55 protein-coding genes (2 of these 55 cut by a window edge) are annotated in these 55,511 nt (G+C 69.7%); 21 read left to right on the top strand and 34 right to left on the bottom strand.

From position 1 onward, the window contains the following. On the bottom strand, positions 1–1,216 hold the 5' portion of the coding sequence (locus HDA39_RS02315; RefSeq protein ID WP_184793591.1) for a GNAT family N-acetyltransferase. Its footprint begins 257 nt before the window's first position; the window shows 1,216 of its 1,473 coding nt (coding positions 1–1,216); the start codon lies at positions 1,214–1,216; its stop codon lies off the left edge, out of view. Positions 1,217–1,257: 41 nt separating this feature from the next. Then, the gene (gene leuA, locus HDA39_RS02310; RefSeq protein ID WP_202893350.1) at positions 1,258–2,931 is read right to left on the bottom strand and encodes a 2-isopropylmalate synthase; all 1,674 of its coding nucleotides are present in this window, start codon (positions 2,929–2,931) and stop codon (positions 1,258–1,260) included. 297 nt (positions 2,932–3,228) lie between these two features. On the opposite strand from leuA, the gene HDA39_RS02305 reads away from it, so the two are divergent. Then, positions 3,229–4,035, top strand: coding sequence for an EamA family transporter (locus HDA39_RS02305; protein WP_184793589.1), 807 nt, complete (start codon positions 3,229–3,231; stop codon positions 4,033–4,035). A 48-nt stretch (positions 4,036–4,083) separates the two neighbouring features. Continuing rightward, positions 4,084–4,506 (top strand): PPOX class F420-dependent oxidoreductase, encoded by a 423-nt coding sequence (locus tag HDA39_RS02300; protein ID WP_184793588.1) that lies wholly within the window; start codon positions 4,084–4,086, stop codon positions 4,504–4,506. Positions 4,507–4,557: 51 nt separating this feature from the next. Here HDA39_RS02300 and katG read toward each other — a convergent pair whose 3' ends face one another. Beyond that, positions 4,558–6,759, bottom strand: a complete 2,202-nt coding sequence (katG, locus tag HDA39_RS02295) for a catalase/peroxidase HPI (protein ID WP_184793587.1) — start codon at positions 6,757–6,759, stop codon at positions 4,558–4,560. 2 nt (positions 6,760–6,761) lie between these two features. Beyond that, positions 6,762–7,205 (bottom strand): transcriptional repressor, encoded by a 444-nt coding sequence (locus tag HDA39_RS02290; protein ID WP_184793586.1) that lies wholly within the window; start codon positions 7,203–7,205, stop codon positions 6,762–6,764. A gap of 88 nt (positions 7,206–7,293) precedes the next feature. Between HDA39_RS02290 and HDA39_RS02285 the strand changes: the two genes are divergently transcribed. Together HDA39_RS02285 and HDA39_RS02280 are read left to right on the top strand one after the other, a co-directional pair. Continuing rightward, a complete protein-coding gene (locus HDA39_RS02285; protein WP_337925594.1) occupies positions 7,294–8,283 on the top strand; it encodes a GNAT family N-acetyltransferase in 990 nt (329 codons plus the stop codon). Between the two features lie 16 nt (positions 8,284–8,299). Next, a complete protein-coding gene (locus HDA39_RS02280) occupies positions 8,300–9,583 on the top strand; it encodes an MFS transporter (protein WP_184793585.1) in 1,284 nt (427 codons plus the stop codon). A gap of 88 nt (positions 9,584–9,671) precedes the next feature. On the opposite strand, the gene HDA39_RS02275 is transcribed toward HDA39_RS02280, so the two are convergent. From HDA39_RS02275 to HDA39_RS02250, 6 genes are read right to left on the bottom strand one after another with little or no spacing between them, the layout of a single operon-like run. Continuing rightward, positions 9,672–10,394 carry a GNAT family N-acetyltransferase gene (locus tag HDA39_RS02275; protein ID WP_184793584.1) on the bottom strand — a complete coding sequence of 241 codons (723 nt, stop codon included), beginning with the start codon at positions 10,392–10,394 and terminating at the stop codon, positions 9,672–9,674. Continuing rightward, on the bottom strand, positions 10,394–11,323 hold the full coding sequence (gene era, locus HDA39_RS02270) for a GTPase Era (RefSeq protein WP_184793583.1): 930 nt from the start codon (positions 11,321–11,323) through the stop codon (positions 10,394–10,396). The genes HDA39_RS02275 and era overlap by 1 nt, the downstream gene beginning before the upstream one ends. Continuing rightward, on the bottom strand, positions 11,307–11,642 hold the full coding sequence (locus tag HDA39_RS02265; RefSeq protein ID WP_184793582.1) for a cytidine deaminase: 336 nt from the start codon (positions 11,640–11,642) through the stop codon (positions 11,307–11,309). The genes era and HDA39_RS02265 overlap by 17 nt, the downstream gene beginning before the upstream one ends. Positions 11,643–11,658: 16 nt before the next feature. Further along, positions 11,659–12,966, bottom strand: coding sequence for a CNNM domain-containing protein (locus tag HDA39_RS02260; RefSeq protein WP_184793581.1), 1,308 nt, complete (start codon positions 12,964–12,966; stop codon positions 11,659–11,661). 7 nt (positions 12,967–12,973) lie between these two features. After that, a complete protein-coding gene (gene ybeY / locus HDA39_RS02255; RefSeq protein WP_184793580.1) occupies positions 12,974–13,450 on the bottom strand; it encodes an rRNA maturation RNase YbeY in 477 nt (158 codons plus the stop codon). Then, positions 13,447–14,373, bottom strand: coding sequence for a PhoH family protein (locus tag HDA39_RS02250; RefSeq protein WP_202893346.1), 927 nt, complete (start codon positions 14,371–14,373; stop codon positions 13,447–13,449). Before HDA39_RS02250 ends, ybeY begins: the two co-directional genes overlap by 4 nt. A gap of 330 nt (positions 14,374–14,703) precedes the next feature. Between HDA39_RS02250 and HDA39_RS02245 the strand changes: the two genes are divergently transcribed. Together HDA39_RS02245 and HDA39_RS02240 are read left to right on the top strand one after the other, a co-directional pair. Beyond that, a complete protein-coding gene (locus HDA39_RS02245) occupies positions 14,704–15,213 on the top strand; it encodes a SigE family RNA polymerase sigma factor (RefSeq protein ID WP_337925593.1) in 510 nt (169 codons plus the stop codon). Next, positions 15,210–16,328 carry a Gmad2 immunoglobulin-like domain-containing protein gene (locus HDA39_RS02240; RefSeq protein WP_184793578.1) on the top strand — a complete coding sequence of 373 codons (1,119 nt, stop codon included), beginning with the start codon at positions 15,210–15,212 and terminating at the stop codon, positions 16,326–16,328. Before HDA39_RS02245 ends, HDA39_RS02240 begins: the two co-directional genes overlap by 4 nt. Positions 16,329–16,332: 4 nt before the next feature. Here the strand turns inward: HDA39_RS02240 and HDA39_RS02235 are convergent, their stop codons facing one another. The 6 genes from HDA39_RS02235 to HDA39_RS02210 form a co-directional block, all read right to left on the bottom strand. After that, complete coding sequence (locus tag HDA39_RS02235; RefSeq protein ID WP_184805411.1) at positions 16,333–16,980, bottom strand: class I SAM-dependent methyltransferase; 648 nt, start codon at positions 16,978–16,980, stop codon at positions 16,333–16,335. 5 nt (positions 16,981–16,985) lie between these two features. Further along, the gene (locus HDA39_RS02230; RefSeq protein WP_238355958.1) at positions 16,986–18,143 is read right to left on the bottom strand and encodes a 16S rRNA (uracil(1498)-N(3))-methyltransferase; all 1,158 of its coding nucleotides are present in this window, start codon (positions 18,141–18,143) and stop codon (positions 16,986–16,988) included. A 23-nt stretch (positions 18,144–18,166) separates the two neighbouring features. Next, on the bottom strand, positions 18,167–19,303 hold the full coding sequence (gene dnaJ / locus HDA39_RS02225) for a molecular chaperone DnaJ (protein ID WP_184793577.1): 1,137 nt from the start codon (positions 19,301–19,303) through the stop codon (positions 18,167–18,169). Positions 19,304–19,328: 25 nt separating this feature from the next. Then, the gene (gene hrcA, locus HDA39_RS02220) at positions 19,329–20,348 is read right to left on the bottom strand and encodes a heat-inducible transcriptional repressor HrcA (RefSeq protein ID WP_184793576.1); all 1,020 of its coding nucleotides are present in this window, start codon (positions 20,346–20,348) and stop codon (positions 19,329–19,331) included. Positions 20,349–20,441: 93 nt separating this feature from the next. After that, complete coding sequence (locus HDA39_RS02215; RefSeq protein ID WP_184793575.1) at positions 20,442–21,545, bottom strand: Gfo/Idh/MocA family protein; 1,104 nt, start codon at positions 21,543–21,545, stop codon at positions 20,442–20,444. Next, a complete protein-coding gene (locus tag HDA39_RS02210; RefSeq protein ID WP_337925592.1) occupies positions 21,530–22,171 on the bottom strand; it encodes a ThuA domain-containing protein in 642 nt (213 codons plus the stop codon). The genes HDA39_RS02215 and HDA39_RS02210 overlap by 16 nt, the downstream gene beginning before the upstream one ends. A gap of 132 nt (positions 22,172–22,303) precedes the next feature. On the opposite strand from HDA39_RS02210, the gene HDA39_RS02205 reads away from it, so the two are divergent. From HDA39_RS02205 to HDA39_RS02180, 6 genes are all read left to right on the top strand, one after another. Continuing rightward, positions 22,304–22,648, top strand: a complete 345-nt coding sequence (locus tag HDA39_RS02205) for an EF-Tu/IF-2/RF-3 family GTPase (protein ID WP_202892844.1) — start codon at positions 22,304–22,306, stop codon at positions 22,646–22,648. A gap of 23 nt (positions 22,649–22,671) precedes the next feature. Continuing rightward, positions 22,672–23,571 carry an MBL fold metallo-hydrolase gene (locus HDA39_RS02200; protein ID WP_184793573.1) on the top strand — a complete coding sequence of 300 codons (900 nt, stop codon included), beginning with the start codon at positions 22,672–22,674 and terminating at the stop codon, positions 23,569–23,571. A gap of 79 nt (positions 23,572–23,650) precedes the next feature. After that, on the top strand, positions 23,651–25,174 hold the full coding sequence (locus HDA39_RS02195; protein WP_184793572.1) for an NCS1 family nucleobase:cation symporter-1: 1,524 nt from the start codon (positions 23,651–23,653) through the stop codon (positions 25,172–25,174). 61 nt (positions 25,175–25,235) lie between these two features. Then, entirely contained in the window at positions 25,236–25,481 is a 246-nt protein-coding gene (locus HDA39_RS02190; protein WP_184793571.1) for a type II toxin-antitoxin system prevent-host-death family antitoxin, read from the top strand. Further along, entirely contained in the window at positions 25,478–25,867 is a 390-nt protein-coding gene (locus HDA39_RS02185; protein ID WP_202892843.1) for a type II toxin-antitoxin system VapC family toxin, read from the top strand. Before HDA39_RS02190 ends, HDA39_RS02185 begins: the two co-directional genes overlap by 4 nt. A 77-nt stretch (positions 25,868–25,944) precedes the next feature. Beyond that, positions 25,945–26,769, top strand: coding sequence for a DUF3097 family protein (locus HDA39_RS02180; protein ID WP_184793570.1), 825 nt, complete (start codon positions 25,945–25,947; stop codon positions 26,767–26,769). Here the strand turns inward: HDA39_RS02180 and HDA39_RS02175 are convergent. Continuing rightward, complete coding sequence (locus tag HDA39_RS02175; RefSeq protein WP_184793569.1) at positions 26,744–29,329, bottom strand: DUF3376 domain-containing protein; 2,586 nt, start codon at positions 29,327–29,329, stop codon at positions 26,744–26,746. The genes HDA39_RS02180 and HDA39_RS02175 overlap by 26 nt on opposite strands. A 181-nt stretch (positions 29,330–29,510) precedes the next feature. On the opposite strand from HDA39_RS02175, the gene HDA39_RS02170 reads away from it, so the two are divergent. Continuing rightward, a complete protein-coding gene (locus HDA39_RS02170) occupies positions 29,511–30,101 on the top strand; it encodes a hypothetical protein (RefSeq protein WP_184793568.1) in 591 nt (196 codons plus the stop codon). Continuing rightward, complete coding sequence (locus tag HDA39_RS02165) at positions 30,094–30,927, top strand: hypothetical protein (protein ID WP_184793567.1); 834 nt, start codon at positions 30,094–30,096, stop codon at positions 30,925–30,927. The genes HDA39_RS02170 and HDA39_RS02165 overlap by 8 nt, the downstream gene beginning before the upstream one ends. A gap of 9 nt (positions 30,928–30,936) precedes the next feature. Here HDA39_RS02165 and HDA39_RS02160 read toward each other — a convergent pair whose 3' ends face one another. The 3 genes from HDA39_RS02160 to hemW all read right to left on the bottom strand — a co-directional run bounded on the left by HDA39_RS02160 (position 30,937) and on the right by hemW (position 34,748). Then, complete coding sequence (locus HDA39_RS02160) at positions 30,937–31,956, bottom strand: substrate-binding domain-containing protein (protein WP_184793566.1); 1,020 nt, start codon at positions 31,954–31,956, stop codon at positions 30,937–30,939. Positions 31,957–31,983: 27 nt separating this feature from the next. Then, a complete protein-coding gene (locus HDA39_RS02155; protein WP_184793565.1) occupies positions 31,984–33,318 on the bottom strand; it encodes an ABC transporter substrate-binding protein in 1,335 nt (444 codons plus the stop codon). 227 nt (positions 33,319–33,545) lie between these two features. After that, on the bottom strand, positions 33,546–34,748 hold the full coding sequence (gene hemW, locus HDA39_RS02150) for a radical SAM family heme chaperone HemW (protein ID WP_184793564.1): 1,203 nt from the start codon (positions 34,746–34,748) through the stop codon (positions 33,546–33,548). 86 nt (positions 34,749–34,834) lie between these two features. Here hemW and HDA39_RS02145 point away from each other — a divergent pair, with 86 nt between their 5' ends. Further along, complete coding sequence (locus HDA39_RS02145; protein WP_184793563.1) at positions 34,835–36,844, top strand: MDR family MFS transporter; 2,010 nt, start codon at positions 34,835–34,837, stop codon at positions 36,842–36,844. 99 nt (positions 36,845–36,943) lie between these two features. Here the strand turns inward: HDA39_RS02145 and HDA39_RS02140 are convergent, their stop codons facing one another. The 4 genes from HDA39_RS02140 to HDA39_RS02125 form a co-directional block, all read right to left on the bottom strand. Continuing rightward, positions 36,944–39,046, bottom strand: a complete 2,103-nt coding sequence (locus HDA39_RS02140) for a transglycosylase domain-containing protein (protein ID WP_238355957.1) — start codon at positions 39,044–39,046, stop codon at positions 36,944–36,946. Between the two features lie 107 nt (positions 39,047–39,153). Further along, positions 39,154–39,945, bottom strand: coding sequence for a MerR family transcriptional regulator (locus HDA39_RS02135; RefSeq protein ID WP_184793561.1), 792 nt, complete (start codon positions 39,943–39,945; stop codon positions 39,154–39,156). 14 nt (positions 39,946–39,959) lie between these two features. Then, positions 39,960–40,721: an ABC transporter permease gene (locus HDA39_RS02130; protein ID WP_184793560.1), complete on the bottom strand. Its 762-nt coding sequence runs from the start codon at positions 40,719–40,721 to the stop codon at positions 39,960–39,962. Positions 40,722–40,724: 3 nt separating this feature from the next. Then, positions 40,725–41,480 (bottom strand): ABC transporter ATP-binding protein, encoded by a 756-nt coding sequence (locus HDA39_RS02125; RefSeq protein ID WP_184793559.1) that lies wholly within the window; start codon positions 41,478–41,480, stop codon positions 40,725–40,727. A gap of 79 nt (positions 41,481–41,559) precedes the next feature. Between HDA39_RS02125 and HDA39_RS02120 the strand changes: the two genes are divergently transcribed. Next, positions 41,560–42,381 (top strand): PHP domain-containing protein, encoded by an 822-nt coding sequence (locus HDA39_RS02120; RefSeq protein WP_184793558.1) that lies wholly within the window; start codon positions 41,560–41,562, stop codon positions 42,379–42,381. 40 nt (positions 42,382–42,421) lie between these two features. Here HDA39_RS02120 and HDA39_RS02115 read toward each other — a convergent pair whose 3' ends face one another. The 4 genes from HDA39_RS02115 to HDA39_RS02100 form a co-directional block, all read right to left on the bottom strand. Beyond that, complete coding sequence (locus HDA39_RS02115; RefSeq protein WP_184793557.1) at positions 42,422–42,739, bottom strand: helix-turn-helix domain-containing protein; 318 nt, start codon at positions 42,737–42,739, stop codon at positions 42,422–42,424. After that, on the bottom strand, positions 42,736–43,125 hold the full coding sequence (locus HDA39_RS02110; protein WP_184793556.1) for a type II toxin-antitoxin system RelE/ParE family toxin: 390 nt from the start codon (positions 43,123–43,125) through the stop codon (positions 42,736–42,738). The genes HDA39_RS02115 and HDA39_RS02110 overlap by 4 nt, the downstream gene beginning before the upstream one ends. 449 nt (positions 43,126–43,574) lie before the next feature. Then, positions 43,575–45,410, bottom strand: coding sequence for an AMP-dependent synthetase/ligase (locus HDA39_RS02105; protein ID WP_184793555.1), 1,836 nt, complete (start codon positions 45,408–45,410; stop codon positions 43,575–43,577). Between the two features lie 120 nt (positions 45,411–45,530). Further along, the gene (locus HDA39_RS02100; protein WP_184793554.1) at positions 45,531–45,788 is read right to left on the bottom strand and encodes a helix-turn-helix domain-containing protein; all 258 of its coding nucleotides are present in this window, start codon (positions 45,786–45,788) and stop codon (positions 45,531–45,533) included. A 142-nt stretch (positions 45,789–45,930) separates the two neighbouring features. Here HDA39_RS02100 and HDA39_RS02095 point away from each other — a divergent pair, with 142 nt between their 5' ends. Then, positions 45,931–46,140, top strand: coding sequence for a hypothetical protein (locus HDA39_RS02095; protein ID WP_184793553.1), 210 nt, complete (start codon positions 45,931–45,933; stop codon positions 46,138–46,140). A gap of 87 nt (positions 46,141–46,227) precedes the next feature. On the opposite strand, the gene HDA39_RS02090 is transcribed toward HDA39_RS02095, so the two are convergent. After that, entirely contained in the window at positions 46,228–47,253 is a 1,026-nt protein-coding gene (locus HDA39_RS02090) for an aspartate-semialdehyde dehydrogenase (protein WP_184793552.1), read from the bottom strand. Positions 47,254–47,356: 103 nt separating this feature from the next. On the opposite strand from HDA39_RS02090, the gene add reads away from it, so the two are divergent. Then, entirely contained in the window at positions 47,357–48,286 is a 930-nt protein-coding gene (gene add / locus HDA39_RS02085; protein ID WP_184793551.1) for an adenosine deaminase, read from the top strand. Between the two features lie 14 nt (positions 48,287–48,300). Here add and HDA39_RS02080 read toward each other — a convergent pair whose 3' ends face one another. Further along, a complete protein-coding gene (locus tag HDA39_RS02080; RefSeq protein WP_184793550.1) occupies positions 48,301–49,821 on the bottom strand; it encodes a sodium:solute symporter family protein in 1,521 nt (506 codons plus the stop codon). A gap of 103 nt (positions 49,822–49,924) precedes the next feature. Here HDA39_RS02080 and kduI point away from each other — a divergent pair, with 103 nt between their 5' ends. Genes kduI through HDA39_RS02065 form a run of 3 tightly spaced genes read left to right on the top strand, consistent with a single transcriptional unit; the run spans position 49,925 to position 52,314 of the window. Next, on the top strand, positions 49,925–50,755 hold the full coding sequence (kduI, locus tag HDA39_RS02075; RefSeq protein ID WP_184793549.1) for a 5-dehydro-4-deoxy-D-glucuronate isomerase: 831 nt from the start codon (positions 49,925–49,927) through the stop codon (positions 50,753–50,755). Further along, complete coding sequence (locus tag HDA39_RS02070; protein ID WP_184793548.1) at positions 50,752–51,507, top strand: SDR family oxidoreductase; 756 nt, start codon at positions 50,752–50,754, stop codon at positions 51,505–51,507. Before kduI ends, HDA39_RS02070 begins: the two co-directional genes overlap by 4 nt. 51 nt (positions 51,508–51,558) lie before the next feature. Then, positions 51,559–52,314 carry an IclR family transcriptional regulator gene (locus HDA39_RS02065; protein ID WP_184793547.1) on the top strand — a complete coding sequence of 252 codons (756 nt, stop codon included), beginning with the start codon at positions 51,559–51,561 and terminating at the stop codon, positions 52,312–52,314. Here HDA39_RS02065 and HDA39_RS02060 read toward each other — a convergent pair. The 4 genes in view from HDA39_RS02060 to lepA are tightly spaced (at most 42 nt apart) and all read right to left on the bottom strand, a layout consistent with a single transcriptional unit that may run on beyond the window. Further along, positions 52,311–53,792 (bottom strand): carboxylesterase/lipase family protein, encoded by a 1,482-nt coding sequence (locus tag HDA39_RS02060; protein ID WP_184793546.1) that lies wholly within the window; start codon positions 53,790–53,792, stop codon positions 52,311–52,313. The two genes, HDA39_RS02065 and HDA39_RS02060, sit on opposite strands and share 4 nt — an antisense overlap. 28 nt (positions 53,793–53,820) lie before the next feature. Further along, positions 53,821–54,450, bottom strand: a complete 630-nt coding sequence (locus HDA39_RS02055) for an MOSC domain-containing protein (RefSeq protein ID WP_184793545.1) — start codon at positions 54,448–54,450, stop codon at positions 53,821–53,823. A 42-nt stretch (positions 54,451–54,492) separates the two neighbouring features. Then, positions 54,493–55,407: an aminoglycoside phosphotransferase family protein gene (locus HDA39_RS02050; protein ID WP_184793544.1), complete on the bottom strand. Its 915-nt coding sequence runs from the start codon at positions 55,405–55,407 to the stop codon at positions 54,493–54,495. Beyond that, on the bottom strand, positions 55,408–55,511 hold the end of the coding sequence (gene lepA / locus HDA39_RS02045; protein ID WP_184793543.1) for a translation elongation factor 4. 1,783 nt of this gene lie beyond the right edge of the window; the window shows 104 of its 1,887 coding nt (coding positions 1,784–1,887); its start codon lies beyond the right edge, outside the window — the gene reads right to left on this strand; its stop codon occupies positions 55,408–55,410. It lies immediately after the preceding gene.

Below are 55,511 nucleotides of genomic sequence, written 5' to 3'. Positions count from 1 at the left end.
CAACGACCTCCTGGTGCCACAGGTGCGGCGGATCGGCCGGCAGTGTCAGGCCGATCTCCTCGATCAGCTCGCGGGTGAGTGCCTGCAGCAACGATTCTCCCGGCTCGACGCCGCCGCCGGGGGCGGCCCAGACGTCGGGGCGGTCGTCGAAGGTGAACCGGAGCAGGAGGATCCGGTCGTCGCGATCGAGGACCACGGCGCGCGCGGCCGGGCGCAGGTTCGGGGTGTGGCGCTCGAGCTCGTGGAGTTCTTCGGCGAAGGTGAAGCCGAAGCGGGCGTTGACCTTCTGCATCGGGGCGTTGGACTGGGCGGTCCAGGTGTGCAGGAGGGTTTGCGTGGTGCGGTGCTCGGCGAGCTGCGTGAGGTTGGCGAGCTTGAGGTGGGTGCCGAGGTTGTGGCCGCGGTGGTCGCGGAGGACGAGCGTGTCGTCCTGCATGACGTTGTCGGGGTCGCCGGGCATCACGTAGATGAGCGTGTAGCCGGCCGGGAGGCCGTCGTCGGTGTGGGCCATGGTGACGAGGGCGAGGTGGTTCTTCGCCATCCGCTCCTCGTTCTGGCGCAGGCGCTCGACGGTCCATGGCTCCGGGGTGCGGGTCATCTCGCCGGAGGGGACGTCGACGTCCATGGCGGTCCTCAGGTCGGCGTACGCCGGCAGGTGTTCCTCGGGGCAGGGGCCGGCCCAGGAGGTCAGCCGGTAGCCGGTGAGGTCGCCGGCGTCCTTCGTGAGGTGCGCGAGGCGGTCGGCGTCGTACGGGAGGGGTACGACGAAGTGGTCCTCGACGTTGCCGATGCTGAACCCGAGGCCGGCGGCGAACGCGCTGCCCGGCCAGGGGTCGTTCGTTGCGGGGACGCCGAGCTCGGCCTGGAAGATGGTGCGGCCGAGCTCCGCCGCGCGAGCTGTTGCCCAGCGCCACAACTGGGTGCCGGCGCCGCGGCGGCGCTCGGCCGGCGGAACGTCGATCTCGACGTCGACGGTGTCGAGGTCGCCGATCAGCGGGTACTCGAACAGCATGGCGCCGACCAGACGGTCCCCGTCGAAGGCACCGACCGGGATCCGGCGCTTGGCCGGTCCGGGAGTGCGGAGCGAGGAGGACAGTGCGTCCCAGTTGGCGACGAAGGCAGCCGGGCGCTGGTCGACCGCCGCGGCCCGGAAGGCGTCGTACCAGCTCCGGAAGGTCGCATCGTCGGACGGGTCGACCTCGCGCACGGTGATCATCCGCCGAGCCAAGCAGCTCAGCGGATGATCCGCACTCTCTTTTACCGGGTGGCGCGGTTGATGGCGGAGACGACCGCCTTCAAGGAAGCCGTGAGGATGTTGGCGTCGCGGCCGACGCCCCAGAAGACCTCGTCGCCGACCTCGCACTCGACGTACGCGGCGGCCAGGGCGTCGCCGCCGGCCGAGAGGGCGTGCTCGTGGTAGTCCAGCACGCGCACGTCGTACTTCAGCGGCTTGAGCGCGTCGACGAACGCCGAGACCGGGCCGTTGCCCTCGCCGGTCAGCTCGTGCGGTACGCCGTTGGAGTAGACCTGCACGGCGACCGTCTCGTTGCCCTCACCACCGGACGTCGACGTGACGGTCAGCAGCGACAGCTTGCCCGGCACCAGGTACTCGGTGGAGAAGATGTCCCACATCACCTGCGGGCCGACCTCGCCGCCCTCGGCGTCGGTGTGCTGCTGGATCACCCGGCTGAACTCGATCTGCAGCCGGCGCGGCAGGTCGAGACGGTGCTCGGACTTCATGATGTACGCGACGCCGCCCTTGCCGGACTGCGAGTTGACCCGGATCACGGCCTCGTACGACCGGCCGACGTCCTTCGGGTCGATCGGCAGGTACGGCGCTTCCCAGGTGATCTCGCCGACCGGCCGGCCCTCGGCCGCGGCCTGCTTGTCCAGCGCCTCCAGGCCCTTCTTGATCGCGTCCTGGTGCGAGCCGGAGAAGGCGGTGTAGACCAGGTCACCGGCGTACGGCTGCCGCTCGGGCACCCGCATCTGGGTGCAGTACTCGACCGTACGGCGGATCTCGTCGATGTCGGAGAAGTCGATCTGCGGGTCGATGCCCTGGCTGAACAGGTTCATCCCCAGCGTGACCAGGTCGACGTTGCCGGTCCGCTCGCCGTGGCCGAACAGGCAGCCCTCGACGCGGTCCGCGCCGGCCATCAGCGCCAGCTCGGTGGCGGCGACCGCCGTCCCCCGGTCGTTGTGCGGGTGCAGGCTGATCGTGCTGTGCTCACGCCGGGTGAGGTTCCGGCCGAACCACTCGATCTGGTCGGCGTACACGTTCGGCGTGGACATCTCGACGGTGGCCGGCAGGTTCAGGATGATCTCGCGACCCGCGGCCGGCTGCCAGACGTCACTGACCGCCTCGCACACCTCCAGCGCGAACTCCAGCTCGGTGCCGGTGAAGATCTCCGGGCTGTACTGGTAGCCGAACTCGCAGTCGCCCAGCAGCTCGTCGGCGTACTTCATCACCGTCTCGGTACCGCGGACCGCGATGTTCAGGCACTCGGCCTTCTCGACGTTGAACACGACCCGGCGAAACAGCGGCGCGGTCGCGTTGTACAGGTGGATGGTCGCCTTCGGCGAGCCTTGCAGCGACTGCACGGTCCGCTCGATCAGCTCCTCGCGGGCCTGGGTCAGCACCGAGATCGTCACGTCGTCCGGGATCGCGTCGCCCTCGATCAGCGACCGGACGAAGTCGAAGTCGTACTGGCTGGCGCTGGGGAAACCGACCTCGATCTCCTTGTAGCCCATCCGGACCAGCAGGTCGAACATCCGGCGCTTGCGGGCCGGAGACATCGGCTCGACCAGCGCCTGGTTGCCGTCGCGCAAGTCGGTGGACAGCCAGCGCGGCGTCCGCTCGACGGACTTCGCCGGCCAGGTGCGGTCCGGCAGGTCGATCGGGGGGAACGCGCGGTAGCGCGCTACCGGCATCCCGGACGGCTGCTGGACGGGCTGAGGCTGGTTCTTCGGTGCCACGGGATTCTCCTCGGGAAGGCTGTACTACGGGTCGCAGACGACCGGCGCACGACAGAACTCCGCGGCGAGGGAACCGGCCTGGTCAGGCCTCGCCGCGGCAGCGAAGGAGGAGAAGCTGGTGCCGCATGATGCCTGCGAGTTTATGCACAGCCGTGCCCGGCCGTCGAACCGGGGGTCTCGATCGGCGAGACACACAGCGTGATCGGCAGGTGAGTAGACAGCGTCTACTGCGGTCGTGTAGACACTGTCTACGTGATCGCTCTTGCCTTGCTCACCGTTGCCGCCGGCTGCCACGCGACCTGGAACCTGCTGGTCAAACGATCGCCCCTGCAGGGGCCGGGATTCGTCTGGTTGTGCGCGGTCCTGACAGCTCCGGTGTCCGTCGGGCTGATCGTCTGGCGCGGACTCGGGCCGGCCTGGTGGGCGGCGCTGGTCAGCATGGCACTGCACACGGCGTACGCGGTGACGCTGCAGAAGGCGTACGGCGCGGGCGGGTTCTCGATCGTCTACCCGGTCAGCCGCGGTACGACGCCGGTGCTGGTGACGCTCGCGACGATCCCGTGGACGGGACTGCCGCCGATGGTGACGTGGATCGGCGCGGCTCTCGTCGCCTGCGGAATCCTCATGATGGACCGCACTCCAGGACGCCGCGGGCTGGGCCGCGGCGTCACCCTCGGCCTCACTGTCGCCGCCTGCAGCTGCGCCTACACGCTGTGGGACGGCCTCGCGATCACCACGCTCGATGTCGATCTCCTGTCCTACCTCGCGATCAGCAACCTGGCCCAGGTCATCCTGCTCACCGCAGCCGTCCGCCCGCGCGCGGTCCTGCAGCACTGGCGCTCCGCCGCACCGATCGCCGTCCTCACCCCGGCCAGCTACGGGCTCGTCCTCGTGGCCATGACCCTGACCTCGATCGAGAGCGTAGCCATCGGACGCACCCTCAACGTGGTCGTCGGCACCCTGCTCGGACTGCTGGTCCTGCGCGAACGCCTCACTCCCCTGACCACCGCCGGCCTGGCCGTCGTCGTCACCGGCGTACTGCTGGGAGCCTCGCTGTGAAGGCTCGCGGCTTGCCTTCAAGTTTGGTTGAGCTCCTAGGCTGGCCGCATGACTGAATCCCTCGCCGCGCGGCTCGGAACCCATGGGCTCGGTGCGCTGGTCACCCTCAAGCGGGACGGCCGGCCGCAGCTGTCGAACGTCACCTACGTGTACGACGCGGAGCGCGGCCGGATCAGCGTCTCGCTGACCGACGACCGCGCGAAGACGAAGAACCTGCGCCGCGATCCCCGGGCCAGCCTGTACGTCGACGGGCCGGGCGGCCGGTCGTACGTCGTACTGGAAGGCAAGGCCGAGCTGTCCGCGGTCGCGCAGCAGCCGGACGACGCGACTGTCGAGGCGCTGGTCGACTACTACCGGACGGCCTCCGGCGAGCACCCGGACTGGGACGACTACCGGCGCACGATGGTCGCCGACGGGCGGCTGCTGTTCACGATGACGGTCGACCACGCGTACGGAATGCCGAAACCGTGAACGACGCCGGGCCGGCCCACCATCGTGGACCGGCCCGGCACCCGTACTAGCTCACTTCAGGTCGAAGCGGTCGAGCTCCATCACCTTGACCCACGCGGCGACGAAGTCCTTGACGAACTTGGCCTGCGCGTCCCCGGCGGCGTACACCTCGGCGAGCGCCCGCAGCTGCGAGTTCGCGCCGAAGACCAGGTCGACCGGGGTCGCGGTCCACTTGACGTCCTCGGCACCGAGGTCGCGGATCTCGAAGACGTTCTCCTCCGCGGCCGAGGCCTTCCACTCCGTGCCCGCGGCGAGCAGGTTGACGAAGAAGTCGGTGCTCAGCGTGTCGGCCTTGTCGGTCAGTACGCCGTGCGCCGTGCCGCCGACATTGTTGCCCAGGGCCCGCAAGCCGCCGACCAGGACGGTCAGCTCCGGCGCGGTCAGGGTCAGCATGTACGCCCGGTCGAGCAGCAGCAGCTCCGGCGTCAGCTTCTCGCCGGCCTGCAGGTAGTTGCGGAAACCGTCGGCACGCGGCTCGAGCACCGCGAACGAGTGGACGTCGGTGTCGTCCTGCGAGGCGTCGGTCCGGCCCGCGTGGAACGGAACGGTGACGTCCTGCCCGGCGTTCCGGGCCGCCTTCTCGACGGCCGCCGAGCCACCCAGCACGATCAGGTCGGCCAGCGAGATCTGCTTGCCGCCGGCGCCGTTGAACTCCTGCTGGATGCCCTCGAGCGTCTCCAGCACCTTGGCCAGCTCGGCCGGCTCGTTGATCTCCCAGTTGCGCTGCGGCTCGAGCCGGATGCGGGCGCCGTTCGCGCCACCGCGCCGGTCGGTGCCGCGGAACGAGGCCGCCGAGGCCCACGCCGTACGGACCAGCTGGCCGACGGACAAGCCCGAGTTGAGCAGCTTCTCCTTCAGCGCCGCGACGTCCGCGTCGTCGACCAGCTCGTGGTCGACGGCCGGGACCGGGTCCTGCCACAGCTGCGGCTCCGCGACCCACGGGCCGAGGTAGCGCGGCAGCGGGCCCATGTCACGGTGCAGCAGCTTGTACCAGGCCTTGGCGAAGGCGAGCTGGAACTCCTCCGGGTGCTCGAGGAACCGGCGCGAGATCTTGTCGTACTCCGGGTCGAAGCGCAGCGCGAGGTCGGTGGTGAGCATCGTCGGCCGGTGCTTCTTGGCCGCGTCGTACGCGTCCGGCACGTTCTCCTCGGCGTCCTTCGCGACCCACTGGTGCGCACCGGCCGGGCTCTTGGTGAGCTCCCACTCGAACGCGTACAGGTTCTTGAAGAAGTCGTGGCCCCAGCGCGTCGGCGTGCTGGTCCAGGTCACCTCGAGACCGCTGGTGATCGTGTCGGCGCCCTTACCGGAGCCGTATCCGTTCTTCCAGCCCAGACCCTGCTGCTCCAGCGGGGCGCCCTCGGGCTCCGGGCCGACCTGGTCGGCCGGGCCGGCACCGTGCGTCTTGCCGAACGAGTGACCGCCGGCGATCAGCGCGATCGTCTCCTCGTCGTTCATCGCCATCCGGGCGAAGGTGTCGCGGATGTCCCGCGCCGCGGCGACCGGGTCCGGTACGCCGTTCGGGCCTTCGGGGTTGACGTAGATCAGGCCCATCTGGACCGCGCCGAGCTTGCTGTGCAGCTCACGCTCACCGCTGTAGCGCTCGTCGCCCAGCCAGGTGTCCTCCGGTCCCCAGAAGATCTCCTCGGGCTCCCACAGGTCCTCGCGGCCGAAGCCGAACCCGAAGGTCTCGAAGCCCATGTCCTCGAGCGCGACGTTGCCGGCCAGCACCAGCAGGTCGGCCCAGGAGATCTTGCGGCCGTACTTCTGCTTGACCGGCCAGAGCAGCCGGCGGGCCTTGTCCAGGTTGGCGTTGTCGGGCCAGCTGTTCAGCGGGGCGAACCGCTGCGAGCCGTCGCCGGCGCCACCACGGCCGTCCTCGATCCGGTAGGTGCCGGCGCTGTGCCAGCTCATCCGGATGAACAGCGGGCCGTAGTGGCCGAAGTCCGACGGCCACCAGTCCTGCGACGTCCGCATCACCTCGACGATGTCGCGCTTCAGCGCGTCCACGTCGAGGGTCTTGAACTCCTCGGCGTAGTCGAAGTCGCCGTCCAGCGGGCTGGCCTGCGGCGCGTGCCGGCGCAGGACCGAGAGGTCCAGCTGGTTCGGCCACCAGTCCCGGTTCGTCCGCGGGGAGGGCACCGCGGGCGTCGGGGCGTCGATGGCGGGGTTCTCGCTCTCACTGCCGTGATGGGGCAGGTCAGGCGTCTCGGTCATGCTCAACCTCTCGATGTGGTGGCTGGTTCAGAACTGGCCGCGGAGCAGTCCGGGCACAGTCCCCAGTACACGACCTCGGCCTCGTCGACAGCGAAGCCGTGATGGTCGGACGGGTGCAGGCACGGAGCCGCGCCGGTGGCGCAGTCCACGTCTTCGATGGCGCCGCAGGACCGGCACACCACGTGGTGGTGGTTGTCGCCGACCCGCGCCTCGTAGCGAGCGACCGATCCGGCCGGCTGGATCCGCCGGAGCAGACCCGCGTCGGTCAGCGCCCGCAGTACGTCGTACACGGCCTGGTGCGAAACGTCCGGGAGCTCTTCTCGGGTCGCCCGGATGATCGCGTCGGTGTCGGCGTGCGGATGCCGGTGCACGGCGGTCAGGACGGCAAGCCTCGGACGGGTGACCCGCAGGTCGACCGAACGGAGGAGGTCTCGAGGACTTGCCACGCGGGAAGTCTTGTACAGAAACTGGAATCAGTCAAGAACAGCGGAAAATCCACTCGCGTCCGCCGGTGCGGTCGCTCATCCTGACCTGGTGGACATCACGAGGCTCTCCCCCGACGACGAGGTCGGGTGCGCGGACGCCGTGGCGCTGTTCCAGGCCACGCACAAGCTCGACTGCCCCGCGGCGCTGCTGCCGACCCCGCGCGGGTTCGCGGCGCATCTGAGGTACGGCTGGGACGGCGATCCCGGCCAGGCGTACCTGGCGCGCGACGAGGACGGCCGGCTGGCCGGCGTGCTCAGCGTCGAGCTGCCGACGTACGACAACACGAACCTGGCCTGGTTCGAGGTCGAGGTGCACCCCGACCGGCGCGGCCGCGGGCTCGGCGGCGAACTGATCGCGTACGGCGAGGGCCTGGCCGAGGAGCTCGGCCGCACGTCGGCCGGGCTGAGCGCGTGGGACCTGCCGAAGGCGGACGTGTTCGCGCGCCACCAGGGCTTTGAGCAGAAGGCCATCGAGGTGAACCGGCGCCAGGACCTGACCGCCCTGGACTGGGACCTCGTCCAGCGCCTGTACGACGACGCGGTGCGCGCCGCTTCGGCGTACGAGCTGGTGCGGGTGACCGGCAAGCTGCCCGAGGACATGCTCGACGGGATGGTCGCAGTCACCGCGTCGATCAACGACGCACCGAAGGACGACCTGGACATCGAGGACGACGAGTACAGCCCCGAGCGGCTGCGCGCCTACGAGGACGCGCAACTGGCGCACGACCGCACGCTGTACCGGGTGATCGCCCGCGAGCGCGCGACCGGCGCACTGGCCGGCCACTCGACCATCACGGTCGAGCGCGAACGACCGCACATCGCCGAGCAGGCCGACACCGCGGTCTCCCGCGACCACCGCGGACACCGCCTCGGCGCACTGGTGAAAACCGGCATGCTGCTCTGGATGCGCGACGTCGAACCCGCCCTCACCCAGCTCGACACCTGGAACGCGGAGTCCAACGCCCACATGATCGGCATCAACGAAAAACTCGGCTACCACGTCGTCGCCCGCTCGATCGCCTACCAGAAGTCGCTCTAGACGACCTGAGCGGGCGGTGGCACGGAGCACGACGGCAGCCGGCCGGACGAGCGACTTCGGCCGGCTGTGGTTCGGTGAGTCGGTCAGCCTGCTCGGCGACCAGGTCGCGTCCCTGGCTCTGCCGACCGCGGCCGTACTCCTGCTCGGCGCGAGCGCGACCGAGGTCGGCGCGCTCACCGCGGTCGGCACGCTCGCGTACCCGCTGCTCGGCCTGTTCGCGGGCGCGCTGATGGACCGGGTCCGGCGCCGCCCGGTGATGATCCTCGCGAACGTCGTCCGGATGGGCTGCTTCGCCGTCCTGGCTGTCTGCGCGGCGACCGGCAGCGTCACGATGCCGCTGCTGTACGCCGTGGCCGCGGCGGTCGGCGTCGCCACGATCTTCTTCGACATCGCCTACCAGACCTACCTGCCGTCGCTGCTCGCCGGCGAAAAACTTGCCCAGGGCAACGTACGGCTGGAGTTGTCCAGCTCGCTGTCCCGGCTGGCCGGGCCCTCCCTGGGTGGCCTGCTGCTGCAGTACGGCGGCCTCGCGATCGGCTTCGGCGTCAACGCGGCGTCGTTCGCCGCGTCCATGCTCGGCGTCACCGCGATCCGTACGCCGGAGCCGGCGCCGAACCGCGGCGACCACCGAACCAGCCTGCTCGCCGACATCCTGGACGGCGTCCGGCTGATGTGGCGGCACCCGGTCCTCCGCCCGCTGACCGTCTCGGCCGCGCTCCGCAACCTCGGCATCAACGCCCATCGCACGGTCCTGATCGTCTTCCTCTACCGATCCCTCGACCTGTCGGCGGGCGCGGTCGGTCTGGTCTTCACCGTCGGCGCGGCCGGAGCACTCACCGGCGCCGCGTTCACCTCCTGGCTGCGTACCCGCCTCGGCGTCGGCCGCACCCTCCTGCTCACCGGCCTCGAAGGACTGGTCTGGCTCCTCACGCCCCTCAGCCTCATCGGTGGCGCGCCGGCGTGGGTGCTGGGTCTGATGTTCGTCTCGTCGCTGTGGCTGCCGGTCTGGAACGCCACCGTCACCACTCTTCGCCAGCAGATCACGCCAGCGGCCTACCTCGGCCGCGTTCAGGCAACCGCCCGCACGATCAACCTGAGCACCATCCCGATCGGCGCCGTCCTCGGCGGGGTGGTGGCGGACTCGCTGTCCGGACTGGGCGACCGCACCGGGCCCGTGCTCGCGCTGACCCTTTGCGGAGGCGTCGCCGCGTTGTCGCTGGTCCAGCTCGGCAGCCGTCGCATCCGGTCCATCACCACGCTCCCGGACCGTCCTGATCCAGCGGGCACGGAGGAGTCATGAGAGCAGCCGCCCTCGCCGTACCGAGTTGGCAACGCTGGAGGCGAACCGGGAGGAACGCCGCAGAGTAGGCGGGGAGCCGAGCGACCCCTCAGACAACCTGGAGGATGGTGACCTTCGTGTGGTTGGTGAGGGTGAAGCCGAGGGTTTCGTAGAGGCGGATGGCCGGTGTGTTGGAGGCGCCGGTGTGGAGGAAGGGCTGGTTGCCGCGGTGTTCGATGCCGGCCGCGACGGCGCGGATCAGGCGGGTGGCCAGGCCGCGGCCGCGGTGGTCGGGGTGGGTGCAGACGGCGCTGATCTCGGTGTAGCCGGGGAGGCGGTAGCGCTCGCCGGCCATCGCGATCAGTACGCCGTCCTGCCGCAGGCCGAGGTAGGTGCCGAGCTCGATCGTGCGGGCCCGGAACGGGCCGGGGTCGGTCAGGGCGACCAGGCTCAGCATCTCCGGTACGTCGTCCGGGCCGAGCACGACCAGCTCGGGGTCCTCGACGCCCAGACCGGCCGGGGCGAGGAACTGCACGAGGTCGATCGCCAGATCGACCTTGAACGTGTCAGGCACCACGAGGTCCGGGTGCTTGATCGCGACCACCCGACCGCGCCCGATCAGCGCGGCGGCATCGGCCCAGTCCTGCTCGGTCGGGTCGTCCGGCAGCCCGAGGAAAGGGGCTACGTCGGACGGGTAGACCCGGGCGTTCCCCCGGACCTCCGCGAAAGAAGAGTGTGGGCCGTTGAGCGCCGCGAAGGCCGGGTTGAGGAGCGCGGCGGCATGCCGTGGCGCTCCGGCGCCGGCGTCCGGGGCGATGTTTCCCTCCGCCATCAGAACCCGAGTTTTTTCAGGTGCTTCGCGTCGGTCTGCCAGTTCTTGGCGATCTTCACGTGCAGGTCCAGGTAGACCGGCGTGCCGAGCAGGGCCTCGATCTGGCGGCGGGCGTTGGCCCCGACCTCGCGCAGACGGGCGCCCTTGTGGCCGATCACGATGCCCTTCTGGCTGTCACGCTCGAGGTAGAGGTTGGCGTAGATGTCCAGCAGCGGCTTGTCCTCGGGACGGCCCTCGCGCAGCATCATCTCGTCGATGGTGACGGCGATCGAGTGCGGCAGCTCGTCCCGGACGCCTTCCAGCGCGGCCTCCCGGATCAGCTCGCCGACCAGGATCTCCTCGGGCTCGTCGGTCACGTCACCGTCGGGGTACAGCGGCATGCCCTGCGGCAGCAGCTTCACCAGCTCGTCGGCGACGGTCTCCACCTGGAACCCGTCGACCGCCGAGACCGGCACGATCGCGGCCCACTCGATGCCGTGCGTCTCGCCCAGCTTGGCGATCTCGTTCAGGTGCTCGGCCATCCGGTCCGGCCCGACCAGGTCGGACTTGGTGGCCAGCGCGACCTTCGGCGTCCTGGCGACCTTGGCCGCCTCCGCGACCAGGAACCGGTCGCCCGGCCCGATCCGGTCGCTGGCCGGCAGGCAGACCGCGATCACGTCGACCTCGGCCCAGGTCGTCTTCACCACGTCGTTCAGCCGCTCGCCGAGCAGCGTGCGGGGCTTGTGCAGACCGGGGGTGTCGACCAGGATCAGCTGCGCGTCGTCGCGGTGCACGATGCCCCGGACGGCGTGCCGGGTGGTCTGCGGCTTGGACGACGTGATCACGATCTTCTGGCCGACCAGCGCGTTGGTCAGCGTCGACTTGCCCGCGTTCGGCCGCCCGACGAAACAGGCGAAACCGGAGCGGAACTCCTCAGGTGTGGACGACATGCCGAACCTCTCCGTTGCCATCAGCAACGACTACCGGCAGCGCGGCGCCACCGAAGTACCGAACGACCTCGACGTCGGCCGTGTCGGCGTCGGTCACCACCGCGGCCGCTTCGAGCCCTTTGACCCCGGACGACACCGCCATCGCGGTCGCCAGCTGCAGCGCGGACAGCAGCACCGTGTCGAGCTGGACCGTACAGGCAGCGTACGTCCGGCCGTCGGAGTCACGCACGGCGGCACCCTCGGCCGCGCGGGTCCGGGCCCGGGCCGCCCGGGCCAACGTGACCAGTTTGGCGTCCTCGTCGGAAAGGTCAGCGGGCAACGAAAACTCCAAGGTCTCAGGCCGTTTGATGGCTGTTGTCCTGCGGCTGCTCGGCAACGTCCTCGGTCCGCCGGACCAGCACCGTACCGATCTGGTTGCGGCGGCCCGACGGCCGTTCCGCGGTGAGGGACAGGCCCTCGATCTCGACCTGGGCGCCCGGGATCGGCACCTTGCCGAGCAGCTTGGCCATCAGCCCGCCGACGGTGTCGACGTCGTCGTCGTCCAGCGGTACGCCGAACAGCTCGCCGAGCTCGTCGATCGGGTATCGGCTGGACAGCCGGTAGGCGCCGTCGGACAGCGCCTGCACCGCCTCCGGCGCCTCGTCGTACTCGTCGGTGATCTCGCCGACGATCTCCTCCAGGATGTCCTCGATGGTGACCAGGCCGGCGGTGCCGCCGTACTCGTCGACGACCATCGCGACGTGCATCCGGGCCGCCTGCATCTCGCGCAGCAGCTGGTCGACCGGCTTGCTGTCCGGCACGTACATGCAGGGCCGCATCACCGACTCGACCCGCTCGGTCGACTCCGACTGCGCGTTGTCGTAGACGCGGCGCATCACGTCCTTGAGGTAGACCACGCCGAGGATGTCGTCGAGGGAGTCACCGACCACCGGGATCCGCGAGTAGCCCGAGCGCAGCGCCAGCGAGGTGAGCTGGCGCAGCTTCTTGTGCCGCTCGATGTAGACCATGTCGGTGCGCGGCACCATCACCTCGCGCACGATCGTGTCGCCGAGCTCGAAGACCGAGTGGATCATCTGCCGCTCGTTGGACTCGATCACGGCGGACTTCTCGGCCAGGTCGACCAGGGCCCGCAGCTCGGACTCGGTCGCGAACGGGCCGGCCGCGAACCCCTTGCCGGGGGTGAGCGCGTTGCCGATCAGGATCAGCAGCTTCGGGATCGGTCCGAGCACCGTGGTCAGCGCCATGATCGGGCCGGCCGAGAGCATCGCGAACCGGTCCGAGTGCTGCCGGCCGAGCGTACGCGGGGCGACGCCGATGATCACGTACGAGACCACCACCATCACCACCGCGGTGATCAGGATGTGCTCCCAGGTCACGGTGAAGATGTTCGACAGGGCCTGGGTGACCAGCACGATCGCGGTGATCTCGCAGGTCAGCCGGACCAGGAGCAGGGTGTTCAGGTAGCGCGGGGCGTCGGTCAGCAGGTCGCTCAGCCGCACCGCACGGGTGTTGCCCAGCTCGACCTGCTCGTTGGCCCGCACCTTCGAGTACGCCGAGATGGCCGCCTCCGCGCCAGCGAACACGCCGGCGAGCAGGACGAGCACCGCGGCCACCACCAGCAGGGCGCCGTCGTGGGAGCTCACCGCCGCGTCACTCCTCGCCGAGCCGGTTGCCAGGGGCGCGCCACGCTTCGAGCAGCCGGCCCTGGACTTCCCACATCTCCGCCTTCTCGGCCGGTTCGGCGTGGTCGTACCCGAGCAGGTGCAGGATGCCGTGCACCGTCAGCAGCTCGAGCTCGGCCCACGTCCCGTGGCCGGCCTTGGCGCCCTGCGCCGCGGCCACCGTCGGGCACAGGGCGATGTCACCCAGGTGTCCGAGCGGCGGCTCGGTGTCGTCGGAGTCGCTGCCCGGACGCAGCTCGTCCATCGGCCACGACATCACGTCGGTCGGCCCGGGCAGGTCCAGGAACTCGACGTGGTACCGCGCCATCGTGTCCTCGTCGACCAGCTTGATCGACAGCTCGCACTCGGGGTGCAGGCGCAGGCTCGACATCACGAAGCGGCTCAGCCGCATCAGTCCGTGGGCGTCGATCTCCACGCCGGACTCGTTGTTGACCTCGACGTTCATCGGTTCGGTTCAGCGCTGCCTTCGTAGTTTTCGTAGGCCGACACGATCCGGCCGACCAGCTTGTGCCGGACCACGTCGTGCGACGTGAGCCGGCAGAACGTCAGGTCCCGCACGCCTTCCAGGATGTCCTGCACGACCCGCAGGCCGGAGTTCGTCCCGGACGGCAGGTCGACCTGGGTGACGTCACCGGTGACCACCATCTTGGAGCCGAAGCCGAGCCGGGTGAGGAACATCTTCATCTGCTCGGGCGAGGTGTTCTGCGCCTCGTCCAGGATGATGTAGGCGTCGTTCAGGGTCCGGCCGCGCATGTAGGCCAGCGGCGCGATCTCGATCGTGCCGGCCGTCATCAGCCGCGGGATCGACTCCGGGTCGAGCATGTCGTGCAGGGCGTCGTACAGCGGGCGCAGGTACGGGTCGATCTTCTCCGACAGCGTGCCGGGCAGGAAGCCGAGCCGCTCGCCGGCCTCGACGGCCGGCCGGGTCAGGATGATCCGGTTGACCTCCTTGGCCTGCAGCGCCTGGACCGCCTTGGCGACCGCCAGGTAGGTCTTGCCGGTACCGGCCGGGCCGATGCCGAACACGATCGTGTTCTTGTCGATCGCGTCGACGTAGCGCTTCTGGTTCAGCGTCTTGGGCCGGATGGTGCGGCCGCGGCTGGACAGGATGTTCTGGGTCAGGACGTCGGCCGGGCTCTCGGCCGTCTCGGCCTTGATCATCGCGATGCTGCGCTCGACGGAGTCGGCGGTCAGCCCGTGACCGGTCCGCACCACCGCGATCAGCTCGTCGATCAGCCGCTCGGACAGGGCCAGCTCGGCCGGATCGCCGTTCATCGTGATCTCGTTGCCGCGGACCATGATGTCGGCCGCGAACTCCTTCTCGATGATCCGGAGGAACTCGTCCCGGGCTCCGAGCAGCGCCACCATGTCGATGCTGTTCGGCACCACGATCTTGTGGGACGCCTTGGGCGGCTCGTTGCCGCCGGCGCGCGTCGCATCCGGGTGCGACGGCTCGATACTGCGTGGCCTGGACAGGCTCTTCTCCTCCTGAGGACGGTGACGCTGACTGCGTCCATGCTAGCCGTCCGCACCGACAGCCTCACCGGTAATATGCTCCAACACGCTCGGTGAGCGAACGGAGCCGTCCAGTGACAGGAATCCAGATGCCGCAAGCCCGACCGGAATTGCTGTCAACCTGGGACACGTCCTCCGCGTCTTCGTCATGTGGCACAACCGGCCGTGGTGTATGACGAGTGCGTGGCTCAGGACTCCTCGTGGAATGCCGACGAGGCGCTGACGGCTGTCTACACGGCGCACTACACGTCGTTGGTCCGCCTCGGCGCCCTGCTGCTGCGTGACCGGGGATCGGCGGAGGAGATCGTGCAGGACGCCTTCGTGGCGATGCACGCCCGCTGGCACCGGCTGCGCGATCCGCACAAGGCGCTGGCGTACCTGAGGACCGCCGTGGTGAACCGCTGCCGATCGCGGCAGCGGCACCTGGTGGTCGTCGACAAGCACCTGCCGCGCTCACTGCCGGACGAGCCGAGCGCGGAGGCGGCGGTGCTGCGGACCGCGGAGACCGACCGGGTGATCGAGGCGATGCGCACCCTGCCGGAGAAGCAACGCACCGTCATGGTCCTGCGGTACTACGGTGACCTGTCGGAGGCGGAGATCGCCGACACGATGGGGATCAGCCGGGGATCGGTGAAGAGCCATGCAGCGCGGGCGACCAAGTCCTTGCGCCAGGTCCTGGAGCAGAGCACATGAGTGACCAGCCGAACGACGACTTCGACGAGCTGATGCGGCGCGCCCTGCACAACGAGGCCGACCGCGTCGAGCCGGCCGACGGGCTGCACGAGATCCAGGCCCGGGTCCGCACCACCCGTACGCCGGTCAACCGCCGTCCCTGGGCGATCACCGCCGGCGCCGCCGTGCTCGGGACGGCGGCCGCGATCGGGGCGTTCGCCGTACTGAACGGCGACGACCGGCAGGCCGGCGACAACGAGGTCGCGGGCGCGCCCGGTACGACGACCAGCGCGACCGGTACGCCGGAGAGCGCGACCGCCCGGCCGCCGGCCACCGTGCCGTCGCCGTCGGTGGAGGAGCCGACCGACCAGACGCCCGAGGCGAAGCCGACGACCAAGCAGCAGGGCAGGCTGGAGCCGGAGACCTCGGGAGCGATCCCGGTCTACTGGCTCGGCGAGACGATCGGGTTCGAGAGCGGGCCCGGCGTCCGGCTGTACCGGACCTTCGTGCCGTTCAAGGGCCGGGCGACGTACGCGGCGGTCCAGCTGATGGCGTCCGGCAAGGCCGACGACCCCGACTACAGCTCGCCGTGGGCCGGCGCGCAGGTCTCCGAGGTCCGGATGTCCGGTGCGCTGACGACGGTGGACTTCAAGTCGGTGCCGACGACGCGCCTGGAGCCGGGCGTCGCGCAGATGGCGCTGCAGCAGCTGGTCTACACGGTCCAGGGCGCGAGCAAGGCGACCGTTCCGGTCGAGGTCACGCTGCAGGGCAAGCCGCTGCCGCAGCTGTTCGGGGTCGACATCAAGCAGCCGCTCGGCCGGGCGCAGTCGCTCGACGTCCAGGCGTTCATCTGGGTCACCTCGCCGGACAACGGCGCCGTGCTCACGACGCCGTTCAAGGTGAGCGGCATCGGCGCGGTGAACGAGGCCCAGCTGAACTGGCGGATCACGTCCGACGACAACCGCAAGGTGCTCGACGAGGGAGTGGCCACGACCAAGGAGGCGTTCAAGCTCACGCCGTACTCGTTCGTCGTCCCCAAGCTGCCGGCCGGGCGGTACACGCTCGAGGTGTTCGAGGTGTCGGCCGCGGACGGCCGGCAGACCTCGACCGATTCGAAGACGCTGGTGGTGAAATAGTCGCTCAGGTCGACTGCACGTCAGGGTGGCGGACGAAGCTGAACAGCTGACGGCCGGGCTCGAGCTGTTGCGGGTCGGCGGTCAGGCGGTGGACGCCGACGGACCAGAGCACGTCGTCCGGGGCGTCGTACGAGACTTCCTCGAAGCCCGCGGTCGTGAACCAGTCCCGGACCGCCGGGCAAAGGTCGGGCTGCTCGCGGGTGCGGGTCCAGACGACGGTCGCGCCGGGGGCGCAGAACTGCGGGAGTGCTTTGACGGTGGTCTCGACGTCGGCGTCGGTGATGTTGCCGAAGACGCCGCAGAACAGCACGAGATCGGCCGGTACGGCGCCGGCGTAGGCGTCGGTCCTGCCTGCGTCGGCCTCGACGACCTCGACGCCGGTGAGACCGTTGACGGTCGCGGCGGCGCGGGCCAGGCCGGCGTTGCGGTGGTCGAGCTCGACGAGCCGCGCGGTGACGCGGCCTCGGGCCGGGTGCGTGGCGAGGACCTCGATCAGGTCGCGGCCCTGGCCCGCGCAGGCGCTGACCGCCTGGAGCTTGGCGTCGGGGTCGGCGTCGAGACGTTCGCGGATCGCCCGTTGCACCGAGGCGAGGCGGCGGCTCAGCGGCGACTCCTCGTCCTCGTACGACGAGTGCCACTCCAGCCAGTCCATCGAGCTCAAGCTGTCGTCCTCCACCGAGAGTTTGCGAGCAGGACCGACGCTGCGGCGACGCCTGCGGTGGATGTCCTCAGGACCGTGTCGCCGAGCAGCACCGGCTCTGTTGCGAAGGCTTCCAGCTCGGCGGCGCTGATGCCACCTTCTGGTCCCACCACGATCACCACGTCGCCGGTGACCGGTGGGTTCATTGTTGCCAGCGGGGTCTTCGCTTCTTCGTGCAGCACGGCGGCCAGCCCGGCGGTTTTCACCAACTGCACAACTTCAGCCGTCGACGCCACCGGAGCCACCTCGCAGAACCAGCTCCGCCGCGACTGCTTGCTCGCCTCGAACGCCCACGACCGCCACTTGGTCAACGTCTTCTCGACCCGTTCGGGGTTGGCCCGGAACTGACTGCGCTCCGCGTTCCACGGAACGATGAGGTCGACGCCGACCTCGGTCAGCATCTCCACGGCAAGCTCAGCCCGCTCCCCCTTGGGCAGCGCCTGTACGACGACCAACCGCGGCGTCGGCTTGGGCACGCTCCCCCGGCGGTCGACCGCGACGGTGACACCGGACTTGGAGGCCTGAGTCACTGATCCTTCGGCGAAGTTCCCAGCACCGTCGGTCAGCCGCAAACGCTCCCCCGGGGTGATGCGCCGCACCACCGCCGCATGGCGCCCCTCGGCCCCGCCGAGCACCAGCTCAGCTCCTCCCCCCTCGGAGGAGGGGGGAGAGGAGGAGCCGCCGCCCCCGGGCTCAGCGGCTACGCCGGGAGCAGCCGCGGGGCCCGCGAGAGCATCCGCCCCGCCGAGCTCGTCGGCTACGCCGGCATCGGCGACCTGCTGGGCGCTCGGGCGAGCGCCCAGGCCCGGCATCACGTCGGCGCCTCCGGGCTCGCCGGCTACGCCGGGAGCGATGGGCTGGGCGCCCGGGCGAGCGCCCGGGGCCGGCATCGCGTCGGCGCCTCCGGGCTCGCCGGCTACGCCGGGACCGGTGGGCTGGGCGCCCGGGCGAGCGCCCGGGCCCGGCATCGCGTCGGCCCCTCCGGGGTCGCGGGCTACGCCGGCATCGGCGAGCTGCTGGGCGCTCGGGCGAGCGCCCAGGCCCGGCATCACGCCGGCGTCGCCGTCCAGCGGCGGCTCGCCCAGGTCTGCCAAGTAGAAGACGGCGAGTCCCATCGTCGGTGTCTGGGTCTGGCTGTTCAGTGGGCGCCGAAGGCGTCGCGGAGGCGGCCGAAGACGCCCTTGTGGGTGGCTTGGACCTGGCCCTGGGGGCGTTCCTCGCCGCGGGCCGCGGCGAGGTCGCGGAGGATCTGGGCCTGGCTGTCGTCGATCTTCGTCGGGGTCTCGACGATGATCTGGACGATCAGGTCACCGCGGCCGGCGTGCCGCAGGCGCGGGACACCGCGGGCGGTCAGGGTCATCGCGGTGCCGGACTGCGTGCCGGGGCGGATCTCCAGCGGGGTGGTCTCGCCTTCCAGCGTCGGCAGGTCGATCGTCGTGCCGAGCGCGGCGGCGGTCATCGGCAGCGTGACCGTGCAGTGCAGGTCGTCGCCGTTGCGGCTGAAGATCTCGTGCGGCTCGACCTCGATCTCGACGTACAGGTCGCCGGCCGGACCGCCGCCGGGGCCGACCTCGCCCTGGCCGGACAGCTGTACGCGGGTGCCGCTGTCGACACCGCCGGGGATCTTCACCGTGACCGTACGGCGGGAGCGCACGCGCCCGTCGCCGGAGCACTCGACGCACGGGCTCGGGATCGTCGTCCCGAAGCCGCGGCAGTTCGGGCACGGGCGCATCGTCCGGACCTCACCGAGGAACGAGCGCTGCGTGTGCGTGACCTCGCCGCGTCCGTGGCAGACCTCGCAGGTGACCGGCTCGGACCCGGCCGCCGCGCCGGACCCCGTACAGGTCGGGCACAGGACGGCGGTGTCGACCTTCAGCTCGCGCGTCGTACCGAACGCGGCCTCGCTCAGGTCGATCCGCAGCGGGATCAGCGCGTCCTGGCCGCGCCGGGTCCGCGGTCGCGGCCCTCGGGTCGCTCCGCCGGTCTGGCCGAAGAAGGCGTCCATGATGTCGGTGAAGGTGAACGCCTGGCCGAAGCCCGCGCCACCCGGTCCGGCGCTCGCGAACGGGTCGCCGCCGAGATCGTGGACCTGCTTCTTCTGCGGGTCGCTCAGCACCTGGAAGGCGCGGCCGATCTCCTGGAACTTGGCGTGCGCGTCCTCGGAGTCGTTCACGTCCGGGTGGTACTGGCGGGCCAGCTTGCGGTAGGCCTTCTTGATCTCGTCCTGGGACGCGTCACGGCTGACGCCGAGAACGGCGTAGTAATCGGTGCTCATACTCCAGACCAGAGGTAGGGGAACGTCATGAGTCGGCCAGGATCTGGCTGACGTAGCGGGCGACGGCGCGGACGGCGCCCATCGTGCTGGGGTAGTCCATGTGGGTCGGGCCGACGATGCCGAGGGTGGCCAGCGCCTCCGACTTGGGGCCGTAGCCGGTCGCGACCACCGAGGTCGTGGCCAGCCCCTCGTACGGGTTCTCGTGCCCGATCCGCACCGTGAGGGTCTGCGGATGGGTCGCCTCGCCGAGGAGCTTGAGCAGGATCACGTGCTCCTCGAGCGCTTCCAGCACGGGTTTCACGTTGCGCTCGAAGTCGTCGCCGTACCGGGTCAGGTTGGCCGCGCCGCCGACCGCGATCCGCTGCTCGCCCTCGTCGGTGAAGGCCTCCAGCAGCGTCGTCACGATCGCCGCGACGAACGGCCGGTCGGCCGGCGGGAAGGTCTCGGCCACGCTGGTCAGCGCGGTCGTCGCGTCGGTCAGCCGCTGGCCGGTGAGCACGGTGTTGAGCCGGGAGCGCAGGTCGGCGACCAGTTGCTCGTCGACGTCGGCGTGGGTCTCGACGATCCGCTGCTCGACCCGGCCGGTGCTCGTGATCAGCACCAGCAGCAACCGCCGCGGGGTCATCGTGACGACCTCGACGTGCCGGACGCTGGAGCGGATCAGCGTCGGGTACTGCACGATCGCGACCTGGCGGGTGATCTGCGCGAGCAGCCGGACGGTACGCCGTACGACGTCGTCCAGGTCCACCGCGCCACCGAGGAACGACGAGATCGCCTTCTTCTCCGCCGCGGACAGCGTCTTGACCGTGCTCAGCTTGTCGACGAACAGCCGGTACCCGGCGTCGGTCGGGATCCGGCCGGCGCTGGTGTGCGGCTGGGTGATGTACCCCTCCTCCTCCAGCGCGGCCATGTCGTTGCGCACCGTCGCCGGCGAGACGCCGAGGTTGTGCCGGTCGACCAGGGTCTTGGACCCGACCGGCTCGTGGGTCGCCACGTAGTCCTCGACGATGGCCCGGAGCACGTCCAGTTTGCGCTCGTCCAGCACGCGCACCACCCTCTCTCGGTCGGCCGTAACGTCCCGACTGGCACTCAGTCAGTCCGAGTGCCAGTCTACCGACCCGTAGCAGCGGTTCGCTGATCAGGCAGTTTCGGGCGAGGCTCCCAACGGTACTGCGGCCGGGCGCTCGACCGTGCTGGTGACGTCCACCGGCTGGTCCTTGGCGGCCGCTTCGAGCAGTGACTCCAGGACGTCGAGCACGTGGAACGCCAGCGCACCGTCCGCGCGATGCGGCCCGCCGGTACGGATCGCGCGCGCCAGGTCAGCAACCCCGACACCCCGCCCTGCTCCGGCGTACCCGCCGGCCACCGGGACCTCGGTCCACTCGCGCTGGGCGGCGGTCGCGATCTCGACCGTGCCGTCGAACGCGTTCGGGTCGGGGACGGACAGGCTGCCGTCGGTGCCGTAGATCTCGATCCGCGGCAGCCGCGCGGCCCACACGTCGAACGACATCAGCACGGTCGTCAGCGCGCCCGACTCGTGCTCGAGGATGCCGGTGACGTGCGTCGGGACGTCGACCGGGAAGATCGCCCCGGCCCGCGGCCCGGTGTGCACCTTGCGCTCGTCCTGCGAGCGCCCAGCGCGCCCGGTCACCCGGCGTACCGGGCCGAGCAGGGTCACCAGACTGGTCACGTAGTACGGACCCATGTCGAGTAGCGGGCCGCCGCCGGGCTGGTAGTAGAACTCCGGCGCCGGGTGCCACAGCTCGTGCCCAGGCGTGACGAACGACGCACTCGCAGCAGTCGGTACGCCGATGTCGCCGCGGTCGATCACGGCGCGCGCGGTCTGCGTCCCGGTGCCGAGCACGGTGTCCGGCGCACAACCGATCCGCAGGCCCTTCGCCTCGGCGAGCTCGAGCAGCGGCTTGGCCTCGGCCCGGTCGACGGCCAGCGGCTTCTCGCCGTACGTGTGCTTGCCGGCCTCGAGCGCGGCCCGGTGCACCGGCGCGTGCGCGGCCGGGATGGTCAGGTTGAGTACCACGTCGACGTCGGGGTCGGCCAGCAGGTCGTCCGATGACAACGGCCGTACGCCGGGGTGCGCGTCGGCCACGGTCTGGGCCCGCGACACGTCCAGGTCGGCCACCGCGGCCACCTCGACGCCCGGCAGCTTGGCCAGGTGGTCCAGGTAGGTGCCGCTGATGACGCCGGTGCCGACGATCCCGATCCGGGTCACTTGCTCGCCCACAGCAGCCCCCGCTCGACGATCGTGCGGACCTCGGGGGTGTCCAGGTCGGCGAGGCTGTGGCCCGGCGTACAGACGAAGACCTTGCCGTCGCCCCAGGTGCGGGTCCAGACCGCGGGCATCGTCGCGCCCTCGATCCACGGGTAGTCCGGGTGCGCCCGGAAGGTGGTCGTCGCCAGGACGTTGTTGCTCGGGTCGGCGTGCACGTAGTACTGCTCGGTGTGCAGGTCGAACTGCTCGATGCCCTCGACGATCGGGTGGTCGGCGACCACCTCGATCCGGTGGTCGACGAAACCGCCCGGGTGCGAGATGAACTGGCCGCCGGTCATGAAGCTGTAGTCCACGTTGCCGCGGAACGAGTCGACGATGCCGCCGTGCCAGCCGGCCAGACCGGTCCCGGCGCGGACCGCGGCCTCCAGGCCCTTGGTCTCCTCGGCGGTGATCTCACCCATGCTGATGCACTGCAGCACCAGGTCGGTGCCGTCCAGATCGAGGTAGCTCGAGGTGCTGTCCGAGACGGTGACCTCGAAGTCGTTGTCCCGCAGGAAGGGGATGAACAGCTCGGTCGCCTCGACCGGGAGATGGCCTTCCCAGCCGCCCCGGACCACCAGTGCCCGTCGTGTCGTCACGCCGCCTGCCCTTCAGAGATCGGATCTGTGAACCGCCTAGGCGACCCTAGGCGCGTCCCACCGGCCCTTCAAGCCCCTTCCCAGCCGGTGGATATCGCTTACCGGAACCGGCCACGACATAGGGTCACTGATATGGGATGGAAGTTCTGGAAGAACGACGAGCGGCCGCAGGACGCCGTGACGACGACGGCGCCGCGGGTGCAGGACGACGTGCCGTTCCAGCTGCGGGTGGAGGACGTGTTCTCGATCACCGGTCGTGGCACCGTCGTCACCGGGCGGGTGCTGGCCGGGGTGATCCGCGTGAACGACTCCGTCGGGGTGCAGCGCGGCGGGGCCGAGGTGCTGCGGACGGTCGTGTCCGGGGTCGAGATGTTCCGGCGGACCACCGACCAGGCGGTCGCGGGCGACAACGTCGGGCTGCTGCTGAAGGATGTGGACAAGTCGGACGTGCAGCAGGGTGACGTGCTGACCCCCTGACACCGAAGGCTAAAGTCCGTGGCATGAGTGAGTGGACCGAGCTGGGTGATCGATGCTGGGTCCGCCGGTATCGCGAGTGGGACCTGAACGTCGGGCTGGTCGTCGGTGACGACGGCGCGCTGGTGATCGATCCGCGGGCGTCGACCGCGCAGGCCGAGCAGGTGCTGGCCGAGATCCGGGAGCTGACCGATCGGCCGGTGAAGTGGGTCGTGAACACGCACGCGCACTTCGACCACACGTTCGGGAACTCAGCCATTCTCAAAGCAGCTGGTACGGAGGCCGCGAGCTACGCGCACGAGAACGCCGCGACGGCGCTGGCCGAGCGCGGGCCGGCGCTGCAGGAGCACTACCGCGACCACCCGGGCACCGACCCGGCGTACCCGGAGATCCCGGCCGAGGTGCTCGCCGAGGTCGCCGCGACCGAACTGGTTGCCGTCGACAACACTTTCTCCGTCGCCAAGGTGATCGACCTGGGCGGCCGGCGGGTCGAGCTGCTGCACCTGGGCAACGCGCACACCGACGGGGACGCGGTGGTCGTCGTACCGGAGGCCGACGTGTTCTTCGTGGGCGATCTGGTCGAGGAGTCCGCGCCGCCGTCGTACGGCGACGACTCGTACCCGCTGGAGTGGCCGGAGACGCTCGACCGTGTGATCGGGCTGCTCGGCGCGGAGTCGAAGGTGGTCCCGGGACACGGTGCGGTCGTCGACGCGGAGTTCGTCCGCGACCAGGCCGGGCGCCTCGGCACGGTCGCGAACACGATCTCCGGGCTGCACCACGCCGGGACGTCGCTCGACGACGCGCTGAAGCACACCGACGACTGGCCCTGGCCGATCGAGCACCTGGAGCACGCCGTACGCCGTGGGTACGCCGTACTGGGTGCTCCGCGTCGCCCGACGCTGCCACTGCTGGGCCCCGAGCACTAGTCGTGGTTATCCGTTGACACAGTGACACCTCATCCCGCACGTTGTGTGCGAGGCGCCCCGACGGGATGAGGTGGGACCGATGGTCAGCACGGATCAGCTCGATCACCCGGACGGAAGGGTCGAGCTCGACGACCCGACCGTGGTCACGCAGAGCCGGTACGGCAACGAGGAGCTCGCGCCGACCCGGATCAGTCAGCGGCGCTGGACGACGTACAACTACGCGGCGCTGTGGATGGGGATGGCGCACAACATCCCCAGCTACCTGCTCGCCTCCGGCCTGGTCGCGCTCGGGATGAACTGGCTGCAGGCCTTCCTCACCATCACGTTGGGCAACCTGATCGTGCTGGTGCCGCTGCTGCTGAACAGCCATGCGGGGACCAAGTACGGGATCCCGTTCCCGGTGTTCGCGCGGGCCTTCTACGGCGTCCGCGGCGCGAACTTCCCCGCGTTGCTGCGGGCCTTCGTCGCCTGCGGCTGGTTCGGCATCCAGACCTGGATCGGCGGGCAGGCGATCCACGTGATCGTCGGTGAGCTGGCCGGGTCGGGCTGGCAGAACGCGTCGGCGGTCGGTGGGCACCCGTGGACGTTGTGGCTGAGCTTCGCGTTCTTCTGGCTGCTGCAGATGTGGCTGATCTGGCGCGGGATCGAGGGGCTGCGGCGGTTCGAGAACTGGGCCGCGCCGCTGGTCACGGTCGCGTTCCTGGCGCTGATGATCGCGATCCTGGTCAAGGCCGGCGGGCCCGGCCCGATCCTGTCGCAGCCGTCGGCGCTCGGCTGGGACGCCGACTTCTGGAAGATCTTCGCGCCGTCGCTGATGGGCATGATCGCGTTCTGGGCGACGCTGTCGCTGAACATGCCGGACTTCACCCGGTTCGGCGCCGGGCAGCGCCAGCAGGTGATCGGGCAGATCATCGGGCTGCCGACGACGATGTCGTTCATCGCACTGGTCTCGATCGTCACCACGTCCGGCACGGTGATCGTCTACGGCTCGGCGATCTGGGACCCGGTCGAGCTGACCCGCCGGTTCGAGAACCCGGTCGTGGTGGTCGTCGGTCTGGTGATGGCGATCCTGGCCACGATGTCCTGCAACGTCGCCGCGAACGTCGTCAGCCCGTCGTACGACTTCGCGAACGCGCTGCCGCGGTGGCTGACTTTCCGTACGGCGGGGTTGCTGACCGGCGTGATCGGCGTACTGATCCAGCCCTGGCGGCTGCTCACCGACCCGGACATCTACATCTTCGCCTGGCTCGGTTTCTACGGCGGCCTGCTCGCGTCGGTCGCCGGGGTCCTGATCGCCGGCTACTGGCTGCTCGACCGCACCAACCTGTTCCTCGCCGACCTCTACCTCCCGCACCGCCGCTACTGGTACTGGGCCGGCTGGAACTGGCGAGCCGTTCTCGCCACCGTGATCGGCTCGGTCCTCGCCGTCGGCGGCGCGTACGGCGGCCCGTTCCCCGCCGACGGCCTCATTCCGTTCCTCCAGCCCCTCTACGACTACTCCTGGGTCGTCGGCCTCACCGCCGGCCTGCTCGTCTACCTGGGCCTGACCCTCGTCCTGCCGCACCGCACCACCCGGGCCACCCACGCGACCGCGTCGCTCTGAATTGCCCGGAGGGGCGATTCGGCCTAAGATTAGCTAACTGGACTAAGCAGAGGGAGCCATCGTGACCGTTGATGCCCTGCAGTTCAACATGCACGAGGCGAAGACCCAGCTCTCCCGCATCATCGAACGCGTCGAGCACGGCGAGGAGATCGTCATCAGCCGCGCGGGGCGGCCGGTCGCCCGGATCGTCCCGCTGGAGCGCACGGCCCGGTCCGGCCGTGGCTCGCTGACCGGCTTCTGGGCCGCCGAGGACTGGGACTCCGCCGAGACCAACGCCGAGATCGCCCGGGACTTCCTGCCGTCATGATGCTGTCCCCGGCCCGGCTGCTGCTGGACACGCACGTCGTCCTGTGGTGGCTGAGCGACAGCGACGAGCTCTCCCTGGGCGTGAAGGACCTGATCGATTCCGAGCTCGAGGTGTACGTCAGCGTCGCCAGCCTGTGGGAGATCTCGATCAAGACGGCGGCCGGCAAGCTGCGGATGCCGGAGCACTGGCTCGACGTCATCGGCCAGAGCGGCCTGCTCGAACTCCCGATCCGCGCCCACCACGCCGCCGAGGCCGGGCAACTCCCACCCCTGCACCGCGACCCCTTCGACCGCCTGCTGATCGCCCAGGCCCAGCACGAAGGCCTCACCCTGGTCACCCGCGACAAGTTCATCCACGCCTACGAGGTCGAGCACCTCGCGGCCTGAGTTCCGCCGGGCCGCAAAAGCCCTTCCAGGGTGTGTGGTTGACGGGGGAAAGACCGTTCTGGGCATACGGTTCGGGGGTGGCTGACAGGTATGGGAACGACGTGCTGGCCGGGGATTGGCGTAAGCCGAAGAACGGGCGGACCGTAGAGGTCGCGCTCGAAAAGGGGATGGTGGTCGAGGAGCCGACGTCCGGGTTCGTGGGGGCGGTGGTGCGGTGGGAGCACGGCGTCGTCGATCTCGAGGACCGGCACGGGAAGATCCGGACCTATCCGATGGGGCCCGGGTTCTGGGTGGACGGCAAGCCGGTGAGTCTGGTCGCGCCGAAGAAGGCGGGGCCGGCCAAGAAGACCACAACCGCGTCGGGGTCGGTCGCTGTGGACGGCGTCCGGGCACGCGTCGCGCGGGCGAGCCGGATCTACGTCGAAGGGCGGCACGACGCCGAACTGGTCGAGCGGGTCTGGGGTGACGACCTGCGGATCGAAGGGGTCGTCGTCGAGTACCTGGAGGGCATCGACGACCTGCCGGCGATCGTCAACCGGTTCCAGCCGGGGCCCGGGCGGCGCCTCGGCGTACTGGTGGACCACCTGGTCGACGGCTCGAAGGAGTCCAAGATCGCGGCCCAGGTGAACAACCGGCACGTGCTGGTCGTCGGGCACCCGTTCATCGACATCTGGGAGGCGGTCAAGCCGTCGTCGGTCGGGATCGCGGAGTGGCCGAAGATCCCGTACGGCGAGGACTGGAAGAAGGGCGTGCTGAAGACCTTCGGCTGGCCGGCCACCGACCAGGCCGACGTCGCGGCCGCCTGGAAGCACATCCTGTCGAAGGTGAAGAGCTTCGCCGACCTCGACCCCGCACTGCTCGGCCGGGTCGAGGAACTCATCGATTTCGTGACGATGGACTGATCTCGGGCAGCCGGGCGGCGATCCAGCGCCGGATCCGCTGCCGTACCCGGCGGACGTACCAGGACACGACGAACAACACCGCCGCCAACGCCAGCACGACCCCGGCCAGCAACGCAGCAACGATCCGTACGCCGGGCGCCCCAACCACCCCCGCCACCACCAGCAGCAGTACGGCGACCCCAGCCGCCGCCACCGGCAACCACGGCTCGAACACCAACGGACGCCGGACAGCACCAAGATCCGGCGACCGGACCAGCCGTCCCCACAACGTCTCCCGCGCCGGCTTGGTGAACCAGCGAACAGTCCGCAGCAACCACGACCGCGGCTCGTTCTTCCGCGCCGCCGACGCCTTCATCCACTCGCCGACCTGCGGACTCAGCCCGCCCGACACCTCGACCAGCCGATCGGCCAGCCCGCGCGTGGTCGCGCGCCCGGCCTTCGATCCGTTCAGCTCGTCGCGCATCGTCGTCAATGCACCGAGCCCGGCGGCGACCGGGAAGTCCTCGGCCAGCTTCCGCACCTGCAGCGCCAGCTCGTCGACCGTCCACTCCTCCGACGCGAGCACCTGCCGCTGCGTCTCGCGGATCCAGTCCGGCTCCGCGCCGAGCATCGCGCCGAGATGCGCGACGCAGTGCAGCCGACCCATCAGCCAGTCCCACCGCCGCCACTCGGCCGCGCCGAACGCGCCGAAGTGACCGACCTGGGTCCCGTACAGGATCCTGTCCTTCAGGTCGTTCGCGATCGACCCCTCGGGCAGTTCGTCGAGCAGCGTCAGCGGGATGTCCGGCCCGAGCCGCAGGAACTGGAACGGCGCACTGCGCTGCTGCGGCGTCCGCGCCGACGTACAGCGCGACACGATCTCCACCTCCAGCGCGGTCTCGACCAGCACCGGCCCGACCACCGCGACCAGCGTCGCGAACTCGTCGCCGAGCGCGCGCTGGATCTGCAGCGACTCGAAGATGTCGTTCAGCCCGACCGCGACCGCCTCGGCACCACCGGCCGGCCGCAGGTCGAGATCCGCTACCGCCAGCTCGGCCGCCAGCGCGTCCCGGACCGCCAATACCTTCAGCAACGCGTCACTCGATGCCTTCAGCCACTTCTCCAGGACGTCGCGGTCGCCGGTCGCGCCGTTGTCGATCTGCGTCCGCAGCGACCGCAGCACCAGCCGTACGACGCGCTCGGCCGCGCCCGTTCCCCAAGGCCAGCAGGGATTCCCGTCCGCGTCCTGCGTCAGCAACGCCGTCGACCCGTCCGGCCCAGGAACCCACGGATGGTCCGTCGCGAGGATCTCGTCGACCTCCGGCTCGGACAACGCCGTCGCCGCGTCGAGCACCGTCGACCGGTCCGGCGAGGCCACCGTCACGGCCTCCCAGACCCCGCCCGCGGCCCGCCCGCGCGAGTACGTCGGCTGCAGCAGCGCCGCCGCCTTGTGCAGGGCGCCCCGGTTCTCCGGGTGGTGCACGCACCGGTCGTACAGCCGCTGCGTGTCGGACCACGACGCATCCGCCTCGAGCAGCAGCCGTTCGAGCTGCTCGACGTCGGACCGGAAGTCCACCTCGCGCGGGAACTGCACCGCCGACAGCGCGGCCACCTGCCAGCCCGGTTCGGTTGCCTCAGGCAACCGAGTCGCGGCCAGCCCGATCCCTGCCGACGGTACGACGTACAGCACATACCGGCTCGCCTTCCCCGTCACCGGCCGTCGGGCGACGACGTCGAGCACCGGCCCGAACGGCGCGTTGTCGAGCACGCCGCCGTCCACCAGCCAAGCGCCGGATCCGGTGTGTGCACCAGGTTGCAGCCGGGGCGGATTGGTCGCCATGTTCGGCGTCTCCAGCACCGGCCCGAACGCGACCGGGAACGACGCCGACGCGCGCGCGGCGCGGGCCAGGAGCTTGGTGTTCGCCAGCCCGTTGACCGGATCGACCGAGAACGACCGCGTCGCGCCGTCGTACAGGGCCCGTTGCTCGCTGGTGAAGCAGAACAGGTACCGATGGTCCGGTACGACGAACCGCTGCCCCGCCGCGTCCTTGGCCTCGAACTGCTGCACCCCGAGCCCGGACGCGGTCACGAACAACGTCACCGGCTCGGCCGCCGCGGACTGCCCGCCGCCGGCGACGCCCTTGAGCAACTGTTTGAGCTCGGTCAGGAAGTAGTCGCCGTCGAGCACCGACGTGGACGGCTTGCCGACCGCGGGGACGAGCTTGCCGACCTCCAGCGATCCCAGGCCGACCCACTTCTGCCGCAGCCACGGCCCGTGGTCGTCGCCGGGATCGAGCGTCGAGCCGTGCGACACGGCGGTCGCGAGCAACGACCCGTTCAGGCCGCCGGCGCTGGTCCCGGCGATCACGTCGACGACGAGCTTGCGTTGCTCGCCGTCGCGGCGGCACAGGTCGCGCCAGCGTTGCGCCAGCTGTTCGTCGTACGGCTGGGACGGCGGTGCCTGGCCGCCCGCCGACGCGCGGCGGATCAGGTCGAGCTCGTGCGTGACGCCGCCCATCCAGACCGCCAGACTGACGCCTCCGTTGAGCACCAGCGCGATCCGGATCTCGTGGTCGGACATGGTCTCCCCCCTCGTCCACTACGAGGAATACCACGCGGGGAACTACAGAAACAGAGTTCGGCAGCGGAGAGTGAACATAGCGGCCCTGAACTGTTGCCGACCCGCCGTACCCGGATCACTCTGGGAGGTGGGGGTGGTGCTGATGTCCCAACTGGGCTGTGCAATTCCCTTCAGGGCATCGATGGTCCTGCTGGTGGCGCTGTGCCTGGCAGGATGTTCGGCAGGCAACGACGAAGCCGGCGGTGACGAACCGGCCGGCGGTACGACGACGACCACGACCGCGCCGGCCGAGACCGAGAGCACCGACGAGCCGTCGGTCGAGCCGACCGAACCGGAGAAACCGCAGACCGAGCAGAACAAGCCCGCGATCAAGAACGCGAAGCTGCCGGTGGGTGGTCAGGTCGAGTTCGACGACGAGGGCAAGGCGTGCTTCGCGCCCGCGTGGGGATCGGGTGAACTGCCGTCCGGCGTGGAGATCCTCGCGGTGAAGTACGAGCTCACCGACACGTCGGTCGTGAAGTTCGGTGCGGGTACGTGCCCGGAGGGACCGCCCTGTGTCGAGGGCACCCAGTTCGGCAGTGGCGCGGAGAGCTGCTACTTGCAGCTGGAGAAGGCAGGCACCGGTCAGACGGTGCTCAACATCTACGGCGACGTGACGTGCACCTCCGAGGACGACTGCGCGAAGGTGCAGAACGACTACCTGCAAGCGGGTGGCCTGACGATCTCGGTCGAGGGCGAAGGCGAGGAGTCGCCGAGCCCCTCGGATGGCTGAGCAGCGCGCCCAGCTCGAACGCTGGGTGAGCTTCGCCGCCGGCATCGTCGCGCCGGTCACGCTGATCAGCGCGCTGCTGTTCTACTTCGGCTACGTCTCCGCGCGGTCGCAGTACGAGTACTTCGGCATCGACGTCGACACGATCGGCCTGAGCACGCAGGACTACGTGATGCGCAGCCCGCAGCCGCTGCTGGTCCCGCTGCTCGTCCTCACCCTGCTCGCCGTCGCCGGACTGCTGCTGCACAACGCGATCCACCCCACCGAGCTCGCCGTACGACGAACCGCCGCGGGCTCCGCCGTACTGCTGATGCTGGGTGTCGCCGGCCTGTTCCTCTACCCGGCGATCGGCCACCTCGCGTACTACGCGCTCGTCGTCCCCGTGGTGATCGGCCTCGCGGCCGCCGCGCTCGGCTATCTCTCGTACGTCGCCGCCCGGCTCGCGAAGCGGCGTCCTCCCGTCGTACTGATCGTGCTGCTCGGCGTCGTCACCACGACCTGCGCGTTCTGGGCGACCGCGACCACAGCGCAGTACTCCGGCCGCGGCCTGGCCAAGTCGGACGCGGAGAACCTCGGCCAGTTCCCGTCCGTCATCCTCGACACCAAGGAGCGACTCCAGCTCCGCTCCCCCGGTCTGGAGGAGACGGCGCTGCGGGCCAGCACCGGCCAGACCTTCAACTACCGGTACCGCGGTCTGCGGCTGCTCGTGGTCGGCGACAACCGCCTGTTCCTCGTGCCCAACCAGTGGAACCCGTCCAACACCACGCTGGTGGTGTCACTGGACGCGTCGATCCGCGTCCAGTTCCAGTTCCAGAACGACCCGCCCTAGGGCTGTCTCTCAGGCGGACCCGCGGACGATCAGCTCGGTGCCGTAGATCTCCGGGCTGGTCAGGTGGGCGCCGCCGATCTTGGCGATCAGGATCTCGGCCAGGCGGGAGCCCAGCTTCTCCACCGGCTGGCGGACCGTGGTGAGTTGGGGTGTGGTCGTGGTCGCGACGACCGAGTCGTCGAAGCCGACCACCGACACGTCGTCCGGCACGCGGCGTCCGCGCTGGGACAGCACCCGCAGCGTCGCCGTCGCCATCAGGTCGTTCGCGACGAAGATGCCGTCCAGGTCCGGGTACTCGTCGAGCAGCTGGATCGTCGCCTGCTCACCACCCTCGGCGGTGAAGTCGCCGAACGCCACGGCCTCCGCGAAGCCCGCCTCGGCCGCGACCTCCTGGTACCCGGTCAGCCGGTCCAGGCCGGCGGTCATGTCGAGCGGACCGGCGATGATGCCGATCTGCTTGCGCCCCTTGGCGAGCAGGTACTCGACCGCCGTCCGGGCTCCGGCCACGTTGTCGACGTCGACGCTGGCGACCGGCACCTCGACGCCGATCGGGCGCGCGCTGAACACGATCGGCAGCGGGAGCTGGGCCAACTCCTGCAGCACGTTGTCGCGGCCGTGGTGGCTGACGATGATCGCGCCGTCGACGTGCCCGCCGCGCAGGTACCGCAGCAGGCGCTGGTCGTCGCCCTCGGCCGGCTCGATCAGCAGCACCAGCTGCGACGAGGTCGGCGCCATCGTCCGGCTCACGCCGCGCAGGATCCCGGCGAAGAACGGGTCGGAGAACACCCGGCTGTCCGGCTCGGGCATCACCAGCGCGACCGAGTCCGTACGCCGGGTGACCAGCGCGCGGGCCGCCCGGTTCGGGACGTAGCCGAGCTGGCCGATCGCCTGCTCGACCGCGGCGACCGTGTCCGGCAGCACCTTCGGCGAACCGTTCACGACGCGGGACACCGTCGCGCGGGACACGCCGGCCAACGCGGCGACCTGCTCCAACGTCGGAGTCCCACCGGCGAGACCTTCAAATGCCACGGGACCTCCTCGAAGAAACAACTTATGTTAGTTGTTCATTCTGGCGTTCGCAGCTTTCTCGGCTTCGCGCAGGGCCTGTTTCCACGCCGCGGACGGGCTCTGCTTGCCCTGGTCGACGCGTTCGAGGGCCTTGGAGAAGACCTGGTTGATCTCACCGTCGCGCGGGCCCTTGTGCTGCTTGAGGATCACGTTGTTGGCCCGGTTGATGAAGATCTGCCCGACCGGCGCGTTGTTGAAGTACGCGTTGACCTGCGACTTCACCTGCTCCGCGTCGTAGGCGTCGACGGTCGACGGGAACGAGCCGACCTTCTTGAACACCTTGATCTGCTGCTCCGGCGCGGTCAGCCAGGCGGCCAGTTTCGCGGCCTCCGCCGGCTGTCCCGACTGGACCGGCACGGTCAGGTACGACCCGCCCCAGTTGCCGCCCCCACCGGGGAACACGTCGGCGACGTCCCACTTGCCCTTGCCGAACGTCCCCGCGTTGTCCTGGATCACCCCGAGCAGCCACCCCGGGCAGGCCATCGTCGCGAACGCGTCGGTCCGGAAGGCCTTGGTCCACGCGTCGCTCCAGGTCGGCAGCTTCGCCGACAGCCCGTCCTCGCTGCCCGCGACGATCTGGTTCCAGGTCTTGTGCAGCAGCTCGTTGTCCTCGCCCAGGTAGCGGTCCTGGTTGGAGTAGTAGGCCTCGATCAGCTGGTTGCGCATGGCGTCCCAGGTCAGTGACGCCGAGTCGTACCAGGCCGAGTTCGGCACCTTGGCCTTGAACCGGCGCCCGTAGGAGAAGTACGACGCCCAGTCGGGGAACAGCTTGGCGACCTCGGCCCGGTCCGTCGGCAGCCCGGCCTTGGCGAACAGGTCGCGCCGGTAGCAGATCGCCTCCGGCCCGATGTCGGTGCCGTACCCGATGATCTTGCCGCCCGGCGCGGTGGCGCCGGCGACCTTCCAGTCCAGCCAGCGCTTCGTCAGGTCGCCGGCGCCGTAGTCGCGCAGGTCGACGAACTTGTCCGCCTTGGCCAGGTACTTGTAGATCCAGCTGACCTCCATCGCCTCGATGTCGGCCATCCCGGATCCCGAGGCCAGGTTGGTCTCCAGGTTCTTGATGTGCTCGTCGACGGTCGCGGCGCGGCGCTCGGTGATCTTGACGTTCGGGTGGGCGGCCTCGTACTCGCGGTACAGGTCGCCGTAGCCGAACTCGTTGAAGGTCGCGATGGTCAGCTCGACCCGGGGGCCGTCGCCGGCGCTGTCGCGGGACGCGCTACCGGGCTGGTCGGTGTTCCCGCCGCAGGCGCCGACCAGCAGGGTGAGGCTGCAGGCGAGCACGGCGGCAGTACTGCGGGGGCGGAGGCGGGCCTTGGGCCGCATGTGAGTTGCTCCCTGTGACTCGGACGGGTTGAGAGCGCTCCCCTTTCGGAAAGTGACCTGAGTTTCGAGCGTTTCCACCGGGTGTGTCAAGGACCACACCGTCACGCTGAGATACCAACGCACCTTGGTCAGTACATACCCGGTGCTTTGATCACCGTCAGCACCACGCCGATGACCGAGTGCTCCGTTACCTGGGAGTTTGGTGACTTGTCCGGACTTTTGACCGCTCAGGTGAGCAGGTCGCGGACCACCGCGTCGGCCAGCAGCCGACCACGCCGTGTGAGCACCAGACGATCGTCGACGACATCGGCCAGGCCGTCCAGCCCGGGCAGCGCGGCGCGTCCGCCGGCGTCCAGTACGTCGAGCGGAAGACCGGCCCGGAGCCGGACCTCGAGCAGGACCCGTTCGACCCGGCGGGTCTCCTCGTCGAGGATCTCCCGCGCGTACGCCGGACTCTCGCCGGCCGCGATCCGTTCGGCGTACGCACTCGGGTGCTTGACGTTCCACCAGCGGACCCCGCCGACGTGGCTGTGCGCACCCGGGCCGATCCCCCACCAGGTGTCGCCGCGCCAGTAGAGCTCGTTGTGGCGGCAGCGCGCGTCGTCGGCCTTGGCCCAGTTCGACACCTCGTACCAGGTGAGTCCGGCCGCGGTGAGCAGGTCGTCGGCGAGCACGTACTTGTCGGCCAGATCGTCGTCGTCCGGCATCGGCAGCTCGCCGCGGCGGACCCGCCGGGCGAGTTGGGTGCCGTCCTCGACGATCAGGGCGTACGCGCTGACGTGGTCGGGTTCCGCGGACAGCGCCGACTCCAGCGACGCGCGCCAGTCGTCTAGCGTCTCCCCCGGCGTACCGTAGATCAGGTCGAGATTGACGTGCCGGAAACCGGCCGCGGTCGCCTCTTTCACGGCGTCCAGAGCTCGGCCCGGCGTGTGCTGGCGATCGAGGATCTTCAGCACGTGCGAGGTGGCGCTCTGCATCCCGAAGCTGACCCGGGTGAACCCGGCTTCGAGCAGTTCCTCAAGGTAGCGCTGGTCGACGGACTCCGGATTGGCTTCGGTGGTCACCTCGGCACCGGGCGCCAGACCGAACTCGTCGCGGACGGCCTTGAGCATCGCCCCGAGGTCCTTGGCCGGCAGCAGGGTCGGCGTACCGCCCCCGAAGAACACCGTGTCGACCGGCTTCTCGTGCGGCAGCACCTGGCGCGCGAGCCGGACCTCCCGCACCGCGGTCTCGGCGTACGACGCCTGCGAAGCACCGCCGCCGAGCTCCTTGGCGGTGTAGGTGTTGAAGTCGCAGTAGCCGCAGCGCGACGCGCAGAACGGGACGTGCAGGTAGAACCCGAACGGCCTGGTGGCGGACTCGGCGACGGCGGCGTCCGGCAGCGACCCGTCCCGGGGCGCGACCTCTCCCTCAGGCAGTGTCGATGGCACGTCTCCCATGCTACGGACCCGTGTTCGCAACCTGGTTGCGGCGGTTCCTTGGTCGCTGTGTGTATCTGAGTCGCTACATTCGGCTCATGGACACCGAGGCGCGGCCCGTCGGCCGAGGAACCCGGAACGCGGTGGTCGTCGCGATCATGCTCGGAATGTTGCTCGCGGCCCTCGACCAGACGATCGTGGCGACCGCGCTGCCGACCATCACCAGCGACCTCGGCGGCGCGAACCACCTGTCCTGGGTGGTCACCGCGTACCTGCTGGCCGAGACGATCATGACCGCGCTGGTCGGCAAGTTCGGCGACCTGTACGGGCGCAAGCGGATGTTCCTGATCAGCGTCGTGCTGTTCCTGGCCGGCTCGGCCCTGTGCGGGATGGCCGACTCGATGCTCTGGCTGGTCGGCTCCCGGGCGATCCAGGGGCTCGGTGCCGGCGGCCTGCTGGTGACGTCGACCGCGGTGATCGCGGACGTCGTCCCGCTGAGCGAGCGCGGCAAGTACCAGGGCTTCATCGGTTCGGTCTTCGGCGTCTCGACCGTCGCCGGGCCGCTGCTGGGCGGGCTGTTCGTCGACCAACTCAACTGGCGCTGGGCGTTCTACGTGAACATCCCGCTCGGCATCCTCGTCCTGGTCGTCGCGTCGTTCACGCTGCCGTCGGTGAAGGCGGCGGTCGGGCCGAAGATCGACTACCTCGGCATCCTGCTGATCGGGCTGGCCGCGACCGGGCTGACGCTGGTCACGACGTGGGGCGGCAACGAGTACGACTGGACGTCGCCGGTGATCCTGGCGATGGCGGTCGGGTCGCTGATCGCGCTCAGCCTGTTCGTGCTCGTCGAGCAGCGCGCGGCCGAGCCGTTGCTGCCGATGCGGTTGTTCCGGTCCGGCGTGTTCACGGTGTGCTCGGTGCTGAGCTTCATCATCGGGTTCGCGATGCTCGGCGGGGTCACGTTCCTGCCGACGTACCTGCAGTACGTGCACGGCGCCTCGGCCACCGACTCCGGGCTGCAGATGCTGCCGTTGGTGATGGGGCTGCTGGTCGCGTCGATCGGCGTCGGTCAGGTGATCAGCAAGACCGGCCGGTACCGGCCGTTCCCGATCATCGGAACGGTGCTGATCGGGGGTGGGCTGTACCTGCTGTCGCTGCTGACCAACAGCACGCCGTACTGGACGACCGCGCTGTTCATGGTCGTCCTGGGTCTGGGGGTCGGGCTCTGTATGCCGGTGCCGACGGTCGTGGTGCAGAGCACGGTCGACTACAAGGATCTCGGGGTGGCGACGTCCGGGGTGAGCTTCCTGCGGACGATGGGCAGCTCGTTCGGCGTCGCTGTCTTCGGCTCGATCTACGCGTCGGAGCTGCCCGCCAAGCTGGCGGGGGCTGTTCCGGAGGGCGTCGATCCACGGCTGGCGGCGACGGTCGAGGGGGTTCGGTCGCTGCCTCCTGCGGCGCGGGAGCCGGTCACGGCCGCGTACGCCGAGGCGCTGCACGTCGTGTTCCTCACCGCCGTACCGGTCGCGCTGCTCGGGTTCGTCGTCGCTCTGCTGCTGAAGCAGGTCCCGTTGCGCGACACCGCGCGGATGACCGCCGGCGGCAACTCCGGCGTCGGCGAGAGCTTCGCGGCCCCGTCGTCCTTCGACTCCGAGCACGAACTGCAGAAGCTCGTCGCGCTGATCGTCCAGAACCACAAACGCAGCCCCGCCCCCGAGGTCCTCGCCGAGTCCGGCATCCCGCTGAACCTCGCCCAGGCCTGGATGATCATGCGCGTCTTCCGCGGCGGCGCCGAGCACGGCTCCGCCACGCTCGCCGAGATCACCGGCGACCTGAAGGTCCCACCGGCGGTCTTCGAGCCGCTCGCCGCCCAGCTGGTCGCCGACGGGTATCTCTCGGAGGTCCTCGGGCACTACCGCTTCACGCCGTACGGGCTGGAGATGTTCCAGCGCTTCATCGGCGCCTACCGCCGCTGGCTGCTCGCCCGCCTGGACGACTGGGAAACCACCGAGGACTTCTCGGAGGCGATCGACAAGATCGCCGAACAGATGCTCGACCGGGGCCACTCGCTCACCACCGGCAAACACGCGGCGCTGCTCGACGCGTGATGACAGACCAGCCTTTCAAGTACCGGCCACCGATCGGGCGCTGGTACTTGTGAGGTGACGGGCGACGAGGTTTGTCGTCAGGTGTGCCTCGGTCCCGGGCTAGCGGGTTCGGTCGTTGCCTCGGCCTCGGTTGTCGTCTTCCCGAGGCTTCTTCTTCTCGTCGTCCGGCTTCTTCTGATCAGCACCGACGACCTTGGGAGTCGGCGGGACGAAGCGCCGCAATGGCAGGCCGGGCAGTGCCTTCTGCATGGTGGTCTTCCACAGCGGCCCGGCCGTCCCGGAGCCGGTGGGGTCGGCGATGTCGCGGCCGTCGAGCGTGTGGCCGTACATGAGGTTCGTGTACGGGAGGTTGGCATCGGCGACGACCGAGGCCGCGGCGAGGTTCGGGGCGTAGCCGGCGTACCAGACCGCGCGGTTGTCCTGGATGGTTCCGGTCTTGCCGGCCAGATCCCACTTGCCGAAGTTGAGGCGCCCGCCGGTGCCGCCTGGCTCCATCACCGCACTGAGCACCCGGTTCACACCATCGGCGACCTGCGGCGAGAGCGCCTGCTTGCAGGAGCGGCCGGGGGTTTTGATCGGTTTCCCGGCGTTGTCCTTGATCGAGGTGACCAGCAACGGCGTGCAGTACTTGCCGCGCGCGGCGAACGTCGCGTACGCGTTCGACAGCATCAGCGGGGTCGTGTAGCCGACGCCGAGGGTGAAGGACACGACCTGGTCGAGCGGCCCGAGCGTCTGGGCGTTGTACATGCCGAGCTTCGCCGCGATCGTCGCCGGCGCGCACAGCCCGGTCCGCTGCGACAGCTGGAGGAAGTACGTGTTGGTCGAGTACCTGGCCGCCTCGATCATGGTCAGGTCGCCGCTCCTGGTCGAGTTCTGCGGCTGGTAGTCCGGGTCCCTGGTGTACCCCTTGCAGGTCCGGAAACGCTTGCCGCTGAGATCGATCTGCTGCGGCGAGTTGATCCGGTAGCTCAGCGGAAGACCCCTCGCGATCGCCGCCGCGACCGTGAACGCCTTCATCGTCGAACCGTTCTGGAACCCGCCGTACCCACCGGCGTACGACTTCTCGACGTTGTAGTTGTACGCCGTCTGGTACTTGCCGTTGCCGTACGGCTTGCTCTGCACCATCGCCTTCACCACGCCCGTGCCCGGCTCGACCACGGTGATCGCGGCGACGGCGGTGTCGCGGGGTTTGGTGTGCTCGTTGATCGACGCCTGCGCGGCCGCCTGGATCCGCGGGTCGAGCGACGTCACGACCGACAGCCCGCCGGTCTTCAGGTAGTGGTCGCGCTCCTTCGCGTTCGCCCCGAGCGCCGGGTTCTGCAGCAGCTTCGACACGACGTACTCGCAGTAGAACGGGTAGCGCGACCCGGCGCAGCCGTTCGGGACCTTCCGGATCTTGGCCAGGTCGACCACCGGCGCCTTGAGCGCCGCGGCGGTCTGCTTGGCGGTGATCAGGTTCAGTTCCTGCATCCGGCGCAGGACCACATCGCGGCGGTCGCGCGCCCGCTTCAGGTTGTTGGTCGGGTCGTAGCCGGTCGGGTTCTTCACCAGACCGGCCAGCAGCGCGGCCTGCGGCAGGGTCAGGTCGCCGGCCGACGTCCGGAAGTAGTGCTGCGCGGCAGCCTGTACGCCGTACGCGCCGTCGCCGAAGTTCGCCAGGTTCAGGTACCGCTCCAGGATCTGGTTCTTGGAGATCTGCTTCTCCAGCGCGATCGCGTAGCGCAGCTCCGCCACCTTGCGCTGGTACGTCACGGCCGTCGCCGCCGCGCGGTCCTCCGCGGTCTCCGCCTTCGCGATCAGGCTCAGCTTCACGTACTGCTGGGTGATGCTCGAACCGCCCTGCTGCACCGAGCCCTCGGTCTGGTTGCGGACCAGCGCGCGCAGCGTGCCCTTCGCGTCGAGGGCGCCGTGGGAGTAGAACCGCGAGTCCTCGATCGCCACGATCGCCTGGCGCATCACCGCGCTGACCCGGTTGAGCGGCACCGGCACCCGGTTCTGCTCGAACAGCGTCGCGATCAGGCTCCCGTCCGCGGCGAAGATCCGGCTGCGGATCTGCAGCGGCTCGGTCACCAGCTCCTGCGGCAGGCTCTCGACCGTCTCGGACACCTTGCGCGTCCCGAGGTCGACCAGGCCGGTCAACGGGATCACCAGCCCGGCCGCGAGCGCACCGGACAGCACGCTCACGCCGATGAACTTGTTCAACGACCGAACGAAGTTGCGACCGCCCCTGCCGGTGGCATCCACTCTTCCACGGTAAGGGAGATCACGGCTTCCCCGGGCGTTTCGTAAGCAACCTGTGAGGTTGCCATTCAGTTGCCCTGGGCAATCTGAGCGGCCCGCTCGGCCGGCACCCGCTCGATCCGGGTCCAGCCCTTCCAGCCGCGCCGCTCCAAGATCGTCACGATCCGCCGGGCGACCGGTGAGGCCTCGACCATGACCGCGTCCAGCAGCTCGACGAACGGGTCGTCGACGCTCCCGCCGTCCATCTCCCCCGCACCGACCCCACGGACCATGCGCCGTTCGAGGATGTCGACGATCTCGACGACCCGGGGATCGTCGGCCGGCCAGTCGGACACGTCGCTGAGCAGCCGGTAGAGCCGCAGCATGTCGGGATCCCGCAGATCCTCGTGCTTCCTGGCGATCACGGCCTCGACCAGCTGCGGGGCCTGGGCCGCGACCAGGATCCACGCGTCCCGCTCCAGTACGACGTACCGCTCGTCGACGCCCAGGCCGCGAAGCCGATCGAGGTAGTCCACGACGCTCTGCGGGAGGGCCAGGTGCTCCCCCGCCGCGAGCCGGGCGATCCGTCGGCGGTTGGCCTGCAGCCGCCGGATCTCGGTCCGCAGCTCCTGGTCGATCGCCTGGACGCCGGCGGCGAACTCGTCCGGGCTCGCCTCCAGGAGCTCCTGCACGCGGGCCAGCGGGACCCCGGCGTCGGCCAGGGTGTGGATCCGGATCAGCCGCACCACCGCGGCAGCGTCGTAGCTGCGGTACCCCGAGTGGTCGCGCCCGGGCTCGGGCAGCAGCCCGATCTGGTGGTAGTGGCGCACGGCCCGGACCGTCACCCCCGCGTACGCCGCCAGCCGGCTGATGGTGAGCATGGGATCAGCCTGCCTCAGGCGATCTTGCGGCGGTAGGCGGCCATCGCCCCGGCGTACGCGATCACCAGGATGCCGGCGCACCACAGCAGCGCGACCCAGCTGTCGCCGCCGGCCGGCTGCCCGGCCAGCAACGACCGGATCGTGTCGACGATCGACGTCACCGGCTGGTTCTCCGCGAACCAGCGCACCGGACCGGGCATCGTCGCGGTGGGCACGAACGCCGAACTGACGAACGGCAGGAAGATCAGCGGGTACGAGAACACGCCGACCCCGTCGACCGACGACGCGGACAGACCCGCGATCACCGCGATCCAGGTGAGGGCCAGGATGAACAGGACCAGGATCCCGGCGACGCCGAGCCATGGCAGGACGCCGGCGCCCGACCGGAAGCCCATCAGCAGCGCGACCGCGACGACGACCACCAGCGAGATCAGGTTGGCGACCAGCGAGGTCAGGACGTGCGCCCACAGCACGCTGGACCCGGCGATCGGCATCGACCGGAATCGTTCGAGGATCCCGCTCTTCAGGTCCATGAACAGCCGGAACGCGGTGTAGGAGATGCCGGAGCCGATCGTGATCAGCAGGATGCCCGGGAGCAGGTAGTCGACGTACCGGGCCCTCCCGGTGTCGATCGCGCCGCCGAACACGTAGACGAACATCAGCATCATCGCGATCGGCATCACCGCGGTCGACAGGACGGTGTCCAGGCTGCGGGTGACGTGGCGCAGGGTCCGCCCGGTGAGGGCGGCGGTGTCGCCGAGGAAGTGGGTGGGCATCGGTCAGCTCCTCGTCCCACGGTCGTCCGCGACGACCGCGAAGAAGACGTCCTCGAGCGACGGCTGCTTCTCGACGTACTCGATCTCGGCGGGTGGCAGCAGCTGTTTGAGCTCGGCGAGCGTGCCGTCGACGATGATCCGGCCCTGGTGCAGGATCGCGATCCGGTCGGCGAGCTGCTCGGCCTCCTCCAGGTACTGCGTGGTGAGCAGGACCGTGGCGCCGTGCCCGGCCAGCCCGCGCACGGTCTGCCACACCTCGGCGCGCGCCTCGGGGTCGAGCCCGGTGGTCGGCTCGTCCAGGAAGATCACCGGTGGGTCCCCGATCAGGCTCATCGCGATGTCGAGCCGGCGGCGCATGCCGCCCGAGTACGTCGACACGCGGCGCGCGCCGGCGTCGGTCAGCGAGAACCTCCGGAGCAGGTCGTCGGCTGTGCCGCCCGGATCCCCGAGGTGCCGGAGCTTCGCGACCAGGACCAGGTTCTCCCGCCCGGTGAGAATGTCGTCCACGGCAGCGAACTGCCCGGTCAGACTGATCGACTCCCGGACGCCGCTCGCCTGCGTGGCGACGTCGAAACCGTTCACTTCCGCCGTACCGGCGTCGGCCTTCAGCAGCGTCGCCAGGATCCGTACGACGGTCGTCTTGCCCGCCCCGTTCGATCCGAGCAACGCGAACACGCTGCCTTGGGTGACCTCGAGGTCGACACCACGCAGTACGCCGACCTTCCCGTACGCCTTCTCCAGTCCCTGCACGCGAATCATCCCGTTGGTCCTCCCTGTTCGTTCCTGGACCCACAGGGTGGAGGGTTGACGTAGCGTCAAGGTCAAACACACTGGAGCGATGCAGCTACCGGCCGACGGACACGTCCACACCGAATGGTCCTGGGACACCGACCGCGGTTCCATGGACGCCACCTGCGCCCGAGCCGTCGCTCTCGGCCTCCCGGTCGTCGCGTTCACCGAGCACGTCGACTTCACGCCGTTCCGCGCCGGCTTCCTGGCCCCGAAGTTCACCGGCTTCGTGACCGACGGCCTCCTCCAGGCCCCACCACTCGACGTGGCCGGCTACCTGGAGTCGATCGACCGCTGCCGCTTCGCCTATCCCGAACTCAAGATCCTCACCGGCCTCGAAATCGGCCAGCCGCACCTGCACGTCGCGGAGGTCGCCTCACTCCTGGCCCAAGGCACCTTCGACCGAGTCATCGGCTCCCTCCACTGCCTCCCCGACGAACAAGGCGTGATGGCCGAACCGTGGGAACTCTTTCCCCACCAACCGGCCCCCGAGGTCTTCCGCGGCTACTTGACCGAGATCCCTCGCATGCTCAGTGGATCGACCGCCTTCAACGTCCTCGGCCACATCGACTACCCCGTGCGCTCGTGGCCCGGGCCTTTCAACCCACACGACTTCGAGGAAGAACTACGAGCCGCCCTCACCGCCGTGGCCGCCGCCGACCGAGCCCTTGAACTCAACACCCGCCTCCCGCTGGATCCCCTGATCCTCCGCTGGTGGCGAGAATCCGGCGGCCGCCAGCTGACCTTCGGCAGCGACGCCCACTACCCCGAGGCCCTCGCCACCGGCCTCGCCGAAGCCGCCACCATCGCTACGGCCCACGGCTTCGCCCCAGACTCCTCCCCCACCGAACCATGGCGAGCCGTCACCTGATGCGGGGCTTGCATTGCGTCCCCCCGTCGATGACGGCGACTCAGCCGAGGACGAGTCGCTCGTCTCCGAAGTCGGCGACGATCTCGAGCTTGCCGCCCAGCGCTTCGACGTACTTCCTGATGGTGCTCAGCTCTGACCTGGTCAGCTCACCACGCTCGATCGACGAGACCGCGGCCTGACTGACGTGCATCGACTCGGCCAGCTGCGTCTGCGTGACACCGTGCTGTTGACGAAGCTCCGCCAACCGGTAGGCCCGCTGCTCGGCCAGCGCCTCCTCACGCTGAACAGCAACCCGCGCCTCAGCCTCGGGACCGTCGATGCGCTCGGCGCGCACGTCCTTCCACTTCCGATGTGTCATGCGTCCTTCCCTCCTTCACCGTACGGATCGTCTGCCCAGCCTGGATCTCGCCGTAGGTTGCCGAGCCACTCGTCGTAGAGGTCGTCGGCGACCGGGATGCTCTCCAGGTACCACTCGGTCCAGCGGTCCTGCTTGCTGCCGCCCAGCAGCAGAACTGCCTGGGTCTGTGGGTCGAAGGCGAACAGCACCCGCAGCTTGCCGCACCGCAGTTCCTTCATGTTCTGATGCCGCGAACCTTTGATCGTGTCGACCGTCGGACGCGGCGTCGCCGGGCCCTGCTCAGCCAGCAGATCGATCCGAGCAGCCAAGGCGTCGTACTCCCTGGTGGGCAGCGACTCCATCCACTTGCTGCAGCCGTCCAGGACGTAGACGTCGTACTCCTCCATGGAGCAACAATACAAGCCATGGGTTGTACAAGCTAGGGATTGTTTCAAGTGTCATCATCAGGACGCCTGAGTTTCTTCACCAAGCCCGCGCCGAGCAGGCAAAGAAGCGAGCGTCGGCGAGCGGACGTGCATGCAGGCGAACGGAGTAGCGTCAAGCGAACGCTCGCCGACATCCCATACCCCCGGACCACCTTTACTCCAGCGAAGCGCGACAGCGCGCACTCAAGCGGGCGAAGCACGCGCGCGTAGCGCGGTAGCGCGTATTCGGCGGGCGACAGCCCGCACGCACGAAGCGCGCGATAGCACGCGCGTCAAGCGCGCCAGCGCGTACTTGGCGGGCGCCAGCCCGCACACCCTCGCAAAGGGTGGGCGGGAGCACGGCACGTAGCGAGCGCTAGCGAGCGGAGGGCCGCGCGTGGGGGCTTTCCTCCGCTCGCCAGGCAGTCGCGCTAGTTGTACATCTTGTCCAGGAGGTCGCCGTACTGGGTTTCGACGTGTTTGCGCTTGAGCTTCAGGCTGGGGGTCATCTCGCCGCCTTCGACCGTCAGGTCCCGGTCGAGGATGGTGAACTTCTTGATGGTTTCCCAGCGGTTGAGGCCGGCGTTGAGTTCGTCGACGTAGCCCTGGACCATCGTCCGGGCCGCGTCGGAGGCGGCGATCTCGGCGTACGACTTGCCGGCCAGGCCGTTGGCTTCGGCCCAGGCGACGATGGCGTCGGGGTCGAGGGTGACCAGGGCGCTGACGAAGTTGCGCTGGCTGCCGTGGACGAGGAACTGGCTGGCGTACGGGCAGATCATCTTGAACCGGCCCTCGATCACCTGCGGGGCGACGTACTTGCCGCCGGAGGTCTTGAACAGGTCCTTCTTGCGGTCGGTGATGAAGAGGAACTCGTCCTCGAAGTGCCCGATGTCGCCGGTGTGGAACCAGCCGTCGGTGTCGATCACCTCGGCGGTCTGGTCGGGCAGGTTGTGGTACCCGCTCATCACGCCGGGACCCTTGATCAGGATCTCGCCGTCCTCGGCGATCTTGAACTCGGCCGCCGGGAAGATCGGCCCGACGCTGCCGAGGCGGTAGTTCTCCGGCCGGTTCAGCGTCGACCCGGCCGCGGTCTCCGACAGGCCGTAGCCCTCGAGGATCAGCAGCCCGGCCGCGTGGAACCACTCGGCGAGCTTCTTGTCGAGGGCCGCCGAGCCGGACACGAAGAAGCGGATCCGCCCACCGAACCGGGCGCGGATCTTCGACAGCACGAGCTTGTCGGCCAGCGAGTACTTCGCGGCCAGTACGCCGCTGGGCTCCTTGCCGGCCTGCCGCAGCTTCGACACCTCGGCCCCGACGCCGAAGGCCCAGTGGAACAGCTTGAGCTTGGCTCCCCCGTCGGCCTCCATCATCGTGACGATCCGGCCGTGCGCCTTCTCGAACACGCGCGGCGCGGCGGCCATGAACGTCGGCTGCACGACCGCGGCGTTCTCGACGATCTTGTCGACCCGGCCGTCGATCGCGGTGGCGAAGCCGATCTGGAACTGTACGGCGAGCAGCACCTGACCGAAGACGTGCGACAGCGGCAGCCACAGGTACTGCAGGTCGTCCGGGCTGAGCACCCGGATCCCTTCCACGGCGGCGCCTTCGTACGTCCACACCGAGTGCGGCAGCCGGACGCCCTTGGGCCGGCCCGTCGTACCGGAGGTGTAGACGAGCGTGCACAGGTGTTCGGGCTTGATCTGCTCGACCCGCTCGTCGATCGCTGAAGGGTGCTCGTCGAGGTACCGCGCGCCGAGCTCGTCGAGCGCGGCGACGCTGATCACCCAGTCGCCGTCCTGCGGGTCGGGTTCGCCGTCGATCAGCACGACCTTGTGGACCGACGGGATCTCGGCCTTGTGCTCGCGCAGCTTGTCGACCTGACTGGCGTCCTCGGCGAAGACGACCTGGACGTCGGCGTCGGCGACGATGTACGCGACGTCGGCGGACATCGTCGTCGGGTAGATCGTCGTCGTCGCGGCCGCGACGACGACCGCGGCCAGGTAGCACTGCACCCACTCGAGCCGGGTGTTCGCGGCGACGGCGACGCGCTGCTCGGGTTCGACGCCGAGGGCGATCAGGCCCGCGCCGCGCCGGCGTACGAGCTCGTCGGTCTGCTGCCAGGTGACGGAGGCCCAGCCGTCGGTGACGGGGTGCCGGAACGCCTCCCGGTTGGGCGTGGCCGCCACGCGGTCGAAGAACATCTGCGCCAGATGTTCTTTTCGAGAGCTGAGCAGCGCGAGCTGCGGACCGTCGGCAACGGGCTTCATTCTGGCCTCCCAGGGGTCAGGTAAACCGGAGAGTAATAGCTCCGGCGCACGCTGACCATGCCGCTCGCCCACGCGACGGCCCGAGCTCGATCACGTTTCCGCAACGCGAGCGTACGACGGTCAGGCGGGGGTGACGCCCAGTGCTTCGAAGACCTCAGCGGGTGCACCACGCAGCAACTCGGGCAGCGTGAGCCTCAGCGCCCGGCAGAGCGCGACCGCGTCGGCCACGGTGATCCGGCGCGTGCCGGCCTCGAGCGAGGAAACGGTGGGCCGGGACCAACCGATTTCGTCGGCGAGGTCCTCCTGCCGCAGGCGGAGGCGAGCGCGGGCCGCACGCACGTTGCCCGCGATCAGGGCGTCCAGCTCCTCCGGCTTCATCTTCCGCAGTCTGCATCAGCGGAAAGCCTGGCGTCATACCCTATTTTCGAGCGACACGCAAGGTAATCAAGCACACTGAATCGAGTTAGGGCACTGTGTTAGCTTTTCCGTCGTCAGGTCAGAAAATCCGACGGAGTGTTTGATGGGCGAGATCGTCGAGGGACAGCGGGTGAGTTCGGACGACTACGGCCGCGGCACGGTCGCCGCGGTGTTCGGCGGCGAGGTCCAGGTGCTATGGGACTCCCCACTGCTCGAGGGTACGACGACCCGCCTGTTCACCCACGACCGCCGGTTCATCGAGCGGCTGACCCAGCTCCGCACCGACGAGGAGGGCCGCGAGGTCCCCGCCTAGAGCGCACCGGGCTGTCCACATGCACGTGCAATGCCCGGTGCAAGCAGCCCCGCTCCCGGCGTACGACGGGGGCGGGGCTGTGAACGTTCAGCGCTTCTGCAGCAGCTCGGCAATCTGTACGGCGTTGAGCGCCGCGCCCTTGCGGAGGTTGTCGTTCGAGACGAACAGGACCAGGCCACGACCACCGGGCACCGACTGGTCCTGGCGGATACGACCCACGTACGACGGGTCCTGGCCGGCCGCCGCCAGCGGCGTCGGGAGGTCGGCCAGCTCGACGCCCGGCGCCGCGGCGAGGAGCTCGGTCGCGCGCTCGGGGGTGATGGGCTCCGCGAACTCGACGTGGATGCTCAGCGAGTGGCCGGTGAAGACCGGGACGCGAACGCAGGTGCCGGCGACCGGGAGGTCGGGCAGGTGCAGGATCTTGCGGCTCTCGTTGCGGAGCTTCTGCTCCTCGTCGGTCTCACCGGAGCCGTCGGCAACGATCGAGCCGGCCAGCGGGAGCACGTTGAACGCGATCGGGCCGGCGTACACGGTCGGCTGCGGGAGCGTGACGCCGTCGGTGCCGCGGGCCAGCCGATCGGCGCCGTCGACGAGTCCCGCGGTCTGGTCGGCCAGCTCCCGGACGCCGGCGCCGCCGGAGCCCGACACCGCCTGGTACGTCGAGACGACGAGCCGGGTCAACCGTGCCTCGCGGTGCAGCGGCGCGAGGACCGGCATCGCGGCCATGGTCGTGCAGTTCGGGTTGGCGACGATGCCCTTCGGCAGTACGTCGAGGTCCTCGGGGTTGACCTCGGCAACGACCAGCGGGACGTCGGGGTCCATCCGCCAGCCGGACGAGTTGTCGACCACGATCGCGCCGGTCGCGGCGACCTTCGGAGCGAGCTCCTTGGAGGCCGTCTTGCCGTTGGAGAACAGCGCGAGGTCGAGCCCGGAGAAGTCCGCCGTGGCGGAGTCCTCGACGGTGACCTTGGTGTCGCCGTACGGCAGCTCGGTGCCCGCGGACCGCGCGGACGCGAAGTACCGGATCTCGTCGATGGGGAAGTTCCGTTCGACCAGCAGCTCCCGCATCACGCCGCCGACCTGACCTGTCGCTCCGAAAACTCCTACTCGCATGGGAAGCAGGATAGTTGGAGGGGTTTGGGGTGGGGCTGGGATTTCAGTATGCGGAGATGTGGGAGCGGGGAAGACTTGGAGGAGCGGCGGCTAGGGTGGGTGGATGCTTCCTCTGGTTGATCTGCATCGGCATCTCGAAGGGTCGATCCGGAGCAGCACCGTGCTCGACGTCGCCGAACGGACGGGCCACAAGTCCGTACGGCGAACCGCTTTGGTGGCCGACGACAACCAAACCGGGCTGCTGCCCTACCTGGACAAGGTCGATCTCGCGATCGGTGTGCTGACCGGCCTCGACGACTGGAGCCGGGCCGCGCGGGAGGCCGTGGACGACGCGTTCGACGATGGGCTGGAGCTGCTCGAGCTGCGGTTCTGCCCGGGGATCATCGCGCACGAGACCGGACTGGCGCCTGAGGCAGTCATCGACGCGGTCGCGGATGCGGTCGCCGAGCAGGCGAAGAAGCGGCAGCTGACAGTCGGGCTGATCGGCATCGTGGTGCGGCATCTCGGCGCCGACTCGGCCGCCGCGCAGATGGCGAGTCTGCTGGCGCGCAAGGAGCGGTTCTGCGCGGTCGACCTGGCCGGTGACGAGGCGAACTTCCCCGCCACGCTGTTCGCGGACGCGTTCTCCCAGGCGAGGCAGGCGGGACTGCACGTGACGATTCACGCCGGCGAGGCGGCCGGGCCGGAGAGCGTTTGGGACGCCGTACGGGAACTCAAAGCGGAACGCATCGGGCACGGCGTGCGGGCTGCTGAGGATCCTCGGTTGATGGAGTGGCTGGCCGCGCACGGGGTGACGCTGGAGGTGTCGCTCACGAGCAACACCCAGACCGGTGCGGCGCCGAGCTACGCGGAGCACCAGATCCACACGTTGCTGGCCGCGGGGGTGCCCGTGGCGTTGTGCACGGACAATCCGCGGGCCAGCAACGTGCGGTTGTCACAGGAGCACCGGACGGCGCTCGCCGAGGTCGGGCTCACACCACAGCAGCTCACAACCGTTGCCGAGCAGTCGGTCATCGCCGCATTCGTGGAGTGAAGAGCGGCCCGGGGTCAGTCCGCCGCGTTGGCGGCCGCTCGCCTGGCGAGCACCTCGTCGTTCTCGTCCGGGTCGCTGTTCAGCGAGTCGAGCAGGACGTCGACGGAGTCGCGGCGTTCCGGCATCAGCAGGCCGAGCCCGACGTACACGACCAGGGAAGTTGCCAGCGGCAACGCCACCACCATCGTGGTGTCGGTCGACCCGATGCCCCACTTCACGACCGCCCAGACGATCAGCCCGGCCGCCCACGAGGCGATCGCCGCCCGCGAGCCACAGCGCCGGAACCAGGGCAGCAACCCGAGCATCAGCGGGATCGAGATCGGGCCCATCGTCGCGGCCACCAGGTCGACGACGATCTTCAGGACGACGCCCTGCCCGTTGGTGAGGATCGCGATCAGCATGCTCACCGTCACGAACGTGAACGTCGTGATCCGGGCGAACTTCAGCGTCGCGGCGTCGGACAGCCGGCGCAGCTTCGGCACCAGCACCGGGCCGAGGTCGCGGGTGATCACCGACGAGATCACGTTCGCGTCGGAGGCGACCATCGCCATCGTGTGCGAGAAGAACCCGGCCAGCACCAGGCCGATCAGGCCGCTCGGCAGCAGCAGTTGCGCCAGTTCGACGTACGACTGCTCGGGCTTGCCGAGGTCCGGGACCAGCAGCGGCGCGGCACACATCGGGATGAACAGCACCAGCGGCCAGACCAGCCACAGGATCGACGACAGCAGCGCGGACCGCTTGGCCTCCGAGCCCGACGGCGCGGCCATGTAGCGCTGGGCCAGGTTCCACATGCCGCCGTTGTACTCGAAGGTTTTGATGAACAGGAACGCAATCAGGAAGATCGGTGTGTACGGCCCGTTCAGCGCGTCACCGTGCCCCTCGGGCAACTGGTCCCACATTTTCCACAACGTCGGTACGCCGTCCAGGTGCCGCAGGACGCCGACGAACATCGCGATCCCGGCCGCGGCCTGGATGACGAACTGCCCGAAGTCGGTGAGCACGTCCGCCCACAGCCCGCCGAGCGTCGCGTACAGCATCGTGACCACGCCGGTCAGCAGGATGCCCCACCGCATCGGTACGCCGGTGAACCCGTTCAGCAGTACGGCGATCGCGACCCACTTGGACGCGATGTCGACCACCTTGAGCGCGGCGCCGGAGTACGCGAGCACCTGCTGGGTCGGCAGGTTGTAGCGCTGGGCAAGGTACTCCAGCGGCGACACGACTCCGTGCTTGGCGCGCAGCCGGTTCCAGCGCGCGGCGAACACGAACGCGCCGATCCCGACGCCGACGCCGATCGAGACCGCCCACCAGACGTACACGGTGATGCCGTAGGTGTAGGCGACCGCGGCGAAGGCGACGAACATGACGGCGCTGTAGCCGGACATGTGGTGCGAGATGCCGGACAGCCACCAGGGGATCCGGCCGCCGGTCGTGAAGTAGTCGACGACGGTCTTGATCTTGGTGCGCGACCAGAGGCCGATCAGCACCATCAGCACGAAGTAGCCGGCCAGGACCGTCCAGTCCAGTGCGGTCATGCGATACCTCCAAGGGGCGGAACTTGGTATCAAGGGGCGGAACTAGAACCAAGAAGGCCTTTCTACTCTTGACTTGTTGTTCTGTCTAGTAGAACTTAGTTCCATGAATTCGCCTCTCCAGGTTCGTCACGCCACTCACCCCGCCCAGATCCCCGGGTTCGACACCGCGGGCCTTCGCGAGCACTACCTGGTCGACGACCTGTTCACCCCGGACGCGGTCACCGCGGTGCTCACCCACCACGACCGGATCGTGCTGGCCGGCGCCCGCCCGGTCTCCGGCCCGCTCACCCTCGGCACCTGGCCGGAGCTGCGCAGCGAGTACTTCCTCGAGCGCCGCGAGGCCGGCATCGTCAACGTCGGCGGCCCCGGCACGGTGAGCGTCGACGGCACCAAGTTCGAGCTGACCACCGGTGCCTGCCTGTACGCCGGGCGCGGCGCGCGCGAGGTCGTCTTCGAGGGCACCGACGCCGCGTTCTACCTGTTCAGTGCGGCCGCGCACACGGCGTACCCGACGGCTCTCGTGCAGCCCGGCGAGGGCAACCGGCTCGAGCTCGGCGACCAGCAGACCGCGAACCGGCGCACGATCGACCAGTACATCCACGCGACCGGCGTGCAGAGCTGCCAGATCGTGCTCGGCGTCACCACCCTGCACGCCGGCAGCACCTGGAACACGATGCCCTCGCACACCCACGACCGCCGGACCGAGTGCTACCTGTACTTCGGCCTGCCGGAGACCGAGCGGATCGTGCACCTGCTCGGCGAGCCCGAGGAGACCCGGCACCTGCTGGTCGCCGACCGCGAGGCGATCATCTCGCCGAGCTGGTCGATCCACTCCGGCGTCGGCACGTCGTCGTACAGCTTCGTGTGGGCGATGGCCGGCGAGAACCAGGCCTTCGCCGACATGGACGGCGTCGACGTGACGGAGCTGCGGTGACCGTCTTCTCCCTGAAGGGACGGACCGCCCTGGTGACCGGGGCGCGGCGCGGGATCGGTGCGGCGATCGCCGCCGGGTACGCCGCGGCCGGCGCCGACCTGATCCTGCTCGCCCGCGACGCCGCGCTCGAGGACACCCTCGAGGCGATCAAGCAGAACGGCGGCGGCGAGGCGACGGTCGTCACCGCGGACTTCGCCGCCCCCGCGGCCGTCGAGCAGGTCGCCACTCAGATCGCCCGCGAGCGCCGGATCGACATCCTGGTCAACAACGCGGGCACGATCCGCCGCGCGCCCGCGGCCGGAACCGCGACCCCCGACTGGCAGCACGTGATCGACGTGAACCTGAACTCCACCTGGGCGGTCACCCGCCCGATCGGCGCGGCGATGGTCCAGCACGGCGCCGGCAAGATCGTCACGATCGCCTCGCTGCTCAGTTTCCAGGGCGGCGTCACCGTGCCCGCCTACACTGCGAGCAAGCACGCGGTCGCGGGACTGACCAAGGCGCTGGCCAACGAGTGGGGAGCGGCCGGCGTCCAGGTGAACGCGATCGCGCCGGGCTACATCAGTACCGACAACACGACCGAACTGCGGGCCGACCCGGCGCGCGAGGCGGCCATCCGGGACCGCATCCCGGCCGGCCGCTGGGGTCGGCCGGAGGACCTGGTCGGGGCCGCGGTGTTCCTGGCCTCGGCGGCGTCGGACTACGTGAACGGCCATGTGCTCGCCGTCGACGGCGGCTGGCTCGCGAGATAGGCAGTACGGCGTACCGGGTTCGACCAGGACAGAGGTGACAGGATGAGCGGCATGAGTTCGCCCTCGGCCATCGACAAGACGCTGATGGTGCTCGACGCCGTCCTCGAGCACTCCCGGTTCACCGACGTCGTGACGGCCACCGGCCTGGCCAAGTCGACGGTGCACCGGATCATGGCGTCGCTGGTCGAGCACGAGTTCGTCGCGCAGTCCGAGGACGGCTCGTACCACCCGGGCCCGAAGGCGCTGCGGCTCGCCGGCCACGCGCTGACGAACGTCGATCTGGCCACGGTGGCGCGGCCGGTGCTCGCCGACCTGGTCGCGCAGACGCGCTGCACGGTGCACGTCGGCCTGCTGAACGGCGACGAGGCGATCTACGTCGCCCGCCTGGACGGCCCGAAGCCGTACCGGATGCCGTCGCGCGTGGGGAAGGCGTTCTGGCTGCACTGCACCGGGATCGGCAAGGCGCTGCTGGCGGAGATGGACGATGACACGCTCAACGCGCTGATCACCCGGACCGGACTGCCGGCCCGTACGCCGCTCACGCACACCACCGCGGCCGGGTTGAAGGCGGACCTGGCCCAGGTGAAGGCTCGCGGCTACGCGCTGGACGACGAGGAGAACGAGCCGGGCATCCGCTGCGTCGCGGCCGTGATCCACGACCACACCGCAGCGGCGATCGCGGCGGTGAGCATCTCGACGTTGTCGCTGGAGCAGTCGATCGCGCAGGTCGCGCTGATGGCCCCGGCCGCGATCGAAGCCGCCCGGAAGATCTCAGCGGCGCTGGGCTACCTGGAGCCCACTCACTAACGCCGTCCGGCCCACAGCTCGCGACTGGCCGGGTGGTGGTCGGTGACCAACTGGTCGGCGCCGCCGAACTCCTGCTCGACCCGGCGTTGCGGCGAGTACGTCGGCCAGCCGGGATCGCCGGTCTTGGCGAAGGCCACCCAGCTGTTGTGCATCCGGGTCGCGACGTCGCTTGCGCCCTGACCCACCAGCATCCCGCGCCAGTCGGCGTTGTCCAGGTTGTCGAACACGTACGGCAGTTCGAGCCCGTGGGACGCACCCAGCCGGCCGTCGCGCGCCGGCGACTGCCAGGCGAACCGGTACACGTGAGCCCTGCCGTGCGCCTCCGCCAGCCGGAGGGCCGGAATCCGGTAGATGGCGTCGGTCAGCATGGCGATCATCGCGTCATGGTCCCGCGCCGGTCCGTCGGCCCACCCACGGTAGGCCGCGAGGTCCTTGCGGCGGAGCCCGAACAGCCGGCCCATCACCGCCGTCATCAGTCGAGGAACGACGCCACGGTCGGGGACGGTCAGGAAGAACAGCCGCGCCTCCTGCGTGTTGTACCCGACCAGTACGTCGACGCCCGCGCCGGCGCCGGCTTCGATCGCCTTGATCGGGAGCTGCGGCAGCACCTCGCCGTCGACCACCGGCTCGAACGGCATCAGGTTGGTCGCGACCTCACCCCAGATCCGGCGGAACGGCGTCTTGGGCAGCTGCGCGGACACCTGCGACTGCGCCGCGATCAGCGCGGCGGAGCTCGCCGTACCGACTCCTTCGCGGGTCGCCGGCACTCCCAGGACCTTGGCGAGCCGCCGGCCGACGTTGCGGGCCGCGCCCGGCGAGATCGCGTGGTGGCCCGCGCCGGACTCCAGGATCGCCCGGTGGAACAGGCCCTCGGCGGCCGGCATCGTGAGGAGCGCCCCGATGCTCATCGCGCCCGCCGATTCGCCCATCACCGTGACGTTTCCGGGGTCACCGCCGAAGCTCGTGATCGTGTCGCGCACCCAGGTCAGCGCGGCGACCTGGTCGAGCAGCCCGAGGTTCGGTACGCCGTCGCCGAACCAGAGGAACCCGTCGGCGCCAAGCCGGTAGTTGATCGTCACGAACACGACACCGTCCCGCGCGAACGCCGTTCCGTCGTACCCGCTGAGCGCGTTGGACCCGCTGACGAACGCGCCACCGTGGATGAACACCATGACCGGCGCCGACCCCGTTGGATCCGGGGTCCAGACATTGGCGTGGAGGTAGTCGTCGCCGGGGACGACGAGGTTCGGGAGCAGGTCGGCCAGCGGACCGGACGCGGCGGCCTGCGGAGCGGTCGGGCCGGTCGATCGGGTGTCCCGGATCTCGGTCCACGGGCTCACAGGGGCCGGTGGCCGGAACCGGTGCTCGCCGACCGGCGGCGCGGCGTACGGTACGGCCCGGAAGACGGCGCCGTACTCCGTGGCATCGCCACGGATCGGTCCGGCGGGAGTGGTGACGACGAGGTCGGTCGATGCCATCGGGCCATCCTGGCACGGCGGCCCGGGCTTAGTTGCCGCGGGCCACGACACGCTCGGCGGTCGCGCGCAGCTCGGGCATCAGGTCGACGCCGGAGTCGAGCACGCCCCGCAGCTTCGGCCCGTCCTGCGCCTCGAACATCACCCCGACGGTCACCTCGTGATCGGGGCGGCTCAGCACCGTGACCGGGTCACCGGCCGCGATCGTGCCGGTCGTCAGGACCTTGAGGTAGACGCCGGAGCGGTTGGCCTGGTGGAACCGCTTCACCCAGCCCGGAATCCCCATCCGGTGCTGGAACGTGATGCACGGGATCCGCGGCGCCCGCACCTGGACCTCGACCTCGTCCCCGATACGCCACACCTCACCGAGCAGCGCGTTGGTCACCTCGACGCCCTCGGTCCGCAGGTTCTCGCCGAACAACCCCGACGGGATCTCCCGCCCGAGCTGCTCGCTCCACCACCGGGCGTCCTCCTCGGCGTACGCGTAGACGGCCTGATCCGGCCCACCGTGATTCGCGGTGTCACACACCGAGTCCCCCGCGAGCCCGAGCTCCCCCACCCGGACCCGCCCATGCTGCGGCCGCTTGTCGATCGCCGTCCAGCCGGTCTCCTTGGGCCCGGGGATCAGCTCTTCCACCACGTTCACCGTCAGCAGCCGCATCCCCGCATCCTCCCCCGCCGCGGCCCGAGGCTCCACCGGTTTCTAGTCCTGGATCGCCTTCACGATCGCGATGTTGCGGGTCAGCCAGTCCTGCGGGAGGGACTGGTCGGCGCCGGCGTCCTTGAGGGTCCACAGGACGTTGAGCATCTGGCGGACGATCACCCAGTCGCGGGCGCGGTCCTCGTCGAGGCCGGCGGCGTCGATGGCGGTGTAGAAGCGGGAGCGGACCCGGAAGCGGATGTCACCGGTGGCCACGACCTCGTCCCAGCGGTTCCAGAGCAAGGGCGCGACCTCGTAGCCGGGGTCGCCCGAGAGCGGCTTGGGGTCGATGACCAGCCAGGGTTCACGCTCGCCGGCGAGCACGTTCTCGTAGTGCAGGTCGCTGTGGATCAGCCGGCCGTCGGTCCCGGGGTCGGCCGCGAAGTCCGTGCCCAGCGAGATCGCCTGCTCGACGTACCGGCGTGGGACCGGCGCCGACGCGGGCATCGCGCGGAACTCCTCCATCCACCGCTTCAGCTCGCCCGACAGCGTCCGGTACTGCGGCCCGGCGGCGACATGCAGCCTCGAGTACGCCGTACCGATGAGCTCGCAGGCCTCCCGGTCGTCGACCGTCGTCAGGTCCCGCGGCGACAACCGCTCGAGCAGCAGCGCGAACCGCCGCGGGTCCGCCCGCAGCAACCGCACCGCGCCGCGCCCGCCCCAGGCCTGCAGCGCGAGGTGCTCGGTCTCGGCCTCCCAGTGCGGGAACTGCACCTTCAGCACCGCCGCCTCGCCGGCCCGCGTCAGCACCGGTGCGACGACCGCGCATTCCCCGTGCCAAGCCGGCCCGTCGACGGTCAGCTCCCACTCGCCGAGCAGCTCGTCGACCAGCCGCGGCAGCCCGTCCAGGTACGCGACCCAGTCCAGGCCGCGCGACCCGACGACGAGGAACCCGGCCGGGATCTCGAACGCCGGCACCTACTTCTTGGCCTTCTCGGCGGGCTCGTTGGTCTTCAGCGCGGCGATGAAGGCCTCCTGCGGGACCTCGACCCGGCCGACCATCTTCATCCGCTTCTTGCCCT

The organism is Kribbella italica, assembly GCF_014205135.1.
Classification (GTDB): Bacteria; Actinomycetota; Actinomycetes; order Propionibacteriales; family Kribbellaceae; genus Kribbella; species Kribbella italica.
The sequence above is the reverse complement of the archived record's forward strand: the minus strand, read 5'-3'. Positions and strand labels throughout refer to the sequence as shown.

Excerpts from the sequence above, each read along its gene's own strand:
- HDA39_RS02165 (WP_184793567.1), top strand. The coding sequence starts at position 30,094 with ATGGCTGAGCAGCGCGCCCAGCTCGAACGCTGGGTGAGCTTCGCCGCC.
- HDA39_RS02155 (WP_184793565.1), bottom strand. The coding sequence starts at position 33,318 with ATGCGGCCCAAGGCCCGCCTCCGCCCCCGCAGTACTGCCGCCGTGCTC.
- HDA39_RS02200 (WP_184793573.1), top strand. The coding sequence starts at position 22,672 with ATGAGTGAGTGGACCGAGCTGGGTGATCGATGCTGGGTCCGCCGGTAT.
- HDA39_RS02195 (WP_184793572.1), top strand. The coding sequence starts at position 23,651 with ATGGTCAGCACGGATCAGCTCGATCACCCGGACGGAAGGGTCGAGCTC.
- kduI (WP_184793549.1), top strand. The coding sequence starts at position 49,925 with ATGAATTCGCCTCTCCAGGTTCGTCACGCCACTCACCCCGCCCAGATC.
- HDA39_RS02235 (WP_184805411.1), bottom strand. The coding sequence starts at position 16,980 with ATGGACTGGCTGGAGTGGCACTCGTCGTACGAGGACGAGGAGTCGCCG.
- dnaJ (WP_184793577.1), bottom strand. The coding sequence starts at position 19,303 with ATGAGCACCGATTACTACGCCGTTCTCGGCGTCAGCCGTGACGCGTCC.
- HDA39_RS02170 (WP_184793568.1), top strand. The coding sequence starts at position 29,511 with ATGGTCCTGCTGGTGGCGCTGTGCCTGGCAGGATGTTCGGCAGGCAAC.
- HDA39_RS02230 (WP_238355958.1), bottom strand. The coding sequence starts at position 18,143 with ATGGGACTCGCCGTCTTCTACTTGGCAGACCTGGGCGAGCCGCCGCTG.
- HDA39_RS02060 (WP_184793546.1), bottom strand. The coding sequence starts at position 53,792 with ATGGCATCGACCGACCTCGTCGTCACCACTCCCGCCGGACCGATCCGT.
- HDA39_RS02275 (WP_184793584.1), bottom strand. The coding sequence starts at position 10,394 with ATGGCGGAGGGAAACATCGCCCCGGACGCCGGCGCCGGAGCGCCACGG.
- HDA39_RS02080 (WP_184793550.1), bottom strand. The coding sequence starts at position 49,821 with ATGACCGCACTGGACTGGACGGTCCTGGCCGGCTACTTCGTGCTGATG.
- HDA39_RS02250 (WP_202893346.1), bottom strand. The coding sequence starts at position 14,373 with ATGGTGGCGCTGCTCGGAGCCCGGGACGAGTTCCTCCGGATCATCGAG.
- HDA39_RS02175 (WP_184793569.1), bottom strand. The coding sequence starts at position 29,329 with ATGTCCGACCACGAGATCCGGATCGCGCTGGTGCTCAACGGAGGCGTC.
- HDA39_RS02145 (WP_184793563.1), top strand. The coding sequence starts at position 34,835 with ATGGACACCGAGGCGCGGCCCGTCGGCCGAGGAACCCGGAACGCGGTG.
- era (WP_184793583.1), bottom strand. The coding sequence starts at position 11,323 with ATGTCGTCCACACCTGAGGAGTTCCGCTCCGGTTTCGCCTGTTTCGTC.
- HDA39_RS02125 (WP_184793559.1), bottom strand. The coding sequence starts at position 41,480 with ATGATTCGCGTGCAGGGACTGGAGAAGGCGTACGGGAAGGTCGGCGTA.
- HDA39_RS02240 (WP_184793578.1), top strand. The coding sequence starts at position 15,210 with ATGAGTGACCAGCCGAACGACGACTTCGACGAGCTGATGCGGCGCGCC.
- HDA39_RS02090 (WP_184793552.1), bottom strand. The coding sequence starts at position 47,253 with ATGCGAGTAGGAGTTTTCGGAGCGACAGGTCAGGTCGGCGGCGTGATG.
- HDA39_RS02130 (WP_184793560.1), bottom strand. The coding sequence starts at position 40,721 with ATGCCCACCCACTTCCTCGGCGACACCGCCGCCCTCACCGGGCGGACC.
- add (WP_184793551.1), top strand. The coding sequence starts at position 47,357 with ATGCTTCCTCTGGTTGATCTGCATCGGCATCTCGAAGGGTCGATCCGG.
- HDA39_RS02105 (WP_184793555.1), bottom strand. The coding sequence starts at position 45,410 with ATGAAGCCCGTTGCCGACGGTCCGCAGCTCGCGCTGCTCAGCTCTCGA.
- HDA39_RS02185 (WP_202892843.1), top strand. The coding sequence starts at position 25,478 with ATGATGCTGTCCCCGGCCCGGCTGCTGCTGGACACGCACGTCGTCCTG.
- leuA (WP_202893350.1), bottom strand. The coding sequence starts at position 2,931 with ATGCCGGTAGCGCGCTACCGCGCGTTCCCCCCGATCGACCTGCCGGAC.
- katG (WP_184793587.1), bottom strand. The coding sequence starts at position 6,759 with ATGACCGAGACGCCTGACCTGCCCCATCACGGCAGTGAGAGCGAGAAC.
- HDA39_RS02135 (WP_184793561.1), bottom strand. The coding sequence starts at position 39,945 with ATGCTCACCATCAGCCGGCTGGCGGCGTACGCGGGGGTGACGGTCCGG.
- HDA39_RS02095 (WP_184793553.1), top strand. The coding sequence starts at position 45,931 with ATGGGCGAGATCGTCGAGGGACAGCGGGTGAGTTCGGACGACTACGGC.
- HDA39_RS02205 (WP_202892844.1), top strand. The coding sequence starts at position 22,304 with ATGGGATGGAAGTTCTGGAAGAACGACGAGCGGCCGCAGGACGCCGTG.
- HDA39_RS02100 (WP_184793554.1), bottom strand. The coding sequence starts at position 45,788 with ATGAAGCCGGAGGAGCTGGACGCCCTGATCGCGGGCAACGTGCGTGCG.
- HDA39_RS02120 (WP_184793558.1), top strand. The coding sequence starts at position 41,560 with ATGCAGCTACCGGCCGACGGACACGTCCACACCGAATGGTCCTGGGAC.
- HDA39_RS02115 (WP_184793557.1), bottom strand. The coding sequence starts at position 42,739 with ATGACACATCGGAAGTGGAAGGACGTGCGCGCCGAGCGCATCGACGGT.
- HDA39_RS02065 (WP_184793547.1), top strand. The coding sequence starts at position 51,559 with ATGAGTTCGCCCTCGGCCATCGACAAGACGCTGATGGTGCTCGACGCC.
- HDA39_RS02110 (WP_184793556.1), bottom strand. The coding sequence starts at position 43,125 with ATGGAGGAGTACGACGTCTACGTCCTGGACGGCTGCAGCAAGTGGATG.
- HDA39_RS02300 (WP_184793588.1), top strand. The coding sequence starts at position 4,084 with ATGACTGAATCCCTCGCCGCGCGGCTCGGAACCCATGGGCTCGGTGCG.
- HDA39_RS02055 (WP_184793545.1), bottom strand. The coding sequence starts at position 54,450 with ATGCGGCTGCTGACGGTGAACGTGGTGGAAGAGCTGATCCCCGGGCCC.
- ybeY (WP_184793580.1), bottom strand. The coding sequence starts at position 13,450 with ATGAACGTCGAGGTCAACAACGAGTCCGGCGTGGAGATCGACGCCCAC.